Genomic DNA, 57,671 nt, shown 5'->3' on the forward strand with positions numbered 1-57,671 from the left:
CTGCGGCGGTTCCGCTGGGAAGAGGTCTCGATGGTGTTCCAGGGCGCGATGAGCTCGTTCAACCCGGTCATGACGATCCGGACGCACTTCGTCGAGACGCTCAGCGCCCACGATTACGACGTCGAGCGCGGGATCGACCGCGCCCGAGAGCTGCTGGCCGACCTCTACCTCGATCCCGACCGGATGCTCGATTCGTACCCCCACGAGCTCTCCGGCGGGATGAAACAGCGCGTCCTCATCGCGCTCTCGCTCGTCCTCGAACCCGAGGTGCTCGTGATGGACGAGCCGACGGCGGCGCTCGATCTGTTGATGCAGCGCTCTATCGTCTCGCTGCTCGAGGAGATCAAGGAGAAACACGACCTCACGATCGTGTTCATCACCCACGACCTGCCGCTGGTCGCGGACCTCGCGGACAGGCTTGCGGTCCTCTACGCCTTCGAGTTCGCGGAGGTCGGTCCCTCCGACGACATCCTGGAGAACCCCGCCCACCCCTACACGCGGGCGCTACTGAACGCGACGCCGAACCTCTCGGCGCCGCTGGAGGAGATGCGCCCGATCGAGGGCGAGAGCCCGGACCCGGTGAACATCCCCGACGGGTGCTCGTACCACCCCCGCTGTCCGCTGGCCGACGAGCAGTGCGTCGAGTCCGATCCCGGCCCCTACGACGCGGGACCGGACCACGACGTCCACTGTCACCACTGGGAGCAGTCGGTCGAGGACATCGACGTCTCCTTCGCCGAGTCGGAGGAGCGGGCGTTCACCAGCGCGGCCGAGAAGGCGGCCGACGAGCCGCTCGTGTCGCTCTCCGACGTCGAGGTCACGTTCGGCTCCGAGAACGACGGGTGGCTGGACTTCGGCGAGGACGAGACGGTCTCGGCCGTCGACGGCGTCTCGCTGGACATCTACGAGAACGACGTCCTCGTGCTGGTCGGCGAGTCCGGGTGCGGCAAGACGACGCTGGGCAAGACCGCCGTCGGGTTACAGCGCCCCACTGGGGGTTCGATCGAGTACCGGCAGCAGGACATCTGGGAGGGCAGCGGCGGGACGACTTCGCTCGCCGACGAGGAGATCCGCCGCGCGCTCCAGATCGTCCACCAGGACCCCGGGAGTTCGCTGAACTCCCACCAGCGCGTCCGGACGATCCTCGAACAGCCGCTCAAGCGCTGGCACCCCGAGCTCGACGGCAACGACCGCCACGAGCGGATCCTGGGCATGCTAGAGTACGTCGGCATCACTCCTCCCGAGGACTACGTCGAGCGGTACCCACACCAGCTCTCCGGCGGCGAGCAACAGCGCATCGCGCTCATCCGCACGATGCTGATCAACCCCGATCTCATCCTCGCCGACGAGGCCGTGAGCGCGCTGGACGTGAGCCTGCGCGTCGGCATGATGGACCTCATGATCGAGCTGCAGGACGCCTTCGACACCTCGTTCCTGTTCATCAGCCACGACCTCTCGAACGCGCGCTACCTCGCCGAGAAGACGGGCGGCCGGATCGGAGTCATGTACCTCGGGAGGCTCGTCGAGGTCGGGTCCGCCGAGCAGATCATCCAGAATCCCCAGCACCCGTACACGAAGGCGCTGCGCTGGGCGACGCCGGAGCTGGGGGAGGAGGCGCGGGAGGACCCCCCGATCCGGACGATCGACATCCCCGACGCGCAGGACCCGCCGTCGGGCTGTCGGTACCACACGCGCTGTCCCGAAGCGCGGGAGATCTGTGCGACCGAATCACCCGAGTTCGTCGACGTCGGCGACGAGACGCAGATCCAGCAGAGCGCCTGCTTCCGCGCGCTCGACGACCACCCCTACTGGGACAGCGACCCGATCACCGAGGACTCGTAGTCCGCGGCACCTCCGCTCACCGGGTTCGTTTTTCGAATTCGCCGTCGAACGTATCGGAATCAGCTGGCGCAGTCGTTCGGATCAGACCATCCGGTACACTTCGTCCATCCAGCTGTCGTCCGACTCTTCGAGGATGTCGCCCATGATCTCGTCCCAGTCGGCCTGCGCCTCGCTCTCGGCCTGCACTTCCTTGATCGCCTCGGGATCCTCCAGTTCCATGAACCCGAAGACGTGGCCGTCCTTCTCGAAGACCGAGTAGGTCTCCAGCCCCGCGTCGGAGTCGAGATACGCCCGTTCGAGTTCCTCCGGCACGCGGTCGTGCCACTCGCGGTAGTCGTCTCGCTTGCCGTCCTGAATCTCGAGGTGGAACGCGATTCGCGCCATACGTGCCCGCCGACGGCCGGCGCCGTGATAGCTATTTCCCCGCCTGCGGCCCGCGAGGGGGACGTGCTGGCGCGCTACGACGGGGGAACGTTCCCCGAGGTAGTGAATCCGGTCTCGTCGAGGTCACCGGCCGACGCCGCGTCCGCGAGGTCGTTGCCGGCGAACAGGCGGGCGTCGCGGACCCCGTCGGTCGCGAGGAACTGCCCGGTCCCCGGTCGCGCGCGGGAGTCGCGGACGGAGACGGTCTCGACGCGCTCCAGTGCGACCGCGGCGGCTTCGTCGTCGCGGTGGGCCTGCCGGCCGTCGAATCCGCGGACATCGACATCAGAGGCGCGCTCGCAGGCGAGTCCGTGGGCGTAGTACGCCGGGACGTCGTCGGCCCAGTCGACTCGCACGTCTCGCACGGCGAGGTCGGCGACGCCCTCGCAGTGGAGCCCCGAGATGTCGCGTTCGACGATCGGCGTCTCCGCGGCCGTCGGCTGGAGGTCGAAGTTCCCGCCCGTGCGGTCGCTGTTCTCGCTCCCGTCGATCTCGATGCGCACGTCGTCGAAGGTGACCCCCTCGATCGACGCCTCGTCGGACCCGTAGACGAGCGCGCCGTTCTCGCTCCGGGCGACGACGTTCGAGAAGCGGACGTTCCGGACGCTCCCCAGGTCCGTGTCGTCGGTCCGCGGGAGCGACGTGACGTAGATGGGTTCGGCCTTCCCCCACCACGGACCCGAGAGCAGGCGCGTCTGGACGACGACGTCGCTGAACAGCACGTTCTCGAGCGTGCCACTGTCTCGGTGCTGGATGCCCAGCCCGCGGTTGGTGTCCCGGATCGCGACGTTCTGGAAGCAGAAGTTCCGCATCGGTCCGTCCGTCGCCGACCCGAACTTGATCGCGCAGGCGTTGGACTCCAGCGTGCAGTTGGTGACGGTGACGTCCCCGCAGGGCTGGTCGATCTCGGAGGTCCCGTTCAGGACGATACTGTCGTCGCACGTGACGACCGTGCAGTCCGAGACGTGCACGTCGCGGGAGTCGGTGATCGCGATCCCGTCGTTGTTCGGGATGTACTTGTTCCCGAGCACGTCGACGCCGCGCACGTCGACCCCGGTCGTCCCCTCGAAGTGGAGCGTCCACGAGGGCATGTTCCGCAGCGTGAGGTCGCTGACGAGGACGTTCTCGCAGTCCGCGAAGAGGAACATCGGGCCGGGACGGAACTCGGGCTTGGCGACCGGCCAGTCGTCGGTGTCCCGGCTCCGGTCGAGGTAGTCCTCGCCCTGGCGGGCGTCGTGAGCGCCGCTGGTGATCAGCGGGTGGGCCGAGGACTCACCGGAGTGGCCCTGGATCGGCTCGTCCATCCGCATGATCTCGGTACCGCGACCGTGGAACGTGCCGCGGCCGGTGAGGGCGACGTTCCGACAGCCCTCGGCCACGAGGAACGGGCGCTCGCCGTCGGGGCCGATCCGCTCGTCGGCGTAGTCGGCCTCGTCCGGGCTCGCGAAGACGGTCGCTCCCGGTTCGAGGTGGAGCGTCACGTCGCTCCGCAGCCGGATCGTCCCGGTCTCGTACTCGCCCGGCGGCACGGCGACGCGTCCGCCGCCCCCGTCGCCCGCGGCGTCGATCGCTGCCTGCACGGCCGCCGTGTCCGTCGGCGCTTCGTCGTCGAGGTAGTCCGTCAGCGTCACTGTCGCTCCCGTCTCGGGCATAGGGAAACGGCGGCCGGCGGGACCGTAGGTGTACCGGTGCCCGCCGCGGGGCGGCTCAGACCGACGCCGGGTCGGCGTCGCCCGTCGCGCCGGCGTGCGACTCGACGAGCGTGCGGCCGACCAGCGCGGCCGCGACGAACGAGAGGACGCTGATCGCGGCGAACGCCGACCCGTAGTCCGCGACGGTCGCCAGGGCGCCGACGAGCAGCGGGCCGAGCACGCCGCCGATACCGCGAGCGGTCGATCGATAGCCCATCAGCTCCGACTCCCGGTCGGTCGGAGAGACGTCCCCGATGAAGGCGACGGCACCGACGGTGAGCGCCGAGAACGTCAGCGCGTGGACGACAAGCGCCCCGCCGCTGACGAGCGCCCGGGCCGCAGCTGTCGCGGGGACCAGCGCGGCGACCAGGACGAGCGCCTGCAGGCCGGCTCCGCAGAGCCCGGCGACGATGAGGCGCTTGCGACCCACGACGTCGGAGAGCCGTCCCAGCCCGTACATCGCGGCGACGCGAACCGCCGGACTCACTGCGAGCACCGCGCCCATGACGAATTCGGAGAGCGCCACGTCGCTCACGAGGTAGACCGCGAGGACCGACGAGACGCCCTTCTGTGTCATGTTCCGCAGCGTCAGCCCGGCGTAGAGCCAGCCGAGCCCGTTCGTGCGGAAGAGGTCGCGCCGGTCGCCGGTCGGGTAGAGACGGCGGCGCACGTCGCGCCAGAGGCGTTGGGCCGTGAGGTCGCCGTCGCGGGCGGTCGTCGGGTCCGTCACGAGTGCCGCGCAGACGGTCGTCACGAGTCCGACGGCGACGACGACCCCGTACAGTTGCGTCGGGAGGAGGAGGCCGAGCAGGTACCCGCCCAGGAGTCGCCCGACGATGTCGCCGCCGGACTGGAAACTCGTGTAGAAGCCGATCGACCGGCCGCGGTCGGCGTCGCCGCCCATCTCGCTGACGATCGTCAGCACGACAGACCCGAACCCGGTGACGAAGACTGCGTACAGCCCGCGGCTGGCGATCTCCAGCGGCACGGACCGCGTGACGGCCAGCGGAGCGACCGCCAGCGCCGCGCCCAGACCGGTCGCGACGAGGACGGCCTTGCGTCGCCCGGTGACGTCCGCGACGGCGCCCCAGACCGGCGCGAACAGCAACAGCCCCAGCGAGTAGATCGCGAACGAGAGCGTGACGACGAACGGGGAGGCGTTGCGGCCGAGGTAGACGGTGATCGCCGTACCGAACAGGGCGCCAGCGGTCACGCGACTTATCGCGACGAGCGCCAGGGCGACTTGCGACCGGCGCGCGGCCGAGAGTGTGCGGTCCACGCTATCCATCGGTCACCGTGACGCGGCAAGAATCTTCGCGTCCCGGTCTCGACTTCCGGTGCCGACCGCTCTCGAAATTGGTAAGTGAGTACCGCACACAGTGAGTGACGAACCACGATGAAATTCGGTATTTTCCCGATAGAGGGCGGTGACACCTGGGAGGGTGTCGTCGAGCAGTGTCAGGTCGCCGAGGACGTCGGCTTCGAAACCTGCTGGGTCAACGACCACCAGGCCACCGAGGGCGACAACTACTGGCCGTCGCCGCTGACGCGTCTCACCAGCATCGCACAGGGCACGGAAGAACTCGAACTCGTCACCTCCGTGCTGATCCTGCCGCTGTACCACCCGCTGCACGTCGCCCAGCGCGCGGCGATGCTCGACAACATCTCCGACGGCCGCCTCACCCTGGGGGTCGGCCTGGGCTACGTGGAGGAAGAGTTCGAGGCCTTCGGCGTGCCGATGGACGAGCGCGCGGGCCGGATGATCGAGGGCATCCAGTTCATCGACGAGTTCCTCTCCAGCGAGGAACCCATCTCCTACGAGTGTCCGTTCTTCGAGGTCGAAGACTGGCAGCCGCTGCCCAAGACCATCCAGGAGCCCCGACCGAGCCTCTGGATCGGCGGGTGGGGCCCCAAGCAGATCCGCCGCTCGGTGCAGTTCTCCGACGCGTGGGTCCCCGGTGTGGTCGCGGACCTCGGTATCGTCGAGGACCGCAAGAACCAGCAGCGCGAGCACGTCGAGGAGACCGACCAGGACTGGGAGTCCATGGACCACCCGCTCATGCGCGAGGCGGTCATCGCCGAGACCGAAGAAGAAGTCATGGAGCGCAAAGAGTATCTCCACACCACCTACGTCGACGAATACGGTGGGGAGTTCTCCCACCCGCTGATGAACGCCGATTCCGTCGAGGACTTCGAGGAACTGGCCGACGACCGCTTCATCTACGGTACCCCCGACCAGATCGTCGAGCAGATCGAAGCCATGCAGGACCGCTTCGAACTCAACCAGCTCGCCCTGCGATTCCACCACTCCGGCATGCCCAAAGACCTCGTCGAAGACCAGATCCGTCTGTTCGGCGAGGAAGTCATCCCCGAGTTCAACTAACCTCCGGAATCGCGGGCACCGACCCTCCACGGTGCACGACAGCTCCGTTCTCTTCGATGCGATCGGTAACCGCTGGACTCCCCGTCTTCGAGTCATTGCCGAGCGCTCTCACACCGCACCCGCCGGCTTTATTATTCGGTGCGGGAAACGGGAGAGCGAGATGGCCGACGCGAGCCCACCGATAGGTCTGCGTACAGCTTACGCCGTCGATCCGATCGGGATCGGCGAACGCGAACCGACGCTCCGCTGGCGAGCGCCGACCGACCGCCGCGGCGCGAGCCAGACCGCCTTCCGCGTGCTCGTCGCGACGAGTCCGGACCGACTCTCTCCCGAGCGAGCGGACGTCTGGGACACCGGAAAACGGCGCAGCGAGCGACCCGCGGTCAGGTACGACGGGCCGGAACTCGAGGCCGGCGAGGCCTACTACTGGACGGTCCGCGTCTGGGAGGACCACGGCGAGGCCAGCGCGTGGAGCGAGCCCGCTTCCTGGGAGACGGCGCTGTTCGACGCCGACGACTGGTCGGCCTCGTGGATCCGTCGGCCCACCGATGGGTTCGAGCGCGGGGAGTTCTCCTACGTCCGCCGCGAGTTCGCACTCGACGGCGAGGTCGAGCGGGCGCGGGCGTACGTCTCCGCGAGCCACCAGTACGCCCTCTCGGTCAACGGCGAGACGGTCGACCGCGGCCAGTCCTTTTCCTACCCGGACTTCCAGTACTACAAGACCGTCGCGCTGGACGACGCGCTCTCGGAGGGAGACAACGCCGTCGGCGCGCTCTACAACTGGAACGGCGAGGGGCAAGGCCGTCCCGAGGCGGAACCGGGGTTCGTCGCGCAGCTGGAGATCGAATTCGCCGACGGCCGGGAACGGGTGATCACGACCGACGGTGAGTGGCAGACCCGCCCGGCCGAGTGGGTGAGCGCGCCGCTGCGCAACGAGGAGATCGCCGAACCGGTCGAGACGATCGACGGTCGCGTCGTCCCGCACGGCTGGGCCGAAGCCGGATTCGACGACGCCGCGTGGGACCCCGTCGAAGTCGTCGGGGCCCACCCCACCGACCCCTGGGAGCGACTGATCGCCCAGGACCGCGAGCGCGTCCACCACCGCGTCGACCCCGAGTCGGTCGAACGCGTCGACGAGGACACCTACGTCGTCGACTTCGGGAAGGTCTACACGGGCGTCCCGCGCGTCGCGTTCGCCGACGGGAGCGACGGCCGCCGTGTGAAACTGCTCGCCGGCTACCGCCTGACCGCGGAGGGGTACGTCGACGACACCGAGGGGACCCAGTGGACGGACATGCGCTACGAGTACGTCCAGCGCGACGGCGAGCAGGCGTTCCGGCCGTTCAACTACCTCGGCGTCCGCTACCTGCAGATCGAGGACCCGGGGGAGGACCTCGACTCCGACCAGATCTCGCTCGTCGCCTCGCACAACGAGGTGCCGGACGCCCGCGCGGCGACGTTCGAGTGCGACGACGAGACAGTCGAAGACGTGTTCGGGTTGGCCCGCCACTCCGCGCTGTACGGGAGCCAGGAGCAGTTCGTCGATACGCCGACGCGGGAGAAGGGACAGTTCCTCGCCGACGCGTTCAACGTCTCGGCGGTGACCACCCGGGCCTTCCGCGAGCGGCGACTGAGCCGCCAGGCCATCCGGGAGTTCCTGCGCTCGCACTACCGCTACTGGGCGCCCGAGGGACGGTTCAACGCCGTCTACCCGAACGGCGACGGCAAGCGCGACATCCCCGATTTCACCGTCACCTTCCCCCAGTGGCTCCACGAGTACTACCGCGAGAGCGACGACCGCGCGACGCTCGAACGCGCCTACCCCGTCGTCCGCGCCGTCGCCGACTACGTCGTCGAGCACGTCGACGAGGAGACCGGGCTCGTGACGCGCCTCTCGGGCGGCGAGGGCGGCCCCTATCACGAGGGCATCGTCGACTGGCCGCCGGAGATGCGCTACGGGTACGACCGCGACTGGCCGGCACGGACGACGGTGAACGTCCTCTGCGCGAACGCCCTCGACCGGGCGGCCGACGTCGCGGCCGAACTCGACCGCCCCGACGCCGAGCGCGCCTACTACGACGAGAACCGCGACGCCATCGAGGCGGGTATCGACGAACACCTCCGCGAGGGTGACCGCTACGTCGACGGTGCGGATCCGATCGACGAAGACGGGATCAGCGACGCTCTCCCGGCCAGCGACCACAGTTCCCAGCACGCCAGCGCGTTGCCGCTCGCGACCGGACTGGTACCCGACGATCAGGTCGAAAACGTGGCCGACCGCGTCGCGGCGGGCGGCATGCGAATGGGGCCGATGATGGTCCGGTGGTTGCTCGACGCGCTCGACCGGACCGACCGTCCGGCGGCGATGGTCGACCTGCTGACGGACGCCGACGCGGACGGGTGGGCGAACATTCTCGACGTCGGCGGCACGTTCACCTGGGAGACGTGGCACTGCCGCACGCTCGAACCGGCCGACGAACGCCACAACCGCAGCGAGTCCCACGCGATGGGCGCGACCGTGCTGACCTCTATCCAGCGAACGCTCCTGGGGGTTCACGTCACCTCGCCCGGGGCCGCGACCCTCGAAGTCGCGCCGCCCGCCGAGGGACTGAGCGAGGCGAGCGGCCGCGTCCCGACAGAGCGCGGCCCGGTCTCAGTCGACTGGGAGCGCGACGGCGACGCGTTCGCGCTCGACGTAACCGTGCCCTGGAACGCCACCGCGACCGTCGTCCTGCCGGGCGACGGTGAGCCCGAGTCGGTGACCGAGGACGGGACGCCGCTGCTCGGCGTCGACGAGCCGGTCGCGGACCTCCCCGAGGGCGTCGAGTCGGTCGAACGCAGAAAGGACGGCGTCGCGGTCGAGGTCGGTGCGGGATCGTACAGTTTCGAGCGACGAGAATAACGTCGAACGGTACCGTCAACGGCCGCGCAGTAGCGAACTCGACCGAGACTCAGTTTTCGCCGTCGGCGGTCTCTTCCGGCGGCCCGTACGTCCCCGGATGGTACCGGCCCATCTCCAGCCGCTCGTAAGGGATCGATAGCAGCGAGTCGCCGTCGAGGTACTCGGTCGCCCCGTGCTCGCGGAGCCACTCGACGGCGGCGCGGCGACAGCGCTCGACTACCTCCGGTTCTTCGCCCGAGCGGTCGACCGTCTCCCGGGGGTCGGCGTCGAGGTCGAAGAGTTGCTCGCGCCCGCCGTTTACCGCGTAGACGTACTTCCAGTCGCCCTCGCGGACCATGCACGTGAAGTTGTGCGGGAGGGAGAACAGGCTCGTCTCCCGGGGCGTCTCGTGGGCGCCGAACAGTCGCTCGCGCGGTTCTGCCTCGCCCGTCAGCGCGCCGAGGACGTCGGATCCGTCGCGGAGGTCGGGATCGCCCGCGGCGGTCGTCGCGATACCGAACACGTCGGTCAGCGAGACGAGGCCGTCGTACGTCTCGCCGGAGGACAGGCGCTCGGGCCAGCTGACGAGGAACGGGACGCGGGTCGATTCCTCGAAGAAGGAACTCTTGCCCCAGCCGTGGTGGTCGCCGAGGAGTTCGCCGTGGTCCGAGACGAAGCAGATGAGGGTGTTCTCGGCGTCCTCACGCGCCTCGACGGCGTCGAGCACGCGGCCGATCTCCCGGTCGAGTTGCGTCACGAGGCCGTAGTAGTGAGCGCGGGCGATCCCGATGGTCGACTCCCCGGTGTCGTCCGCGCGAGCCTTCCAGAAGTGGTAGTTCTGGGCGGGGATCTTCTCGTCGACGTGGTCGTGTTCGCGGTCCTCGCGTATCGGGTCGGGCATGTCGTCGGGGTCGTAGTAGTCGTCGAACGGCGGCGAGGGGTTCCAGGCCGGGTGGGGCTTCGAGAAGGAGACGAACCCGAAGAACGGGTCGTCGGTGTCGCGCTCGATCTCCGTCACGGCCTCGTCGGCGATCCACGACATCTTGCGGTCGTCGGGCGGGAGCGAACAGGACTGGGGGAGGAAGTTCATCGCGGACAGGCGACCGGTATCCGCGGCCGAGTCGGCGCCAGGTTCGGTTGCGTAGTCGTCGCCGGTCAGCCGGCGGTCGTAACCGAGGTCGATGTCGCCGGGGTGGGCGTGGAACTTCCCGATGCCGAACGTTCGATAGCCCCTGTTCCGCATCGCTCGCGCGATGAACGGGCCGTGGTCGGCTTCGAGGTGTTCGGCGTGTCGCTTGTCGTTCCCCAGATAGCCCGTCGCGACCGGGTCCTTGCCGGTCCGGACGTTGTGTCGGGCGGGGACGCATATCGGCGCGCCGCTGTAGGCGTTCGTGCAGGCGACGCCGCGGTCGGCCAGTCGGTCGAGGTTGGGCGTGTCGACGTGGTCGTGACCCAGCGCGGAGATCGTGTCGAAACGCTGCTGGTCCGTCATCACGACGAGGACGTTCGGCTGGTCGGCTGGCATCGACTCCGGGTTCTCGGCCCCGCCCTTTCAAGATTGCCCGACCTCGGCCCGATCGTCCGCGAGGGGTGACGACTTGCGGTGGCCGCTGCCAACATGTTGTTCCAATATCGTTTCTAAATAGATCATAAATATTTATCAATCAAGGAGTGTGTGGTAACTACTCGCAGCCATGACACACGATGGCTCGCCCCACAGTGGCAACGACAGTGGTATCGACGGCGATCGGTCGAAATCACCCGACCAGAAGGGGTCGGGAACCGCGGGCGACACCCCGGCGGAGACAGCCGAGGGGGGCGATCGGGGCCTCACACGGCGGCGCGCGCTGAGCGTCGCGGGGTCGTCGCTGGTCGCGGGCGCGCTGGGGAGTTTCGTCGGCACGGCGTCGGCGAGTTCGCACAACGCGGTCGTGTACAACGGCGGCAGCGGGTTCGTGGCGGAGAACGTCGACAGCGGGAGCGTCGTCTACGACGGCGGCGACTTCATCGCGGCCATCCAGGCGGCGGTCGACAGCCTCACCTCGGGCCGAACGTACAAGGAGAAAGTCAGGGTCGACGCGACCGGCGACACCGGCAGCCACTCTAGCCGCCACGCCGTGGATCTTCCCAGCTACACGATCCTGGACGTCCCGGGCAACATCAACGTCAACGACAGCGGCGAGCCGTGGGTCATCCCGGCGCGCGCGAACAGCGTCAACGACGTCGAAATCCAGCGGTTCAACGTCTCGGGCAATCCCCGGTACGGCATCCGGGTCTCCCACTGCGACAACGTCATCATCGACGACGTCAACATGGACCTTTCGAACGGGTTGGGTATCCGCATCGACGGTCGGGACGGGCCCGACACGACGAACGTCACGCTCAACAACGCGAACGTCAGCGGGTCGGGTACCCACGCCGTCGAGACCTACGGCGTCGACGGCCTCGACGTGGGGACGGTCACCGCCACGGACAGCGGCGGCTGCGGTCTGCTGCTCAACGACACCGAGAACGCGACGGTCGACTTCGTCGACGCGACCCGGTGCGACCAGGGCGGCGGCTACGCCGGGTTCCGCGTCGCCAACGACGGGGGGCCGAACATCACGGTCAACCGGGTCGACGCGGTCGACTGCGGCCGGGGCATCTTCACCGTCTCCGGGTCCAGCGGCATCGAGATATACGACGTGTACCTCGACGGCAACGGAGGCAACCTCATCCAGGACACTCGGAACACGACCATCGACGGCGGGACGATCACGAACACCGGGAGCGCCGGCATCAGGATAGACTCCCGGAGCAGCGACACCCATCCGTACACGCGCGACGTCACCGTCCAGAACCTCACCATCGAGAACAACGCAGGGTGGGGGGTCTACGAGACGGGCCCGGACACGGAGAGCAACGCGATCCTGGACAACTACATCTGCGGGAACGACTCCGGCGCGGTCGAGACCTACGCCTCCAACACCACCGTCAGCGGGAACAGCTACTGCGGCGACGGCGGCGGTGGCGGCGGCGCCATCAGCGAGGGCACGTACAAGCTGGTGAACGTCAACAGTGGCAAGGTGATGGAAGTCGCCAGCGCGGGGACGGCCGACGGCGACAACGTCCAGCAGTGGGCCGACAACGGCGGGTCCCACCAGCACTGGGACGTGACGGACAACGGCGACGGCACCTACCACCTCACGAACGTCAACAGCGGGAAGCTGCTGGAGGTGGCCAACGCCGACACGAGCGACGGGGCGAACGTCCGCCAGTACGCCGACACCGGCCACGCCTGCCAGGACTGGAGCATCGTCGACAACGGCGACGGGTCCTATCGGCTGGAGAACGCCAACAGCGGTTCCGTAGCCGACGTGGACGGCGCCTCGACGAGCGACGGGGCCAACATCATCCAGTGGCCCTGGACCGAGGGGGACAACCAGCGGTGGACCTTCGAATCAGTGTAGTCGACTGACAGCCGACCGACGGGTCTGCGAGGACCATATCCTCGCCGTCCCGACTGCGATCCGAACCACGCCTCGCTCTCGCGACGCCACCGGACCCGCCGGGCGGTCAGCCGCCAGTCGCCGCCGAGATCCCGTCGTCCCGGGATTGATATTTCGGAGGGGCTTCACGATAACAGGATGTAGATAATCGAATAACATGAAATATAGTAATAAATAAGTAGCAACAATTTGTTCATTCGGAGTACACGCGTTGGGACAACCAAACGGCGATGTGGTACGCGACCATCGAGATCAGGTGCTGAGCGCTGTCGCGGTTGTGGTCGGCGTCGTGAGACGTCGTTCGTGGGGGAGCGGGTTGCGAGTCTTTGTCGCCTCTGGTCTGTGGAGGCGTCGCCTCCGAACGCGGTCGAACAGCGACTGAAACGATCTGCAGACAGTGCACGACAACAATGGACGACAACACGCGCGATGTGGCACGTGGAACAGAGCGGACGAACGAGCGATCGGACCCCGAACTCGATCTGCCGGGATCGATCCGGCGTCGGACGTTCCTCGGTGGGATGGCGACCGGCGCAGCGATGCTGGCCGGGCTGGGGAACGCGAGCGCACAGTCGGCGCCGGGACCGCGGGAAGCGGAGACCCTGGACAGAGGAGTGGTCGCGGTCCAGACCGACGACGGCGTGCTGGTTCGCTGGCGCCTGCTGGGGACCGACCCCGACGGGATCGGGTTCAACCTCTATCGCGACGGCCAGCAGGTGAACGACTCGCCGATCACCGGGAGCACGAACTACGTCGACCAGAACGGTTCGACGGGGTCGACCTACACAGTGGCGCCGGTGATCGACGGCACCGAGGAGGCGGAGTCCGACCCGGCGGACGTCTGGCAGGACAACTACACGGACATCCCGCTGAACAGTCCGGGAGACAACTACAGCCCGAACGACTGCAGCGTCGGCGACCTGACCGGCGACGGGAGCTACGACATCGTCGTCAAGTGGTCGGGCACGACTAAGGACAACGCCCAGGAGGGAGACACGGACCCCCACATCTTCGACGCGTACACGCTCGAAGGCGAGCACCTCTGGCGAATCGATCTGGGCATCAACGTGCGGGCCGGCGCGCACTACGCGCCCTTCCTCGTCTACGACTTCGACGGCGACGGGAACGCCGAGTTCGTCGTCCGGACGGCCGACGGGACGACGGACGACGCCGGGACCGTGATCGGCGATCCGGACGCCGACTGGCGCAACGACGCGGGCCGGATCCTCGAAGGGCCGGAGTACTTGACGGTGTTCGACGGCGCGACCGGCGAGGAGATCGTCACCACCGACTACCAGCCCGCCCGCGGCGATGTCTCCGACTGGGGCGACGACTACGGCAACCGCGTCGACCGCTTCCTCGCCGGGGTCGCCTACCTCGACGGCGAGCACCCGAGCATCGTGATGACCCGCGGGTACTACGAGAAGACGATGCTGGCGGCCTACGACTTCAGGGACGGTCAGCTCTCGACGCGGTGGATCTTCGACAGCGACGATTCCGGTAACGGGAGGTACGCAGGCCAGGGGGCACACAGCCTGAGCGTCGCGGACGTCGACGACGACGGGTTCGACGAGATCGTCTACGGCGCCTGCGTGATCGACCACGACGGCACCGGACTCCACACGACCGGCTGGAACCACGGCGACGCGCTCCACTGCAGTGACTTCGTCCCCTCGCGTGACGGGCAGGAGATCTTCATGCCCCACGAGTGGGGCGGGATGGGCGCGACGATGCGCGACGCCGAGACGGGCGAGCTGCTCTGGAACGCCGACGTAGCCCAGGACACGGACGTCGGCCGCGGCGTGGCCGGCAATATCGACTCGACGCATCCGGGCGCCGAGGCCTGGGCGTCGAACGGTATCGGCCTCCGCGAGGGCGGATCTGGGGACCGGATCTCCGGCGCGCCCGGGGGTTCGCTCAACTTCGTGACCTGGTGGACGGGCGACCTCCAGCGGGAACTCACGGACCACGACTGGCAGGGCGACGGCATCGGCTATCCCTGGCTCGGCGAGTGGGATCCGGACGCCCAGCAGGTCAACCGGCTCGAGGACTTCCCGGGGACGCTCTCGAACAACTGGACGAAGGGCACTCCCTGCCTCCAGGCCGACGTCCTCGGCGACTGGCGCGAGGAGGTCATCTGGCGACGCGACGACGACCAGGCGCTGCGCCTGTTCGTGACGCCCTTCGAGACGAACAACCGGCTGTACACGCTGATGCACGACACGCAGTACCGGACGGCCGTCGCCTGGCAGAACGCCGGCTACAACCAGCCGCCCCATCCCAGCTTCTTCGTCGGCGAGAACATGGAGGACCCGCCGACGCCGAACATCGTGACCGTGGGCGATGGAGACACTGGAGACGGAGACGATGACGACGACAGCGGGTCGACGAACCCCATCTCGACGGGTACCTACCAGATCACGAACGTCAACTCCGGCAAGGCGCTCGACGCCGCCGGCAGTTCGGACGGGTCCAACGTCCAGCAGTACGACTACTGGGGCGGCGAGAACCAGCAGTGGTACGTCGAGGAGACCAGCGCCGGCTCCTATCGCATCGAGAACGTCGACAGCGGCAAGGTGCTCGACGTCGCGTCGCAGTCGACCGACGACGGCGCCAACCTCCAGGTGTACGAGGACTGGGAGGGCGACAATCAGCGCTGGACCATCCGGGAGGACGCCAGCGGCGAGTACGCCCTTGAGGCCGTCCACAGCGGCAAGGTCGCCGACGTCGACGCCGCCTCGACCGACGACGGCGCCAACGTGATCCAGTGGTCCGACAACGGCGGCGACAACCAGCGGTGGACCTTCGAGTCCGTCTGATCCGCCGCGATAGCGCCAGGCCGTAACCGGCCCGGTCACCGTCTCCTTGCGACGTACTGGGGATTGTGCCACCACCTCGCATGGAAAGAATTAACATTGATTGTTTTTAATTAGGATTGCATGACGGACAGTCATGACAGCAGTAAAACCAATCGGCGTAAGGTGTTGAAAGCGATCGGCGCGGGGACGCTCGTGGCGGGCGGCGTCATCGGAACGAGCGGGTCCGCGCTCGGGGACGAGAGCGACGAGCACTACCACAACCCGGTCGGGCCGATCGGGTTCGGGGACGTGTCGATCATCGAAGACGGTGGGACCTACTACGCTTACGGGACAGAGACACCGAACGACATCATCCCGATCGCGGAGTCGACGGACATGTACAACTGGTCGTACATCGCGCCGGCGCTCACGGAGACGCCGGACTGGCACCCTACGGAGTCGGATCCGGGCTGCTGGGCGCCCGACATCCGGTATCACGACGGGCAGTACCACCTCTACTACTCCCTGTCGGTCTGGGGTAGCGACGACGCCGGCATCGGCCTCGCCACGTCGGACACGCCCGACGGCCCCTTCACCGATCAGGGGCCGGTCATCGAGAGCAGCGACCTCGACCTGACGAACTGCATCGACGCGGACACGGTGATCGTCGACGGCCAGCCGTGGCTGGTCTGGGGCAGTTACGAGGGCATCTACGCCGTCCAGATGAACGACGCGATGGACGACGTCGTCCCCGGCACGGAGTTCCACATGGCCGGTGATTCGATCGAAGGGCCGGTGATGCTCCAGGACAACGGGTACTGGTACCTGTTCTACTCGTCGGGGCAGTGCTGCGAGGGCTACGACAGCACGTACCGCCTCGAATGCGGCCGCGCGACGTCGTTCACGGGGCCGTACTACAACCAGAACGGCACGGACCTGCGGGACCTCTCGGGCTCACACGCGGGCGTCCCCATCCTGGAAGGCAACGACCAGTTCACGGGGCCGGGACACAACGACGTCTTCCAGGGACCCAACGGCGACTGGTGGTGTTTCTACCACGTCGAGGCCACCGCCGACGACGAGACGCGCTACATGATGCAGGACCGCATCGAGTGGGACAGCAACGACTGGCCGGTCATCGCCTGCGACGGCGAACCCAGCAGCCAGGCCCCCGTTCCCGGCGAGCCGTCCGGCTGCGGGGACGGTGGCGACGGCGGGAGCGGTGGAGACGGCGGCAGCGGCGCCATCAGCGACGGGACCTACCACATCGCGAACGCCAACAGCGGGAAACTGCTCGAAGTCGCCAGCGCCGGTACCTCCGACGGCGACAACGTCCAGCAGTACGCCGATACGGGCCACGCCTGCCAGCAGTGGAACGTCACGGACAACGGCGACGGCACGTACACCCTCACGAACGCCCACAGCGGCCTCCTGCTGGAGGTCGCCAGTGCGGGGACGGCCGACGGCGACAACATCCAGCAGTACAGCGACACCGGCCACGCCTGCCAGGACTGGACCATCGAGGACACCGGGAGCGGTCAGTACCGACTCGTCAACGCCAACAGCGGCAAGGTCGCCGAGGTCGCCTCGGCGGGGACCGCCGACGGCGACAACGTCCAGCAGTGGAGCGACAACGGCGGCAGCCACCAGCTGTGGACGTTCACCTCGGTGTAACGCCGCGAACGGGACGGCCGAACCGGCGTCCGAGCGGCCGGCCTCAGTAGACGGCGTAGCCGCCGTCGACGTAGAGCAGGTGACCCGTCACGTACGAGGCGTCGTCGCTCGCGAGGAAGAGGTACGAACCGGCGACCTCCTCGGGCGACGCCGACCGGCCCATCGGGGCCGACTTTCCGACGTCGATCACGTCGGTCTCGGACTCGCTGGTATCGCCCGACCCGATGTCCGTGTCCACGGGCCCCGGCGCGACGGCGTTCACGCGGACGCCGTGCTCGGCGAGTTCGAGCGCCGCGACGCGCGTCAACATCATGATCGCGCCCTTCGACGCGTCGTACATCGCGTGTCCCGGCTGGGCGAGTTCCGAGCTGATGGAGGCGGTGTTGACGATCGATCCCGGCTCGCCGCGGTCGAGCATATCGCGGGCTGCCGCCTGCATCCCGGCGAAGACGCCGCGGACGTTGACGCCGTACACCCGGTCGAACGTCTCGGCGTCGGCGTCGAGCAGCGGCGCGCCGCGGTAGATGCCGGCGTTGTTGACCATCACGTCGACGCCGCCGAACTCGCGAGCGGCCTCGACGACCGATCGGACTTCCCCCGGGTCCGAGACGTCCGTCTCGACGAACGTCGCGTGGCCCCCCGCTTCCCGGATTGCTTCGTGGGTCGGTGCGCCGTCGCGCTTCGGTTCATCGCGGACGTCCGCGACCACGACCGTCGCGCCGGCCGCACCGAACCGCCGAGCCACGGCACGGCCGATGCCGGAACTCCCGCCGGTTACGATCACCGTCTCGTCCGCGTAGTCGTAGCTGACTGCGGCCATGGGTCACACTCGGCGGCCCGCCGCTTCAAGATGACGGCCTTACCGGTCTGCAAGCGATCCGTCCGTAGCGCGACCGTACCCGGATAGTGACCATACACTAACAATAATTATAAATATGTGGTATTCGAGGCGATTGTGTGATGTGCGATAGCGATAGCCACGACACACGGAGTAGCGACGCGAGTGATGGACTGACGTTCACTCGTCGGGCGGCGATGGCGATGCTGGGCGCGGGGGCACTCACAGGCGGGGCCGGCGTCGCCGCGGCACAGGAAGGGGGCGACGGAAACGAGAATGGGTCGGACCCGACGCGCAAGTGGAACCAGCACGTCGACGCCCAGGACCACGACCTGCACGACGTCCGCGACCTCGACGCCGCGACGGCGACGCTGGGGAACGTCAGGACTGCGGCCCGCGACGCGGACGTCCTCGTCTGGCAAGATCCCGACGGGACGTACCACGCCGACGCCGTCGACGAGACGGTGTACAGCGGTGAAAACTTCACCGAGGCCGTCCAGGCGGCGATCGACAGCCTCACCGACGGCCGGACGACCAAGGAGAAGGTCGTCGTCGCCTGCTCGGGGACGATGGGGCCCCACGAGTGGGACGGCGACGTGCTGGCGATCGACGTCCCGAGTTACACCGTCGTCGACTTCCGGGGGACCATCCACGTCGAGGACGAGGGCGAGGCGCTGATCCGGCCGCTGCGCGCGCTCAACGCCGAGGAGATCGAGATCCCGCGGGCGACGATCGTCGGGAACTTCCGCTCGGCGGTCTGGTTCCGGAGCGTCTCGAACGTCCGGTTCGGCCACCTCGACATCCGGACGCCCGAGGACAGCGCCATCGAGGCCACGGGCGGCGGCGTCCGCATCGACGGCTTCGCCGAGGGCCGCGGCGAGGACACGATCCGGTCGACCGACATTCAGGTCGACAGCGCCTACTTCGAGAACGTCCGGGGCCACGCCTTCGAGACCTACGCCGTCGACCGGATCCAGATCGGCCAGGTCATCGCAAACGGCGGCGGACAGTGCGGCGTCCTCCTGAACGACACGAGCGACGCCACCGTAAACGCGGTCGTCGGGAAGGACCTGGACGTCGGCGGCGGTTACGCCGCGTTCCGCCTCGCGAACGGGTGTGACGACGTCACCTGCGGACAGGTGGTCGCCCGCAACTGCGCTCGCGGTGTGTTCACGGTGTCTTCGTCGTCGAACGCCACGATCGAGGGCGTCAACATCGTCGGCAACACGTCCCACGGCGTCCTGATCCAGGACGGAGCGAACGTCACCGTCAACGGCGGCGTCATCCGGAACACCGACGCCGAGGGCGTCCGCATCGACTCGCGCTCCTCGAACAAACACCCGCCCGCCGAGGGGATCTGCGTGTCGAACCTCCGCATCGAGGACACGCGCGACGACCCGCAGATGCCCTACGGGATCAGCGTGACCGAGGGGCCCCGCGACGGCCCCGACACCAGCAACGTCCGCATCGTCGACAACGACGTCCGCGGTGCCGGGACAGAGGGGGCCATCAACGTCGAACCGTCGAGCGTCGTCGTCCGCGACAACGTCGGCGCCGGGGTCGCATCGGGCACGGTCACGCTCTCGTCCGGGAGCGAGCCCGCAGCGCGCGTCGAGAACGTCACGACGCAGGGAGAGGCGACGCTCGACCTGCGCGCGAAGGTGTTCCAGCCTCCCTCCACTGCCTTCGCCTACGACCACCGCTTCGAGTACAACGGCGAGGGGTGGGACCTCGTCGTCGAGTGGGTCGAGGACCCCGGCGAGGACCTCACGCTCGACTACGTGGTCGACCAGCCCCAGGCGGTTATCGGCCGGTATCCCCGAAGCGGTGACGACAGCGGCGGTGGCGAGGACGGCGGCAGCGACGTGTCGTGGGACTACGACACCAGCCCCGGGATCGTCGACGACTTCGAGGACGGCGACATCGACGAGTACGAGGGCGCGACCGGCGACTACGAGGTCAACCAGACCAGTCCCGTCCCCTCGGGCGAGTACCGACTGGAAGGGTCCGGCGGCGAGGGCAGCCGGCTGTTGGCTTCCGACCTCGACCGGATGCCCGCCGAGGGAACGAAGTTCTCCGCGAAGATCGGCGCCACGAGCGACGCCGAGAACGCCGGCGTCGCGTTCGGGAGTGCGAAGTCGACCGACGCGGACACGGCGTTCCCCTTCCACTTCACCCGACTGTGGAAGAGCGGGGAGGACGACTGGCGCTTCCAGGTCTGGCAGCGCGACGGCACGCAAGTGATCGGGAACAGCGTCGGGGCGGTGACGCTGGGCGAGTTCTACGAGGTCGTCATCGACTGGAGCGAGGGCGAGCTGACCGCCACCCTCAACGACCCCGACGGCAACCAGGTCGCCGAGCAGACGACGGGCTTCGAGACCGACTACACCGAAGGCGGCGTCGGCACCCGCGGCACGGGCCTGCTCGACGAGATCCGCATCCTCGAAGACAACACCTGATCGCGGTCGAGAGCGGGACCGGGATCGGGGCCGGGACCGCGTTCGGGTGATCCCCGCTCCGAACCGGTCGCATCGGTCGTCGGCGTATTTTTCCACGGTACGGGCCGTTCGAATCGACCGAAAAGCGAATTTCAGAACGCACAGACCGGCTGCGAGCACACTACGAGTGCGAGAACGGGGCCGACGGCACGGCTGTCGCCGACTGCGAGGCGCGAGTGGCGGTGACGGGCGGTACCGTGACGGTCAGTCCGCGAGGACGGCCTCGCGGTCGAGTTCGTAGCCGTCGAGAACCGACGCGCCCTCGACGTCGTAGGCGTCGAAATAGTCGCGTTCGATGGCGACCAGGTCGGCGAACAGATCCTGCGCCTCGTCGCGCTGGATCGTGACGAGCGGCTCGTTGAGGAACGCCTGGAACGCCAGATCGAGATCGCCTGCGAAGCCGGCCTCGATCAGCGTCTCCTGGTTGTGGATCGCCCGCGTGACCATGCTGCGGACCTGTCGCGGGAGCGTGCCCGCGTTGACGGGCGAGATGTCGTCGCCGGTGATCAGGGCGTTCGTCTCGACGACGGCGCTGTCGGGCAGGTCGGGGCACTGCCCGCGGTTCGGGAAGTTGACGTGCGTCTTCATCGGCTCGATGCCCAGCAGCGCGCGCATGATGTCGACGACCTCCTCGCCGGACTCCGAGAGGTGGAACTCGCCCTCGTCGTCGCGGAACTTGTCCATCTTCGCCGGGGCCTCGCCGTCGCTCCGGCGGGCTGCGCTCGGCGTCAGCCGGGCCCCCCAGCGCTCGATCTCGGCGGGGGTGTCGATGTCGAGGTACCACGGGACGAACTCGGCGAGGTGGCGGTCGCCCGCGGCGCCCAGCACGCCGAAGCGGTCGTACAGGTCGAAGGCGATCTGGTGGTGGTTGGCCCAGTAGGACTCGTCCGCCAGTTCACCCGGCTCGAAGCCCGGGATCGGTTTGTGACGCTCAAGTTCCGCGTCGAGATACTGGAACACGTCGTGGCCGCGCCAGCGGGCCTCGTCGATCCAGGTGAAGTGGTTGATCCCCTTCACGTTCACCGCGATGTCCGACCCCGAGAGGTCCTCGGCGGCGTCGATGTACCGCTCGGCGACGTCGGCGAGCATGTGCTGGATATGGGTCACCTCGTGGCAGAGGCCGATGGCGTTGATGTCGGGGTACTCCGCGTAGAGCGTCCGCGTGCAGACGGTCATCGGGTTCGTGTAGTTGACGACCCAGGCGTCCGGGCACTGCTCGCGGACGGTCGCCGCGATCTCACGGTACTGCGGGATCGAGCGCAGCGACCGGAAGGCGCCGCCGGGGCCGACGGTGTCGGCGACGGTCTGGTAGATGCCGTACTCCTGGGGGACGTCGATGTCGTGGACGAACGTCTCCTCTGGGGGGTCCTGCGTCGAGCAGACGACGAAGTCAGCGCCGGCGAGCGCGTCGTCCATCTCGCGGTGGGCTTCGAACGTCCAGTCGCCCGGCACGTCCGAGCGGTCCATCACGTCGTTGGCCAGTTCGGCGTTCTCGACGGCGCCCTCGTAGTTCACGTCGTAGAGGGCGACGGTGCCCGAGACGTCGTCGCACTGCGCGAGGTCGTTGATCAGCGTCAGCGCCCAGCCCTGGCTGCCGCCCCCGACGTAGCCGATCCGAACGTCGGTCGCCGCGCCGTCGACTGGTGGCTCCGCTTGCAGCGAATGCATGTACCTCACCCAGCGCGCCGGCGACAAAAATACCTGCCGTTCACGGCGGATCGCGCCGTCTCCGGCTGACGCGGCGTCTCGACCGAGAACCCCGGTGGTCGACGGCGCGACTGTCGGATCGACGCCCGAACGGCTCGCGGCAGGCCGCCCCGGGATCCGTAAGACGCAAGCGACCGGCCCCTGAACCACCGAGTCGTGTTACGAACTGCCATTATCGGGACCGGTGGCATCGGGACCCACCTCGCGCGCGAGGTCAGCGCACAGCCGGAGGGACAGATCGCGGCGGCCGTCGACGTGAACGAGGAGGCGCTCGACGACCTCGCGGCCGAACACGACCTCGACGAGTCGATCCTGTACACGGACGAGGCGGAGATGTACGCGGAGACGGACCTCGACGCCGTGATCATCGCCACGCCGCCGGCGTTCCACGACGACCAGATCCACGACGCGCTCGACCGGGACCTGCACGTCCTCTGCGAGAAGCCGGTCGTGATCGAACAGGACGCCGCCGAGCGGCTCCGCGACCGGATCGCCGGCTCCGAGCAGGTGTTCATGGCCGGCTACCAGCGCCACCTCAACCCCGGGTTCGTCGCCGCCTACGAACGGTATCACGACGAGGGCCAGGAGCCGACGTTCATGACCGGCGAGCTGACCCAGGACTGGACAGGCCACTTCGAGCGCGGGACGAACTGGCGGGTCAAACCCGAGATCGGCGGCCGCGGGCACCTCTTCAGCGTCGGGACGCACGTCGTCGAGTCGGTGCTGTGGCTGTCGGGGCTGACCCCGGCGGCGGTCAGCGCCGAGATGGACTTCTACGACGACGAGCAGTCCATCGACACGAAGTCCTCGCTGACGGTCCGCTTCGAGAACGGTGCGGTGGCGAGCTTCGCCGACTCCGCCGTCGCCTCGGCGACGCGCGAGCACATCCACGTCTGGGACGACGAGGGCGCCATGTATCTGGAGGGGACCGGCTGGGGCCAGCGAGAACTCACCGTCGTCGAGCCCGGCGGCGACGAGCGGACACCGGACCTGGCCTACGACGAGGCGCCGAGCAAGTTCGCCGCGTTCGCCGAGGCCATCGGGACCGGGACCGATCCGCCGGCGACCGCCGAGGACGTCCTCGTGGTGACGGCGTTGCTCGACGCCGCCTACGAGAGCGCCCGCACCGGCGAACGGGTCGCGGTCGACCTGGAGTGAGGGCGACGGAGAGTCGACCATCGGGCGGGGAGCGAACGGCCCAGCCGGGAACGCGGTCGCCTCGGGCGACGGCCCGCCGGGAAAACGACCGACCGCACCGTCTCTCCCTCCAACATCTTTATATTCCGAAGGCCCGCACCTATCCGTGTCGAAGTCGAGAGGGATCTGTTAGCATATGAAGCAAATAGTCCAGACGGGCCCCGCGTCCGTCGAAGTTCAGGAAGGAGAGAGACCGTCCCCCGGTCCAGCGGAGGTTCTCGTCCGAGTACACTCGGCAGGTATCTGTGGGAGCGACGCCCACGCCTACGAGTACGAGGGCGGGTACGATTGGATCGCCATGCCGCGGATCATGGGCCACGAGTACTCCGGCGAAGTCGTCGAGGTCGGCGACGAGGTACGGAGTTTCGAACCAGGGGACCGCGTCGTCGAGGAACCGATCCACCACTGCGGGGAGTGTTTCCAGTGCCGTAACGGTGAGGAGAACATCTGCCAGAACTTCTCGATCACCGGCATGCACCGCGACGGTGCCTACGCGGAATACACGGTAGTCGATCCCGAGTTCCTCCACGCGGTCCCCGACGGCGTTTCGCTGGCCGACGCGGCGATCACCGAGCCGCTGAGCATCGCCACGCGGGCAGTACTCACCCGCTCGTCGATCAACCCCGGCGACGACGTATTGGTCGAAGGGCCCGGACCGATCGGCGTGTTCACCGCCGCCGTCGCCGACTCGCTCGGCGCGAACGTCCTCGTCTCCGGCCTCGGCCAGGACGCGACTTCCCGGTTGCCCCTGGTCGAATCGCTCGGCATCGACACGATCAACATCTCCGACGAGGACCTGGAAACCCAGGCGAGCGTCCGGACCGACGACGTCGGGTTCGACGCGGTGTTCGACGCCAGCGGCCACTACACGGGCGTCGAGACCGGCGTCGAAGTCGTCCGCAAGGGCGGCGAAGTCGTCGTCGTCGGTATCCCCCGCGAACCCAGCGAAATCCTGATGACACCGGTCGTCCGCGGCGAAATCGACGTCGTCAGCTCGTATGGATCGGACTGGACCAACTTCGAGCAGGCGCTGCGACTCATGGAAAACGGCGAGATCGACGCCGAGGCCGTCGTCGACGACTCCTTTTCGACGGCCGACCCCACCGCCGCCTTCGAAGCGTTCCTCAACTCCGAAGTCGTCAAGCCCGTCTTCCGCTTCGCCGACGCCTGAAAGCGGCCGCGTCGCAGATTGCTTCTGTCCGGTCGATTCGCTAGCTTCACTCGGTTATCCGACCGAGAAGGGGCGAGTCAGCGCTTGTCTGTGACGGTTTCGTAGACGAGCGCCCCCTCCCGTTTGGCCCTCGAGCCCGTTCGGTAATACCGGAAACGATCCCGTCCACGACCTCACGGATCGGATCAACAGCCCATATTATCCAATTGTAGGAGGCCAGACCCCGGCCCTTGTTAGTAAATGGCATAATCAGTTCGGTAATACCGGACAAAAACCACTCGAAAGTCGAAGGTTTGCTGTCGCACGATCGGCCTGACGGGAGCGACCCGTCCCGACATCGGTGGAAATCGACGCGGAGTAGTCCGGTTCTGAGCCAGTATATTACAACCCTACAGATGTAATCGATTGGCGGCGCCGGAAGCTCGGTCGCACGTCCGACGCGGTCGCCGACGCGCCCGGATGTCGTCCGGCAATGCCGGAACTATACCAACTGAACGTTCGTTATCGTGCAGGAACGATCGGACGCTATCGAGGGGCTGCCTGTCGGGGAACGAGTGATCTGTACTGGGAGGAGGTGGCTCCGAAGTGCGCGCACTGCGGACAAGGCGGTAGCCGTTGGAGATCGACTACCAGCCGATTCGGAGAGTGAATCGGCCGGAGACGGCGTTCTCGGTGATGTTCGGAGCGGCCGAACGGCCGCCGTCGAGGACGGGGCCGGATTCGCAGACCGACTGCCTCGAATCGACAGACCGGGGCGTAGACTCGGCGGAGATACCCAGCGAGAGGTTCTGCGAAGGGAAGCTATATCCGCCGCGGCGTCCAGTAATTCGGTACTCATCATGCCAGAGACTATCGAACAGGGGCCGCGAGCGGGCAGCCACTGGCCCGCCGAGGACGAGACGTACGCGGACCCAACGAGCGGCGCGCGCGTGCGCCGACTGACGAGCTATCCGGAGGTCGGTGACTACCACCTCTACTTCACCGAGGACAGCTGGTACGACGACGGTCGCCGCCTCCTCTTTCGTTCCGACCGGGACGGCTCGCGCCAGCTGTACTCGATCGACCTGCGGTCGGGGCTGATCACACAGGTCACGGACATCGAGGGCTTTCGCGGCGGGACGGCCATCGACCACGACGCCGAACGGGTGTATTTCTGGGTCCGCGACCGACTGGTGAGTCTGGATCTCGGGACGCTACGGGTCGAAGACGTCCACTACGAGGTCCCCGACGGCTGGAACGGCGGATCCCTCGACGTGAACGCCGACGGGACCCGCCTCTACGTCGCCATCGGCGAGGACGTAGAAGTGCCCGAGCGCGACGACAAACTCACCGGGACGTTCGAGGCCGCGCCGGACACGCGGATCCTGTCGGTCCCGACCGACGGCGGCGAGCCGGAACGCCTCAGAGAGGTCGACGTCTGGGCCAGCAGCCACGTCAACGCCTCGCCGACGCGACCAGAGCTGTTCACTTACTGCGAGGAGGGCCCGTGGGACGCCGTCGAGAACCGCATCTGGACGGTCGACGCGGAGACGGGCGAGACCTGGAAAGTCCGAGAGGTTCCCGAGGAAGGCGGCGTCGGCCACGAGTACTGGATGCAAGACGGCGAGCGCGTCGGCTACCACGGCTCGCTGAAGGACCCGCAGGGTCGCGAGCGCGTCAACGACCCCGACCCGTTCATCGGGAGTTCGCGCTACGACGACACGGACCGCCGCGAGACCGCCCTCCCCGACGAGGTGTACGCGCTGACGCACACGCACGCCAACTCGCCCGAGTTGCTCGTCTGTGACGGTACGTTCGAGGAGGTCCCGCACAGCCTGCTGTATCGCTGGGACGACGAGGCCGGCGAGTACGAGGGACCGCGGATCCTCGCGACTCACGACTGGAGCCACCGGGGACCACACCCCCACACGCGGTTCAGTCCCGACGGGTCGCACGTGCTGTTCGACTCCGCCCGCTACGACGGATCGAGCAACCTCTATCTCGCCGAAGTCCCAGACTTCGAGGAACTTCCCGAGTACGAGAGCGACTGAGGGTATAGATCCGCCGGAGATACCCCTCGCGCCGTCGCCAACGGTGAGTCGAGGCCCTATATCGTCAGCAGTTTTTCGAGCACCGCCTCGCTGACGCCCCGGTCGGGGTCGAACGACTCCGACGCCGCGTAGTCGACCAGCGACCGCGCGAACGCTCGTACCGAGGGATCGTCGTCCGCCGCGAACAGGTCCACGGCACAGACGAGCAGGTTCCCGTCGCCGACGGCCGTCTCGAAGACGAGCCCCAGGCGCTGGTTGCGCTCGACGTTGTCGATCATCCGGACCAGCGGCTCGTAGTCGTCGGGCGCGTCGTCGAGCACGACCGGGCGGGCGTTCGAGAGGAGGTGCCACCACTGCCAGTCGCCGTGGGCGTCCGTCGGGAACCCGTCGAGCAGCGGGTGCTCGGGGTCACAGCGAGGCCCCATCGTCCCCGCTGGCGCGTTGCGCTTGAACAGCGCGTACGACCAGAAACACGGAGCGAAGGCGGACGCGACGGAGTGGCGCAGGTCGTCGTGGCGGGGGACGAGGATCACGTCTTCGCCCGCGTCCAGCAGCTCGCGGGTCTGTTCGTCGAACGCTCGGCGGACGGTCAGTGCCGCGTCCGCGGATCCACCGAGCGATCCCTCGTCGGCGTCGACCGCGGGCAGGTCGGCGGGGTACACCCACACGTCGTAGCCGGTGGCGGCATCGGTGGCCGGAACAGTCACCGAGAGCGTGAGGCGAACGGGCGCGTCGACGCCGTCAGCGCTCGCGAGTGCGTCCCCGAGGTCCGCTTCGACGGTTCCGAGATCCACGAGTTCGCCCTGGGGCACGTCCGTCTCCGGGAGCGACCCCTCCGCGACCACAGCTTCCGAGTCGGACCCGTCGGCGGCCGTCAGCGTCCACTCGGCGGCGACCTCGTCGTGACCCTCCGGGCCGAAGTGCGCCAGTTGCACGTCCGCAGCGAGCGACTCGTCGGCGGCGAACGTCCGAGCGTCAAGCCGGACCAGCGGGACGCTCTCGGCGCAAAACTGCCGCCACTGGTCGGGGTCGATCAGCCCCTTGGACTCGCGGAAGGGGTCGAGGATCCCCACGAGCGCGGTCCCCTGCCCGGGGAAGTCCTCCAGTTGCAGGAGCTGGAACCCGCCGAACCCGGGCGTCCGCAGGGCGGCCTCGACCTCCTCGCGATAACACTGCACCGAGAGGCGACCCGAGGCGTCGGCGAAGTCGTCAGCGCGGTCCAGCAGGCCGTGGGCTTCGAGGTGGTCGCGCTTGAGTTCGAGGTTCCGGGGCGCAAGGACGCCGTCGTAGCGCTCCAGCCCGGCGAAGTCCGGGTATGTCTGGTACTGCCCGATCTCGTGGGCGACCACGGGGATCGAGATGTCCTCGACGGCCTCGCGGTAGTCGGTCGTCGTCGCGGGCGGCGCCTCGTCGATGGCGGCCCCGCGGACCATCTCGCGGCCCGAGTCGACGTCGGTCGGGTCCGGCGGGACCGACGCGGTCGTCCAGTAGTCGTCCGCCTCGGTCAGCGTCGAGTCGCTGAGGCCGTTGTACGAGCCGCAGGCGTAGAGCCGCCGCGAGTCCCGCTTCCGGAGAGCTTCGACGAGGTCGCTCATCGCCGCGAAGTCCCCCGAGAGCTCGTTGCCCAGCGCGAACATGACGAACGAGGGGTGGTTGCCGTACTCGGCGAGGATCCGCTCGGCCTCGGCGCGGTAGAAGGCGGCCGCGTCGGCGTCCTCGAACGTGCCACCGTTGTTCCACAGCGGGAGTTCGGGCTGGAGGTAGATCCCCAGCTCGTCGGCGACGCGGAACGCCGCCTCCGGGGGACACCAGCTGTGGAAACGGTAGTGATTGAGGCCGTACTCTCGGGCGGTCTCGAAGACCTCGCGCCAGGTCGCCTCGTCGGTCGGCGGGTAGCCCGTCTCCGGGAAGATACAGCAGTCGACGTTGCCCCGGAGGAAGGTGGTCTTCCCGTTGACGGCGAAGCGCGTCCCCTCGCGCTCGAACGAACGGACGCCGAAGACCGCCTCGGTGGCGTGACCGTACGCCGCGTCGTCGGCGACCGAACCACCGTTCTCGTCCGCGTCTGCGCCCTCGACAGTCGCGTCCAGCGTCGCGGTCAGCTCGTAGTAATCGGGGTCGAACTCGTCCCACCGGAGCGGGTCGCCGAGGTCGTACTCGACCGAGACGGTCGCCGACTCGCCGTCGACGCGAAACGACGCCGTCTCGGGATCGACGGTGTGAGTTCCGTCGGCGCTCTCGGCGGCCAGTTCGACGGACGCCTCGGCGGCCGCCCCCGTCCGATTGCCGACGGTCACCTCGACCCGCGCGGTCCCGGCCGCGGGGTCGGGGTAGACCTGGCAGTCGTCGATCCAGACGGGGTCGGTGGCGACCAGTTCCAGGTCACCGACGACGCCGTTCCAGTTGGTCTGGGTGTGCTCGGTCGCGGCGTGAGAGCGCTGGACGCCAGGAAACGTGACCGGTTCCGAGTCGGTGTCGATCCGGAGTGCGACGTCGTGTTCGCCGGGGTCAAGGGCGTCCGTGAGATCGTACACGTGGGGAGCCGAGAGGCTGTCCTCCCGACCCACGAGGTCGCCGTCGACCCACACCCCGGTTGGGCGGGTGCGTTCGAGGCGGAGGACGACCCGCTGGTCGGCCCACGCGTCGGGAATTTCGACGGTCGTGCGGTACCAGGCGGCGCCCTCGTAGCGATAGCGACGGGTGAGGTGGCCCGGCGTCCGCTCGGCCGTGCGCTCGCCTTTCTCGGCCTCGTCGGTCGTCCCTGGAAGCGGGATGTCGTCGTCGAAGTCAGCCGGTGGCGCGCGCTCGGCGCTATCTTCGTCGTCGGGGTCGAGCGTGAACTCCCAGCGACCGGCCAGGTCGATCCGGTCGGTAACGGCGTCGGTCATCGCTCCCACAGACGACCGAATCCGCCATAACGCTGGCGGCCGACTCGGGACCGCGCCTCACTCCGCGACCATCTCGAGCGATTGGGCATCCGTGATGACGACGGCCCGCCCGGACCGCTCGTAAGACGGATCGACGAACTGGAGCGGGTCGTCGCGCTCCCCGTCGCGGAGCCAGTTCGACTCGACGAACGACCGGGTCGCGTCGACGTCAGCCTCGCCCTCGGGGAACGCGGCGACGAACCGCCGGTCGACAACCGGATCCGCTGGCGCCGCTGTCGAGGCGTCGGCTGAGGTCGGCGTCGTGGTCTCGGTCGCGGTCGGCGACGGGGAACCGACCGTCGCGTCGGCGGCCGTGCCGTCGGTGCCTGTCGACGTCCCGACCGGCGTCGTGGTACCGATCCGGCTCCGGCCCGCCCAGCGGACCGTCAACGCGAACCCGCCCGCGCGGGCGCCGTCGGGCGCCCAGGAACTCCCGGAGAAAGTCCCGCCGTCCGTGCGGAAGCGCGCGAACACGAAGTCCGCCGCGGGGAGGCGCTCGACGAGCGCCCGGTCGGCGGCCGAGTAGCAGTATCCCGGATGAGCGTCCGCTCGCGCGGTGTCGAGGAGCCGCTCGATGCGCGTCGTCGCGTCGACGGCGACGGGGTCTGCGGCCTTCGGCGCGGCGACGACGTACTCGTCGTCGAACGCGACGGCGTTGACTTTGCTGCCGGAGACCCCGCGGCGCTGAAACCCGCGGTAGTCCGAGGCCTCCGTGAGTTCCGCGCTGCGGAAGCCGGTTCCCTGCAGTCGAGTGAGCCAGCGCCAGCGCTCCTCGGAGTAGTCGAAGACGACGTACAGCGCCGGCCGCTCGCTCGGCGGTCGGAGCGTCGTCACCCGGTCGAGGTCGGTGAAGGGCATCGCGGCGGCCTCCGCGAGTTCGCGGCTGTACCAGAGATACGGTCGCAGCCCGCGGTAGAGGTCCGGATGCGCCGTCAGGAATCGGGGGCGAGCGCTCGCGAACGCGACCGTCGGTGCCTCGTAGTCGCCGGGTCGCAGGCGCGAGAGCCAGTCGTCGTACAGCGGCCCGGCGTCGGTGGCTGCCGAGTCACAGGTCGACTCGCGCGGCGTCGGGGTCCCACCGCCGAGGACGCCCCGCTGACAGCCCGCGAGCGACCCCGCCGCGATCGCACCGCCGAGCGCCCGCAGGCACGCCCGCCGCGTGCGGCCGTCGGTCCCGCCGGACTCGTCCATGGGTGCCGGTCGGAGTGGTCCGGACAAAAGGGTGCCGTTCATCCACCGACCGCGGTCGGGTCTCCACTCGAACACCGCACGGCGAGGCGGCAGACGTGAGACGAGCCGTGAGCGAGAGCGAGGCGGACCGGTGCGTCCCGAAACGGCTATGTGACTTCTCGCGAACATATCACACGATATGGCGACCTTCGATCGGCGATCGGTCCTCGCAGCGCTGGGTGGCGTGGCCGCAACGGCGGTGCTGTCCGGGTGTTCGGACTCCTCGGGGAACGGTACCGACGGTAGCGACACTAACCACGTCGGCGACACGGCGACGGTCGACGGACTCGACGTGACGCTCCTCGCGGGGGATCTCACGGAGCGTGTCGCAGTTTCCCCCAGACAGACCGGCGGAGGGAGCGACGGGACGCCAGCGGGAACGCCGGAGACCCGGACCGTCGAGAGCGACGACGGCCGGCAGTTCGTGGCGGTCGTCCTCCGCCTCTCCAACGACACGGACGAGCCGCTCGGCGTGCCGATGCCCGGCGGGACGGTCATCTCCGAGGGGGAGATCTACCTCCACGTGCGCGGGACCGAAAGCGACGTCGGCGACGAGAACCGCACGCAGGTCCCCGCGGAGGGCGACGCGCCGCTGGTGGTCGGCGGTAGATACACACGCGACGGGACGACGTACGACCGCCTCACGTTCGCGCTGGGGGAGTATCAGGCCGAACTCCCGCCGGGCGAGTCTGCCGCCGGGTGGACCCTCTACGAGGTCGGCGACGAGGTGACGCCGGATCGGTTGAAGCTGGTCGCCGACCTCGACCCCCGAGCGGTGGGCAAACGCGCCGAGTGGGAACTGGCGTCGCCTTCGGAGTGACCCGCCCCCCGTGCGTGACGGTCACCCTGCCGTCTCGATGCGGTCGACCGTGAGGTTGGCGTACTCGCCGATCAGCGGAGCGGTCTGTCGGAAACCGATCTTGCCGCCGCGGAGGGCCGGTCCCGTTCGCTCGTCGTCGGTCCACGATAGTACCGGCAGGTCGTCGACCGAGAGGGCGACGTGCGAAGCGTCCTTGACCACGGTGATCTCGTAGGGCGGGTCCGCGACCGGGGCGTCGGGGATCGGGTCGGCTCCACGCGCGACGAGGTGCTCGCCGCGGCTCTTGCGGAGCGTGACGGTTCGGAGCCCGCCGTCGGCGCCGTCGTCCGCGTGGCGCCGGTAGTACGACGCGTGCAGAGCGTCGATATCGCCCGCGGTGTACGCCTCGTGGGCACCGGCTCTGTCGGCCAGTTCCGGGTCGAGCAGGTCCTCGCCGTCACGTCCCTCCGCGGCGAAGAAGAACGTGCTCAGACCGCGGGCGGCGACGGGCCAGAACTCCCAGGAGACGGCGATGCCGTCGGGGAACGACTGCGGACACCAGTAGACGAACTGGGGGCCGTCCCTGCGCTCGCTCTCCAGGCGGAGGCGCCCGTGCGGAAACGTGACGGCGGCATCCCCCTCTAACACGAAATCTGCGACGTCTGCGGGACCGGCGAGCGGGTTCTCGTACAGCCGGTCGTGCGTCTCGTACTCCAGCATGTGACGGCCTCGACTTCACCGCCAGCCCACAAATAACTGCAGGGTGCCAACACGAGTCACGGTCGACCGGAGTTGTCGGCGAGTTCGGAGCGCGAGCGCGGACCGGCGCTGGACGGTCGATAGACCTATGCGCGCGGGCGGCGCGTGACCGATCATGTCACCGAGTGAGCGGCGGTTCCGCGACCGCCTCCGACCGGCGCCACGCGACGGCGGATTCGCGATGGACGACTACTGGATCTGGGGGGCGTCGGTCGTCCCCGGCGACGACGCCTACCACATGTTCGCCTCCCGGTGGTCGAAGGAGATCCCGTTCTCGCCGGGGTGGACGTCGAATTCCCACGTCGTGCGCGCGGAGGCCGACAGCCCCGAGGGGCCCTACGAGTACGCCGAGGACGTGATCCCGCCGGGGGAGGAGGGCGACTGGGACCGAATGTCTCACAATCCGTCCGTCGTGCGCGCCGGCGACCGGTATCTCCTCTACTACTACGGCTGTCACTACGAGGGACCGCGCCCGACGCCGGAAGACCCGCACGGCGTCGACCGGGACGAGAACGCCGTCGGCGTGGCCAGCGCCCCCTCGCCGGCGGGGCCGTGGACGAGGCACGGGCCGGTGATCGACGGCGAGACCAACGCCGTGCCGGTCGTCGACGACGACGGGAGCGCCACCGTCTTCGTCCGCGACGGCGCCTTCGAACTGAGCGTCTACGCGGCCGACGACTGGGCGGACACCGACGGCTACGACCTCGTCGCCGAGCACGTCCTCGCACCGCTGGAGGACCACGCCGTCTGGCGCGCCGGCGACGGGTTCGAACTGGTCGCCAAGGACATGCAGGCCCACCACGACGACGGAGGCTACGTCGACAGCTACGCCGGCTTCCACGCGACGTCGCCCGACGGTGTGGACTGGACGGTCAGCGACCCGCCCCAGGCCTATCCCCACGCCACCGGCGGCGACCGGGACCTCCGGGTCGCGTGGAACGACGGGGGGGAGACCTCGTTCCCGAACGTCGAGCGCGCGCAGGTCCTCGTCGAGGACGGCGTCCCGACCCACCTGTTTCTCGCCGTGATGTCCTACACCGAAGCGAACCGGGCGGACGCGGATTCGCCCGCCGCCCTCCCCTCTCACGCCCGGTGGCCCGCGGACGCGCGGAACGTCTGCGTCCCGCTCGACCGGCCGGAATAGGTCGCCGCGGCGGGTGGCTACCGCTTCGAACGGCGTCTCGGTACCGCCGGACGCCGCGTCACAGGGTTTTAGACAGGTCGGCCGGTAGAGAGGGGCATGAACAGGCAGTTCTGGAAGGGGATCCTCGTCGTCCTCGTGATCATGCAGGGGATCCTCGTCGCGTCGATGCTGGCGGTCGGACGTGGAACGCCGACGTTCGTGGTGTCCGTCCTGGCGACGGTCCACGTCGTCGCCGGCATGGCGATCATCGGGTCGATGCTCTACTTCGAGTGGGACCCGTTCGAACCGCTCCGGTAGAAAAAACGACCGCTCGCTTCGCACGAAACCGCGACGGCGGTCTCAGCTCGCGCCCGGTCCGGCCATGTCCCGGACGATCGAGATGCCGCGGGACACGTAGAGCACGAGGTAGCCGAACAGCCCGAGCGAGCCGGCTCCGATACCGTAGATTGCGAACCACCCGGCCGCGATCACCGGGACGCCCGGGACGTCGACGACGCTCAGGACGCCGCCGAGGGCGAGCAGGAACGCCGAGACGAGCAACAGCAGCCCGAGGATCGGGTGGTCGAAGTAGTCCGACAGCAGTGAGGCGAAGTACCGTATCATGTGTGGATGGTTGTCGTGATTTCAGTTAGTCGTTGCGGTGGCTACAGCGGGATCTCGCGGTCGCCGCCGTGGATCGACTCGCTGTCCCAGTACTCGTGGGTCGAGTCCTCGCGGAAACAGGCCGCCCGGTGGTCCCGTTCCTCGCCGCCGATGAGGTCGGGATCGACCTCGGTACAGACCTCGTGAGCCTTCGGACAGGTGGGGTGGAACCGACAGCCGCTGGGCACGTTCCGCGGATCCGGCGCCTCCTCGGACATCATCGGCGACTCGTCAGTGATGGTCTTGCGAGCGTCGTCGGGGTCCAGCGGGAGCGACGCCCACTTGAGTATCTGCGTGTAGGGGTGGCTGGGGTCGTTGATGATATCGTCGGCCGACCCGACCTCGACGATCCGGCCGAGGTACATGACCGCGATGCGGCCGTCGGCCTTGTCGGCGATGTACCGGGCGTTCGTGAGGTTGTGCGAGACGAACAGGTACGAGGTGCCGAACATCTCCTGCAGGTCGAGCAGGAGGTCCATGATCTCGATGCGCAGCGAGACGTCGAGCGCCGAGACCACCTCGTCGGCGAGGATGAGGTCCGGTTCGAGCAACATCGCGCGGATGATGGCGACGCGCTGTTTCTCGCCCCCGCTGAGTTCGTGCGGGTAGCGCTCCATGTAGTCCTCGGCGGGCGTGACCCCCGTGGTGTGGAGCATGGTCGAGATGCGTTCCTGGCGGTCGTTGAGGTCCATCTCCGGGTACCACAGTTTCAGCGGCTCGGCCAGTTGCGACCGGATCGTCCGGTAGGGGTTCAGCGCCGCGTCGGAGTCCTGGTGGACGATCTGGAGCGCACGGCGGACGTCCTCGGCGTACACCTCGCCGGCGTGCTCGCCGCGCTCGACGTCCTCGACGTCGTAGCCGCGGTACTTGACCGACCCCGACGTGGGGTCCTGGAGCCCGATGGCGGTCCGGCCGAGCGTCGTCTTCCCCGACCCGGACTCGCCGATCAGGACGACGACGTCTTCCTCGCCGATCTCCAGCGAGACGTCGTCGACCGCGTGGACGGGGTCCTCGCCCATCCCGAGGCGGTCGGTCACGCTGTCGGGGAGCGCCGATTCGAGCAGCGACTCGTCCTGGTACTCCACGGAGACGTTCTCCATCGACAGCACCGGTTCGTCGTTGTCGATCACGTCCTCGTCCGAATCGATCGTGCTCATTCTGAATCACCCTCCGAGAGCGCGACTGGCAGCTCCTTCCGGGCGCGGTCCGGGTAGAAACACGCCACGTCGTGGTCGTCTTCCAGTTCGATCAGGTCCGGGTCCTCGATGGTACAGCGGTCGTCGGCGATCGGGCACCGCGGGCTGTACGAACACCCCGATGGGATGTTGATCGGGTCCGGGCTCGACCCCTCGATCGTGGTGATGTCGTCGACCTCCATCGCCAGATTCGGCGTCGAGCGCAGCAGCGCCCGCGTGTAGGGGTGGGCGCCGTTGTGCATCACGTCCCGCGTCTCGCCGAGTTCGACGAACTCGAAGGCGTACATGACGCCGAGGCGGTCGACGAACCCCGAGACGACCGGGAGGTCGTGGCTGATGACGATCAGCGTGATGTCGTACTCCTCCTTGATGTCGTAGAGCAGGCGCAGGATCGACCGCTGCATCAGGAGATCCAGCGCCGCCGTCGGCTCGTCGAGGATCAGCACCTCGGGTTCGAGGACGAGCCCGAGCGCGACGAGCGCCCGCTGGCGCTGACCGCCCGAGAGCTCGTGCTGGTACTCGTCGAGGATGGCGTCGGGGTCGAGGTTGAGGTCCCGCATGATGTCGCGGGCTCGCTCCATCCCCGCATCCTTGTCCGCGTTGTGCGCGGAGAGGGTCTCCTCGAAGTGGGTCCGGATCGGCTTGGTGGGGTTGAACGCGCTCATCGCGCCCTGTGAGACCAGGGCGATCTCCTCCCAGCGGAGCCGCTTGGTGTCCCCGCCCTCCAGTTCGGTGATGTCGACCGGTTCGCCGCCCTCGGGGTAGTAGGTGATGTCCCCCCGGAGGACGCCCGGCTCCTCGACGGCGTCCATCAGCGTCGAGGCGAACATCGACTTGCCCGACCCGGACTCGCCGACGATCCCGAGGGTCTCCCCGCGGTAGATGTCGAGGTCGATGCCGTTCAGGACACGCGCCTGGCCGCGCCCCATCTCGTAGGTGACGGTGGCGTCGCGGACCTCCAGGACGGTGTCGCGGTCTTCCTGCGGTCGTTCCGTCGCGAATTCTGATTCAGACATGTGTGATCACTGCTGGAATCCCATCTGCGAGACGCCGCTGTCGTCGACGTCGGTCTCGTCTATCTCCTCTTCCACCTCGGCCCGCCTGCGCGCCTCGTGCCGGGCCCGCACGCGCGGGTTGAAGACCTGGTCGAACGCCTGTGCGAGCAGCGTCAGCCCGAACGTCAACAGCGCGATGGTCAGGGCCGGCACGAGCAGCCAGTGCGCGTTCTCGAACGACGCGAGGATGTTCGAGTTCTCGTAGGCGCTGTTGAGGACGACGCCCCAGTTGGCGCTCGTGTAGGGCAGCAGGCCCAGGAAGTACAGCCCGACCGACGCGAAGATGACCGAGCGGGCGGTCGACATGAACCGCAGGGTCACCAGCGGCAGGAGGTCCGGCAAGACCTGTTTCATGAGCACGGTCGAAGTCGACTGTCCCATCGTCTGGGACGCCTCGACGTACTCGACGTTCCGGAGCGGGAGGACCTGCGCGCGGATCCCGCGAGCCAGTCCCGCCCACGCCTGGACGGTCAGGATGACCCCGATCAGGTAGGGGTTGCGCGGCTCGATGATCGCCGCGAGGATCAACAGCAGCGGGAGCCCCGGGATCGACGCCACCACGTCGGTGATCGTCATGAGGATCTTGTCGGTGTTGCCGCCGGTGTACCCGGAGACGAGACCGACCACGACCCCCAGCGTGTTCCCGAAGATGGCGCCCGCGAGCATCATCTTCAGCATCTTCGGCGTCGCGTGGGCCATCAGCGGCAGGAGGCCGCGACCGACGCCGTCACTGCCCAGCAGGTACTGCAGGTTCGGCTGCTCGAGCGGACTCAGGAGTCGGTTGATCGGGTCGACCGACGGCTCGGGGATGATCACGACCCCGAGCGTCCCCACGAGCACGTAGAACGTCAGGATGAGCAGCCCGAACCGGCCGCGGTAGTCGCTCCAGAGGACGCGCAGGGGAGCGACGACCCAGCGACCGAACACGACCTCGTAGACGTCCATCGCGGTCGCGTCGTAGTCGGACTGCGATCTAAACGGCGATTCGTCGTCTTTCTCGGCCGGAGGTTCTCCAGTTCCCATTCGTGATCACCCCATGCTCGACTGCTCGGCCCGCGGATCGATCAGCGAGTACGTGAAGTCGGCTATCAGCGTCCCCGCGACGAAGATGGCCGTCGTGAAGATGAGCGACGTCGTCATCAGCGGGAAGTCCCGCTGGACCGTCGCGTCGTACATCAGCTTCCCCATGCCCCGGTAGACGAAGATCTCCTCGAGGATGATGGACCCGCCGATCAGGCCGGCCAGCCCCAGAACGATCCCGGTGTACATCGGGAGGATGGCGTTGCGCGCGAGGTAGCGCGTCGAGATGGTGTACGTCGACAGGCCCCGGAGCTCGGCGTTGCGGATGTGTCCCTCGCCGAGCAGGCGGATCGAGTTCGCGCGCAGGCTGAGCGCGTTCCCACCGAATCCTATCGTTATCCCCGAGAGTATCGGTAACGCCGCGTGGTTGAACACCCCCGCGATGAACGGGTAGTTGAACCCGGGCACCGTGTCGGTGTTAAATCGGCCGCCCGTCGGGAACCACTCGAGGTTGTAGGAGAACAGGAACAGCAGGAGGATGGCGACGATGTAGTACGGCACCGAGCTGGCGGCCAGCATCGAAACCGTCAGCCCGACGTCCATCTTCGTCCCCTCGTAGTAGGCCATCAGCGACCCGAAGACGATACCCGCGACGAGCCCGTAAACCAGCCCCGCCGAGGAGATGAAGATCGTCCACGGCGCCGCCTCCAGGATGAGCTGGACGTTCGACGCGCCGGGGTCGACGATCACCGACGTGCCGAAGTTCCCCTGGACCGCGCCCTGCATGTAGGCGATGTACTTCTCCCAGATCGGTCCCGGCGTGTAGTTCATCTGGGTCTGCATGACCTCGTTTATCTCCGCCAGCGTCGGGTTCGGCGGCAGGCCGTAGGAACCCGGGTTCTGCTGGATCTCCGCGCGGAGATACGCCGTCGGGTCCCCGGGCATCATGCGTATGAATACGAACCCCAGAGTGATGATGCTGTACAGTGTGATTACTGCCTGCAGTAATCGATTCCGCAGGTATCCCATTGCTATCGAATGGCACAAGCTAGCAGGTTAAAAAGGTTTGGTAACCACCCGCAGGACCGGAAACACGACACCTCAGCGCTCAGACGAGAACAGCGCGCGGTCCGAAGCAGACACCGGCGGGGCGAATCCCACGTCGGTCGTGAGAACGTAGCTGGATCCGTCGCCCGACTGGGCGGCGGCTGTCAGAACGCGGCGGCCGACGGTATCAGATCGATTCGCCTTCCTCGACGATCCGGTCGCGCTTTCGATAAACCATGTATCCACAGCTGACGGCGATGACCGCGCCGAGGACGCCGTACGCGAGGAGTTCACCCATCGACAGGACCGCCGCGAGCACGAGGACGAGCCCGAGCGCCGCCCCGACGTAGTAGGGCGTGTTACTCCGGACCTCTTTCCCGCAGTTCGGACAGCTCTCGGCGTCTATCGGGAAGGTCTCGCGACACCGTCGACACTCGATCTTGTTACCGTCGGCGCTCATACGCTTTTGATTCGACGGCCCGGACTTAAAGTTGTACACTCATCGGGGGACGGGACGAGGATCGGCGGGTTGAATCTACTCGTGGGGCCGGGGCGCCACCGATGAATTCGAAAAGAACGCAGTTACCGGACGGTGCCCGTGATTTCGAGGAGAACGGGGTTATCTGACGGTCGGGACCGGGACCTCGTCGAGGACGTCCTGGACGACCTCGTCCTTCTCGACGTCGTTGACCTCGGCTTCGGGCGTGAGCACGAGACGGTGCGAGAGAACGGGCTTGGCGATCTTCTTCACGTCGTCGGGGGTCGCGTAGTCGCGGCCCTCGATGACCGCGCGGGCGCGGGTACACTCGAACAGGCGCTGGGTCCCGCGCGGGGAGACGCCCGTGCGGACGCGGTGGTCCTCGCGGGTCATCCGGCAGATCTCCTTGAGGTAGACGAGCAGGTCCTCGTCGGTCTGGACCGTCTCGACGACGTCCTGCAGCGCCTGGACCTCCTCGGGGCTGTCCATGACTCGGCCGGACTCGGGGGTCGACTGGGTACGGCCGGCGCGACGGCGCAGGATCTCGAGTTCGCCCTCGTCGTCGGGGTAGCCGAGCGAGGTCTTGACGAAGAAGCGGTCGACCTGCGCTTCCGGGAGCGGGAAGGTCCCCTCCTGCTCGACGGGGTTCTGCGTCGCGATCACGAAAAAGGGCTCGGGCAGCTGGCGGGTCTCGCCCTCGATGGTGACCTGCTTCTCCTGCATCGCTTCGAGCAGCGCCGCCTGCGTCTTCGGCGGCGCGCGGTTGATCTCGTCGGCGAGGACGACGTTACCGAAGATCGGGCCCGGCTGGAACTCGAACTGGTTGTCCCGCTCGTTGTAGATGTTCGTCCCGGAGACGTCGTTCGGCAGGAGGTCCGGCGTGAACTGGATGCGCGAGAAGTCTAGCCCGAAGGCGCTGGAGAAACTCATCGCCGTCAGCGTCTTCCCCGTCCCGGGCACGTCCTCCAGCAGGACGTGGCCCTCCGCGAGGATGGCCAGCAGGACTTCCTCGAGGAAGTCCCGGTCGGCGATGACCGCCGACTGGATCTCCTCGATGATCTGGTCGCAGCGCTCGCTGGCCTCCTGAATGGTGAACTCTCCGGTAGACGTACTCATACCAAGCCAATCCCAGCGATCGGACTTATGTTTGTCGGTTCTTGGCACCCCTGGGCGACCACGACACCGCCGCTGTCGGTCGGATGTCGGGTCGGAACCGCGAGAAAGGCGGGCGGATGAGTGGGTGTGCGGGTGGGTGGGCGGCCGACCAGTGCTCAGGTCCGGATCGCCCAGATCAGGAACACGAGCGCGAGCGAGAGCATCCCGATGGCGGCCATCGGGCGCCCGTCGCTCCCGACGAGGTAGACGCCGTAGCCGACGCCGGTCGCCACCATCGCGACGATCGTCGCGGCGGAGGCGTGGATGATCTCGTTGCGTCGGGTGCGGGAACTCGACCCGATCTGTTCGCCGAGGCTGATCGCGTTCTGGCCGAAGTTCCAGGCCAGGATCGTCGCGGCCGCGCTGACGAGCAGGATCTCCGGGCCGGTACCGAACAGGCCGGCGATCAGCACCGAGAGGAAGAGGCCGGCCGCGCCCATCGTCACGCGGAGGCGGCTCGACCCCATGAACAGGCCCGACGCGAGCACGGCGATGCCGCCGAAGCCCAGCGGGATCGCGTACAGCGCGAAGGGGGCGCTCGTCACGGCGGCGACCACCGCGGCGACGACGGCCGCGATCGAGCTGAGCCTCGTCGGTGAGTGGTCGACCGTGACGGTCGCGTGTTCCTCGGTTTCGACGCTCATACGGCCCACCTCTGTCGTGCCTCGTCAAGTGCAAGTCCGAGCATGCTGTCGTACTCCCAGTCGACGACGCGGATGTCCCGCTCGCGGAGCGTCGCGATCCGCATGGTCCGTTCGATACGGGCCAGCCGCTGGCCCACGGTCCGATTCGCGGTCGGGTTGGGGCTGATGACCGTCACCCGGTGGCCCGACGAGTCGAGGCGGCGGGCGACCTCGACCGTGTAGTCGTCGGTCAGCGGCGAGAACAGCACGAGCTGGGACTCCGGCGAGAGCTGGCTCCTGACGTGGGTCATCGGGTCCACGTAGTGGCCCTCGGTCTCGGACTCCTCGGGCGGCGTCGAGGACATCGCCGGGTGGCCGGCGAACATCCGGCGCGCGCGTTCGAGGTGCGCGTCGCCGGCGCTCGGGGCGAGCCAGCACGGCACCGTGTCGAACGCCGCCAGTCCGACCATGTTACCCTGGTCGGAGAGGGCGCCGAAGGCCTCGACGGCCGCCTCGACGCTACGGTCGACGGCGTGGTGTTCGCCCGGTTCCGGCGCGACGTAGGAGGCGTCGCGCGCGTCGAACAGGAAGACGAGCGACGCCGCTCGTTCGAGACGGAAGTCGATGGTCGCCAGTTCGCCCGTGCGGGCCTGACGCTTCCAGTCGATGCGGTTCATCGGGTCGCTCTCGCGGTACTCCCGGACGGCGAAGAACTCCAGGCCGGACCCGCCCGTGGAGGTGTTCTCCTGCCCGGAGTACAGCGAGGTCTGCTGGCGGACGGGCATCTCCGCGGTCGTCCGCAGCGAGGGGATACACCGGAGTTCGCCCTCGACGTCGACGACCGCCTCGCGCTCGAGGGCGCCGGAGAAGTCCCGGCCGATCGCCAGCAGCGGCCACTCGTGGGTGCCGCGCTCGGCGACGACCTCGTAGGTGAACGTGGCGGTGTCGCCCGATCCGAGGGCGGTCGCCAGCCGGGGCGTCCCGCTGACGACGCGCATGTTGCCGGGGACGCGGTCGACCAGCCGCAGGTCCGGAACGAACGAGCCGCCGGTGTTCTCGACGGTGACGGTCACCTCGACGACGTCGCCGGGGATCACGTCCGACTCGTCGAAGGTCCGCTCGACGTCCAGAGCCGCCAGTTTCGGGGGTACGGCCGCCCGGGCGTACGCCGAGAAGGCGACGCCGAGGACGGCCACGAGGACGATCGCGGGCGTCGCGGTGATGACGCCCCAGCCGACGGCCACGAGCGCGAAGGCGGTGACCCCGCGCCACTGGCCGGTCTCGATCAGTTCGTTGTAGACGATCGAGTCGGTGACCCGCTCGGCGTGCTCGTCGACGTACTGGTCGCGGTAGCCGGCCTGGGCGCGCGGGCCCTCGTCGCCGTCGCCGCCGCGAAGCCCCGAGAGCAGTCCGCCACCGCCGTCACTGTCGGCGGTCGGCTCCGGTTCCGTCGCCGCCTCGATGCCGGCGTACTCGGCGATGGCGTCGACCGTGGTGTCGACCCACTGCTCGTAGGGCGTCCGGTCGTCGTCGCCGAGCCACCGGTCGAGGCGGGACTGACTCGGCGGCGAGCCGCCGGCGAAGAAGGAGGCGGCCTGGTAGTTGTCGGTCCACTCGCCCTCCTCGAGCTGGTGGACCGCCTGCGCGCGCGTGCAGTTCTCGCGCTGGCGGATGGCCGCCACCGCGGCTTCGGCCAGGCGGCTCTGTATCTGGTCGCGGTACTCGGAGGTCCCCTGTCGGAGGTGGGTCAGCCGGTAGAGCGTCAGGTCCAGGTCCGACCCCGGCGCGGGGAACGACCGCGGGAGCTCCACGTCCGGGATCGCCGTCTGGTCGACGCCGCCCTTGTAGGCCGTCCGGACCGCCCACAGGCCCAGCAGGAAAGCGACGAGCCCGGCGAGCGCCACGACCGCGAACGTCGAGGGGAGCATGTCCGCGAACGGGTCGACGAGCACGTACGTGGCCGCGCCGAGAACGAACACGACAGCCCCGATGGCGGCCAGCGCCAACCGGATGACGTCGTCTACGTCCATCGGGACCACCCCGAGTTCGCCGCGTCGGTCCTCGCGCCGTGCGTCGCCATCGTATCACTGAGTCCCATCGTTGTTGCCCTCCGTCCGGTCGTCGCCGGTCTGGTCGTCGCCGGTCTGGTCGTCGCCGCTGTACGCCGATTCGATGTTCCGGAGGATGTCGAGCGCCTGGTCCTCGCGGTCCGCGGCGTCGCGGCCGCCGTAGCGGACCTCGTTGAACAGTCGCGTGAGTTCCGACACGTCGTCCTCCGCCATGCCCAGCGAGATGGCCGTGTCCGCGAACTCGCCGGGGGTGTACATCTCCGGTTCGTCGACGTCGAGCAGGTCGGTCATCTCGACCCACGCGCGGTAGACCGCGTTGTCGACGTCGGCGTTGTGTTCCTCGATGCGGTCGGCCGCGCGGCCCGCGGCCGCGGCGAACTCGTCGAGGTCGGGGCCGTCGTCGACCGTCTCCTCGTCGACGACGACGATCTCCTCCTCGCCCATCGAGCGGTAGAGCGCCCCGACCGCGCCGACGAGGACGAGACCGACCAGGAGCCCGATCGCCCAGGACGGAACGTTCGTCAGCGGCGAGACGGGCGCGGTGTCGCCGCCGGGGATGGGGTTGCTCCCACCGCCCGCCCCCGAGGTGGGCCCCGTGGTCGCGCAGTTGGTTCCGAGGAAGTACACCAGCGCCACCGGCGGGAGGAGCGCCCAGCTGGTCAGCAGCGCCGCGGAGAAGTTGAACCGGTAGTAGACCAGCCCGATCGCGCCCAAGAACCCGGCCGCGACGAGGAGCGTCCCGAGGATGGAGTCGAGGAACTGGATACACGCCGATATCTCGAGGACGTTACGCTCCGGGGTGTCCGCGGGATTGCCGCCTTCGAACTCCCCCGGCCCGCCGGGGTTATCCTGTCCGGACTGTTCCCCCTCGCCGGGCTGTTCGATGATCCCGCCGCCGTCGTCTCCGCCGATGGTCTGGGCGGTGTCGACCGTCGCCGCGATCATCCCGATCCCGACGATACACAGGATCGCGACGACCAGCGGCGTCGCGACGTCTCGACTGACACTCTGGCTCATGCGACGCCGCCAACCCCGTGACCGAGCGTATCGAGTCGAACGCCGGTGCCGTCCGATCCGATGATTGTGCTGTCGGTAACGCGTCTCATACTACACTGAAAGAGCGGTCTACTGTTTAAGTTTTTTCCGATAGCGGGGAACAATCGACCGAGAACCGGTGAAACGCCGCCATCCGAAGAGCGGGCCTCGGGCGGCGCTTCGCGCCCTGACTGGGCCCCTCCGGCGTGTCGACCGCGGCGACGCTCGAAGGGGTCGGTGACCGCCGTCGTCACGGACGATTTATACACGCCGACGCGCTCTGGTCCGGCAATGAGACGCGAGCGCGCGACGGAGGGGAGGGAGCGATGACGGACGCCGACCTCGGGGAGACGCCGCGCTTCCGACACGTCCCCCGCGAGGGGCTCGATCGCTATCGCCTCGTCGACCCGCCCCGGAGCGTCGGTCCCCGGCGGGTCGCTCCCGTCAGCACGGCCCGATCTGTCTGGCTGTACGCCGGCGAGGAGACGCCGACGCTGGGCGTCCTCGACGTGGAGACCGGCGCCTTCCGGTCCGACACGGAGGCGACGCCCGACGGACCGACGCCGCTGGTGGACGCCGAGTCGGGGACCGCCTACGTTCTCGACGGGCACGCCGTCGCCGCGCACGACGCGGAGCGGTCGGCTGACCCGCGGTCGGTCGGTCGGTTCGACGAGGAGACGGTCCCCGGAATCCCCGTCGCGGGACTGACTCGCTCGGCCGACGGCGAGCAGTTCGGCGCGGTGTTCGCGACCGACGACGAATCGCGGCTGGCGACCTGCGCCGTCGAGGAGGGGACGACGGCGGTCTGGCACACCCGCGACCGGCGCTACGATACACTCCGGTTCAGCCCGTCGGACGCGTCGCTGGCGCTCCTGGCGCGGGATGCGACCGATGGCGTCGGCGGAGAGGCGTGGCTGGCGCGTGAAGGGTTAGGCGCCCGGCCGCTCGGGCAGTTGCTCCCCGACCACCACGGCGACCTCCGGTGGAACGGGGGCGGGACGGGCCTCTGGTACGTCGAGCCGCGGCGGGGTGTGGGACTGCTGCACCTCGAAGCGGGGCGCCGTGAGCGCGTCTGGGCGACGGCCGCGCGCGAGGCGGACGCGACCCGCGACGGCGACCTGCTGGCGGGGACCGTGGTCGACGGCGAGTCCGTCCGGGTCGCAGTCTACGACAGGCGCGCCGACCGCGAGCGAGTCGTCTCGGCCTCGATCCCGGGGAGCAGCACGTGGACGCCGCGGCCGCAGTTCGTCTGTGCGGACCGGTGGCTCCTGTACACGGCGACGATCGACGGCGACCCACGGGTGACGTTGGTACCGGTCGACGCGCTCCGGTGAGCGGGTTGTCGCGGTGGAGATCAGACTGCCGGGAGTTCGTGACGATGCGACAGGAGAGCGAGTGCCGAGCGATATCGGTGGTTCAGTCAGCCGCCCGAACGGTGTCGGCAGTACAGTCAGCCGTACCGAACGAGAACCGGGCCGGCGCGAGACGCCGGCCGGGGACGGGAATCGACTGCCGGACGTAGTGGGAGGGGCGTGACCGGGGGTTCGGGCCGTCAGTTACCCGACGTGGCCTGGATCTTGCCCTGCTGGATGAGCTGGAAGATGGGCAGGTTCATCTGCCACTCCGACTCGTCTTCCGGCGCGGTCCAGTTGGCGGTGTCCTGGAAGGCCATCTCGAAGCTCTGCACGAACGGTGCGATCGGCAGCTTGTAGTTGAAGACCCAGCAGAGTTTCTGATGATACTCGGCGCGGGTCTCCTCGTCGAGGTTCTGCCCGAGCTGAGTGTCGTAGAACATGACCGGGTACTCCTGCAGCTCGCCGTCGGGTTCGCCCACCGGCGGCGCCTCGAGGGTGAAGTCCTTCTGCTGTTCGGGCGTCAGTCCCTCGAGGTTCATCGTCCAGTCGTACTCGACGTTGTCGACGTTGTCGTACTTGTTGGCGACCTCCTCGACGAATTCGTCACTCCAGAGGCTCCCGAAGCGGTGACGTCGGTCGCTCTGCATGACCATGCGGAACCACGCGCCCTGGTGGCTCGCGAACGGCCACTCGTACATCGTGAGCTCGAAGTCGCCGTCGCCCTGTCGCTGGTCGGCGACCGTCGAGTCGACCTTCTGGAGGCTGACGTTGACGCCGAACTCGTTGAGGAAGGCGATGACCGTCGACTCGACCTGAACCGACGAGCCCCCAGTCAGCAACGTCAGCTCGAAGGGGTCGCCATCGGGAGTCATCCAGGTTCCGTTCTCCTTGGTGAAGCCGGCCTCCTCCATGAGGGCCGTCCCTCGATCCATGTTCCGGTTGTAGCGGGTGAACGAGTCGGTCAGCCCGGCGTCCTCGACGTAGCCGCGCTGGACCGGGTCGAGCAGGCCCGCCGGGTACGGGACTTTCTCGTTGGCGTAGCGGTTGCGGATCTCGGCGATCTGCGACTTGTTGATCGCGAAGTTGAACGCCTGGCGGACGCGCGGGTCGCCGAGGTGCTCGTTGGCCTGGGCGTTCATCGAGAGCCCGTACTGGCCGCCACCGGTGTGGTTCACCCGGCGGAACTCCTCGGGCAGGTTGTCGACCGTGCTGGGGTTGGGTTTCAGCACGCGGCCGTTGACCCCGTCGAGGATGCTGTTCTGCAGCGCCTGCGTCTGGGACTGCGTGTTCGGAATGATGTTGACCTGCACCGTGTCCCAGTTGATCTGGTCCGAGAGGAAGTACTCGGGGTTCTTCTTGAGGATGACCTGGTCCTCACGGACCTCCTGGAGCACGAACGGCCCGGAACACGGGATGTTCTGGGGCTCCTGGATCTCGCCCTCACTGCGCTGCCGGAGTCTGTCCATCTCGCCCTGGATGAGCTCCGTCCGGTACGTCGGGTTCCCGGTGTTTGCCGTCCCCTCGGGCTGGCCCCACTCGAGCTCCTGCACCTCGTCGTGGATCGGCTTCATGTCCTGTGCCATGATGGACAGGGACTCGCCTTGCGACTGGTTGCTGGGGTGCGAGAGGTTGAGCGCGCCGATCTGGGCGTCCTCGCTGAAGATGTCGAACCAGCCGGGTTCGCTGCGGGCCGTCAGCGTGCCGGCTTCGTCGTCGAACTCGATGCTGGTGATAGCCTCGAACGCGCTGAGCGGTTCGCCGTCGGGGTTCTCCTCTTTGATCTCGTCGGGCGAGAGGCCGTTCCAGCGCGCCAGTCGGAGCGAGTATCCCCAGTCGGACGGCTTGACCGGCGTGCCGTTGATGTCGTTGGGGTCGTCCGGGTTCGCGACGGCCCACGACGAGTCGTCGCGGAACTGGACCGTGATCTCCGTGTCGTCGACGATCTCCCACTCCGAGACCATGTGCGGGATCCGCTCCGCGGTCTCCTGGTGCATGATCGTCTTCTTCGCGTACATGAACGGGTACACGAAGCGGGGCATCTGGGTCCGGTGGTAGTACTTGTTGAATCGCAGGCGGTCACTCTCGAGTTCGCCCTCGAAGGTGACGTACCTGCGGTCCGAGAAGTGTTCCACGTCGCTGTCCGTCTCGCTATCGGTGCTGCCGCCGTCTCCGCCGTCGCCGCCATCTCCGCCGTCGCTACCGTCGCTTCCGTCACTGCCGTCACTGCCGTCACTGCCGTCGCCGCCGTCGGCGGGGGTTCCGCCGTCGCCGTCGTTGCCGCCACACCCGGCGAGCCCGGCCGTGCCGGCCGCACCCAGTGCGGCCAACAGTTTCCGCCTGTACTGGTCAACGCCCGTGTCCGACCTTCGATTCTCGTTACCGCGTGTCATAAGACGGTCGCACAAACGGAATACCGGTATTTAATCCTTTTGGACATAGTCAATAAATAGGGAACAATTCGGAACCGATCGGGATCACTCCGGGGCGCTCTCGGCGCGTTCGGTGGCCGCGCGGAGGGCATCGACGCGCGGGTCCATCGTCACGTCAGCGAAGAACGTCAGCTCGTCACCGTCGCGGTCGCCTTCCACGACGAGGTACGTCCGGTCGTCCTCGTCGTCGACGTAGGCCGTCACGACGTCCGCGAAGGGGACCTCGAACAGCGAGTCCGAGAGGCGGCCGCCGACGACGAACAGGAACCGGGCGTCGGTGACGACGACCGCGAGTTCGCGCGTCGGCGTCTCGCGGGCCAGCGAATCGCCGTCGTCGACCAGGAGCGTCCCCCCGCGGAAGAGGTACTCCGGCTGTTCACCGTCCTCGACGTACGCGACCAGCGGGTACTGAGTGCGGCCGCCCGAGGCGGACAGCGCTGCCGCGGTAACCGCCGAGTCGGCGGCGGCGTCGGCCAGGCGGCGCGCGCGCTCCTCGTCGACGTCCGGACCGGTATCGGTAGCGATCCCGGCGGCAAATCGGTCGATCAGGTCGCGCAGTCCCATCGCCATCACCTATCCCAGCAACGGTATTCATACTGTCGGCTACGTCCGGACGGTCGGGCGGACGAGAGAGTCCCCGCCACTACGAGGCGATCCGGCCCGACTGCTTCACCGGACTCGACTTTCTGGGTCTCGCGGGCGCGTGACCCAAGAAGAAACTATGGTGCCGAGACGGTCCCGGCGGCGTCCGACCGTGACCGCAGAGCGGCGCCCGAAGTCTCCGCTGTACCACCAACATTGATTACCATCGGCAGTCACGCACACATATGATTCGTCGAATCGCGACTCTGCCAGACGGAATCATCCGGCAGCGGACGCCGAAACGCGGGCTCACGCTGGAGACGATCGTCGTCCTGCTGTGCGGCCTGGTCGGCAGCGCCGGGTTCGCGTACGTGATGATCGAGGCGCTCAACGCGGTCCAGACCGACAACTCGATGTTCCAGGTCCAGCTGGCCGGGCGGGTCCTCCGGCCGGTCGTGTTGACGGTCGTCGCGTGGATCGTCTACTCCGTGGGCGCGCACCTCATCGCGAGTTCCAGCGGCGGGCGCGGCCCGATCAGCCGCCTGATGCGGGGCGCCGCGTGGGCGATGATCCCCATCGGGATCTGGAACCTCCTGCGCTCGCTCGTCGTCGCGTACCTCTTCTTCGACGTCGACATCCCCGCCGAGCCGGAGGGACTGACCGCCGCCGAGCAGGCCGCTTCGGTGTTCGCCGGGACGGGCGCCGGGGGCGAGGACGTCTACGCCGGCCTGACCGACCCGCTGTACGCCGTCGTCCTGCTGGTCGGGATCCTCTTCGTCGTCTGGAGCGCCCACCTGCTGTCGATCGCCGTCGCCGAGTCCAAGAGCCTGGAGATAGACACCGCTCGCCGAGCGGCCGCGGTGCCGGCCGGTCTGTTCGCGCTGTACCTCCTGGTGACCGCCCTGGGACAGGCAGGTATTCTGTAACGCCTCCCGAGTTCGCCGTCCGGAGGCGGTGGGCGGGGAGTTCGATCTCGACGTGGCCCGCGCGCCCGTCGCTATCGCACCCGTGGAGGTAGCTCCCCGTCCCGAAGCGCCGCGCGAGCCGTCCATCCGATTGTCTCACGGTCGGGGAGCCCGCGGCCCGTCCGGCGCTTCTCGGAGCGGGTACCCGGTATTTTTATATCCGGGGAAAGTCCACTGACAGTAGCGCGGTTCGAGAAGGAGCCATTAGCGTATGAAACAGATAGTTCAAACGGGCGCTGCGTCCGTCGAAGTCCAGGAGGGAGAGCGGCCGTCACCCGGGCCCGAAGAGGTCCTCGTCCGGGTTCACACGGCAGGTATCTGTGGGAGCGACGCCCACGCCTACGAGTACGAGGGCGGGTACGACTGGATCGCCATGCCTCGGATCATGGGCCACGAGTACTCGGGCACGGTCGAAGCCGTCGGCGACGCGGTGACGAGCCTGGAACCGGGGGATCGCGTCGTCGAGGAACCGATCCACCACTGCGGGGAGTGTTTCCAGTGCCGCAACGGCGAGGAGAACATCTGCCAGAAATTCTCGATCACCGGCATGCACCGCGACGGTGCCTACGCGGAATACACAGTAGTCGATCCCGAGTTCCTCCACGCGGTCCCCGACGGCGTTTCGCTGGCCGACGCGGCGATCACCGAGCCGCTGAGCATCGCCACACGCGCCGTGCTGACCCGCTCGTCGATCAATCCTGGGGACGACGTACTGGTCGAAGGGCCGGGACCGATCGGCGTGTTCACCGCCGCCGTCGCCGACTCGCTCGGCGCGAACGTCCTCGTCTCCGGCCTCGGCCAGGACGCGACCGCACGACTCCCCCTGGTCGAATCGCTCGGCATCGACACGATCAATATCTCCGACGAGGACCTGGAAACCCAGGCGAGCGTCCGGACCGACGACGTGGGGTTCGACGCGGTGTTCGACGCCAGCGGCCACTACACCGGCGTCGAGACCGGCGTCGAGGTCGTCCGCAAGGGCGGCGAAGTCGTCGTCGTCGGCATCCCGCGTGAGCCCAGCGAAATCCTGATGACGCCGGTCGTCCGCGGCGAAATCGACGTCGTCAGCTCGTATGGATCGGACTGGACCAACTTCGAGCAGGCGCTGCGACTCATGGAAAACGGCGAGATCGACGCCGAAGCCGTCGTCGACGACTCCTTTTCCACTGCCGACCCCACCGCCGCCTTCGAAGCGTTCCTCAACTCCGAAGTCGTCAAGCCCGTCTTCCGCTTCGCCGACGCCTGAAAGCGGCAGTCGGTACACCGCCGACACCGGTGCCGCTCAACGCGTCGACGCTCCTCGTGGATTCGACGCCCGCCGTCGTGCGTGAATCCGGCGCTGCCGTCTTCCGTACCGTCCATCCTCGCTATCTGTCTCCGACGACCGCCACTGCTCCCTGTCTCCCGAAGCTGTTGGACCCGAACGGCGCGGCGACCGCGCCTCCTGCGGGAATCTCGGAGATCCATCATCGGGCGACACCCGGCCAGCGCCACCTGACGTACGGTAATGCCGGAACGACCGTATTCGGCCGATCGCGAGCGTCCCGTTCGACGGGATGTCAGCGGCCCATGAGCGGGAGAATCGACGGATCCTTTGCGAACAAGTGGCACGTATATTCCGGTAATACCGAAAATAACCGCTACCTGGCCTGCCGGATCGGTCACTGAGGAGTCGAACTCGGGGCGATCCGCCCGTTCGACCTCGAAGCGAGCTGCGGGAGTGCGGATCGATCCGCCACTGAAATTACAATATTACGTTTGTAATCATTCGGCAGTCTCGGCCGAGATATCGCAGCCAGGCCGGGCCTGAAGGGGGAATTACAGCCGTACTCCCGTTGCGCGTGGGATCGAAGAGTGCGCGCCGGCGGCCCGAATATTGTCCGGCATTACCGGAACAGGGCGCAACTGGCCGAACATCGACGGAACTGAGCGATCAGGCCGGACCGGCGGTCACTGGGAGGAAGGAGGGGAGGTCCTACAGGTCGAGGTGGCGGCGGAACGCCCGGTCGGTGATCCACCGACGGTCGCTCGCAGAGAGGTCGTCGACGGCGTCGAGCCACGAGAGCGTCTCACCGTAGGCCGCCTCGTCGGAGACGTTCGGGAAGTCCGAGCCCCAGACGACGCGCTCGCGGCCGAACTCGTCGAGGAGCCACCGCACGTGGTCGTGCATGTCGGCGTAGGGGTGGTTCTCGTCGGCCTGGTGGACGATTTCGGAGACTTTGACGCCGACGGAGTCGTACTCGGCGAGTTCGGAGAACGTCTCGTAGGCGCCCTCCCCGAGCGGTTCGTCGGGTTCCGCGTAGGCGAAGTGGTCGAAGAGGTACGTCAGGTCGGGGTAGCGCTCGACGAGTTCGAGCGCCTGGTCGAGCTGCTCGCCGCGGACGAGGATCTGGACGAGCGCGTCCGTCTCCGCCGCGGTCTCCCAGAACTCGGTCTCCTCGATCGCGTCCCGAAGCCACGTCACCGACCGGTCGAACGTCTCCCACATGCGGTCGTAGGGGCAGAGCCCGCCCAGCCTGAACCCCAGCACGTCGTCGACGGCCATCGCCTCGCGGAGGTCGTCGGCCGCGCCGTCGGCGAACTGGTCGAGCATGACGACGCCGTACAGGCGATCGTGTTCGCGCGCCGCTTCGATCGTGTACCAGTTGTCCGTCCACTCGCAGATGGGGTAGCCGACGACCACGGCCTCGTCGACGCCGACGGCGTCCATCTCGTCGAGCAGCGCCTCGTTCCGGAACACCGGGTCGACCGAGAACGAGGTGACCGAGCCCTCGACCAGCGGCCCGTTGATCCACGGATGCGCCTCGCTCGGCGGGCCCCACGTGTGCGTGTGCGAATCGAGCACCATACCCGCCGGTGGACCCGCACCGATAGTAAAGGTTCCCACCCGATCGACCCCGAACAACTACAAACGCTCGTACAGTGGTAGCCAGTATGGAGAAAGTAGCGATCGAGGACGTGCCGGTCGAGCGGAACCCGCTGCAGGTCCACGACGTGCGAAAGCCCGTCTCCCGGGAACTCGGGACCGACCACTTCGCCGCGAACTACTTCGAACTCGAACCGGGCGATTCGTTCTCGGGCGGTCTGCACCGACATCACGACCAGGAAGAGGTGTTCTACGTCGAGCGCGGGGAGACCACGTTCGAGGTGGGCCTCGACCGCGAGGAGGTCGCGGTCGGCGCGGGCGAGCTGATCCGGTTCGAACCCGGCGAGTTCCAGACCGGTTACAACGACGGCGACGGCCGCGCCGTCGGCTGGGCGTTCGGGGCGCCGGGCGCCGGCCACGACTGGGACGCGCTCGAATCGCGCGCCTACTGCCCGGACTGCGAGACTGAACGAACCCACGGCGTCGACATCACCGACGGTCGGTTCGAACTGACCTGCACCGAGTGCGGGAACGTGCAGGGCTGACGAGACGGTGTCCGCTCGGAGCGGAGAACGCGGACGCACGCGAGAACGAAACAGAGAGAGAAAGAAAGCGATCGGAGCCGCGACCGATCAGCCGTCACCGGGGAACGGGTCCCTCACTCGGCGACGACGTGGTTTTCGAGCGTGCCGATGCCCTCGATCTCGGCCTCGCAGACGTCGCCGGGTTCGAGCAGGTCGAGGGGCTCGCGGAAGATGCCGACCCCGCCCGGCGTCCCGGTGGAGATGACGTCGCCCGGACGCAGCGTCATCTGGTCGCTGATGTACGAGACCGCCTCCTGGATGTCGAAGATGAACTGCTCGGTGTTGGAGTCCTGCTTGGTGTCGCCGTTGACGCGAAGCGACACGTCGACCGCGTTGGGGTCGAACGCGTCGCCGGCGACCAGCGACGGCCCCATCGGCGAGAAGGTGTCGAGGCTCTTCCCGCGGAAGAACTGGCCGTCGTCGAACTGGGACCGGCGCCCGCTCACGTCGTTCAGCACGGTGTAGCCGGCGACGTGGTCGTCGACCTCGTCCTCGTCGATGTTCTTCGCCTGGCGGCCGATCACGACGGCGAGTTCGACCTCGTAGTCGACCTGTTCGTCGCCGCCCGGGTGGACGACCGGGTCGCCCGGATTCGTCACCGTCGTCGGGGCCTTCGAGAACAGCAGCGGCGTCTCGGGGATCTCCTCGTCCTGCTCCTCGGCGTGGTCGCGGTAGTTCAGGCCCACGCAGACGATCTTGCCGGGGACCGGGACCGGCGCGAGCAGCGAGACCTCCTCGACCGAGCGCTGGGAGAGCGCGCCGCCCTCGACGCGGCGGCGCACCTCGTCCAGATAGCTCTCGTTGGTCAGTTCCCCGTAGGTCGGTTCGCCCGTGGGCTGGCCGTCCAGCGAGTGGATCGTGTCGCCGTCCCGGACGCCCCAGGTGGCGCTACCGCCGTCTGTGTACCGAACGAATTGCATCACTGGAGAAGTGACCCGTCGACTCTTAAATCTTGACAACCCGGGTCGGACGAATCCGGTTCGGCGACCGCGCGGTCGGGACTGGAGGCACCCGGCGGATCGAGCGGTGGAGGGCAAGCGGATACCGCGGACGCGCCGCTACGCGTGGGTCATGTTGACTTCGATGACGTTGGCGATGCGCAGCACCTGCCGCGGGATCTCCTCCTCGAAGCGCTCGCCCTGCATCCGGTTTTTCGGGCCGGAGACGGAGATGGCACCCAGGACCTCGTCGTCGTCGAGTAGCGGCGCGGCGATGCAGATCATCCCGCGGACGCGCTCTTCCCTGTCGATGGCGTAGCCCCGCTCGCGGATCTCCTCGAACTGCTCGAAGAGCACGTCCTCGTCGGTGACCGTCCGGTCGGTGATCGCCGGCATGCCGTGGCGGTCGAGGAGGTCGCGAACCCGCTCTTCGTCCATGTGGGCCATCATCGCCTTTCCGAGCGCGGTGGTCTGGAGGTGAACGCGGTAGCCGTTGTACGTGTCGAGTTTGACCGCGTTCTCCCCCTCGGTCTTGTAGAGGAAGACGCCGCGGCCGTGCTCCTCGACCATGAGGTTCGAGTGCTCGCCCGTCTGCTCGGCGAGCTTCTGGAGCTCCGGCTTCGCCACCTCGAACACCTTCATGCGCTGGCGCGCGTACCCGCCGAACTCCAGGAACCGGGTCCCCGTCTTGTACGTCCCGTCCTCGTTGACGACCAGCTCCAGCTCCTCCAGCGTCCGGAGGTGATCGTGGACTGTACTCCGCGGGAGGTCGAGCTCGTCCGCGACTTCCGTCACGCCCGCCCCGTCGAGTGCCCGGAGCACCTCAACGACGTCGAAGCTCACCCGCGTCGCCTTCACCGGAACGTCGATCTCGGTTTGCATCCTTCGGTCGCCTCTATCCGATACTGGGAACTCGATCGTTATAAATCTGTACGGTATTACCGGAACACCCCGTCAACCGTTCGGGATCGACGCGTCGGCCGCTGACACGGCGATTTCGGCCGTAATGGCCTGTCCGCGTCCGCCGATTTGGCCGGACCGCGCCACTAGGCGAGTTCGAGCGTCGACCGGACGGCCTCGTCCATCGACGTGCCCTCGCTGGTGGCGAAAAACTCCATGCCGACGTAGCCGTCGTAGCCGGCGTCGTCGAGCGCGTCGAAGATCCGGCCGTAGGCGATCTCGCCCGTCCCGGGCTCGAAGCGGCCGGGGTTGTCGGCGACGTGGACGTGACCCACCTGGTCGACGTTCTCCGTGAGGTTGCGGATCACGTCGCCCTCGATGATCTGCTGGTGGTACACGTCGAACAGGACCTGCACGCGGTCGCTTCCGACCGCGCGCGTGATGTCGAACGCTTCCCGGGAGGACGCCAGGAAGTACCCGGGGTGGTCGACGACGGTGTTGAGCGGTTCGATGACGACCGTGACGCCGACTTCCTCGGCCGTGGGCGCGACGTCCGCGAGGACGCGTTCGAGCGCGCGACGCTGCGTGTCGCGGTCGAAGCCGCCTTGATCCGGACCGACGGTGACGATGAGAGCGTCTGCACCCAGGTCGGCGGCCGCCTCCAGCGACCGCTCGACGTCGGCCACGGCGGTCTCGCGGTCGTAGGGATTGACCGCCGCGGGCGCGTCGCGGTCGTCGATGTTCGACCCCGCGCCGGCCGCGAGGACGCCCGCGACGTCGACGTCGTGGGCCGCACACGCCGACTCGACGGCGTCCAGGTCGGCGCCCTCCCAGTCGAAGAACTCGACGGCCCCGACGCCGAGGTCGGCGGCGCGCTCGATCCCGTCGGGGACCGACTCGCCGACGATCCCGGCGTTGACGTCGAAGGTCACCACGGCGCCGTCACCGCCGGTCGTCCCCGATTCGCTGCGTACTGTCCACGTCGGCCGCTCTCACCTGACATGTGCCGGTCCAGTCGCCGCTGGGTCTTGAAACTACCTCTCCGTCCGGCGTGGACCCGCAAAGCACAAGACCGGCGAGTCCGACGTTCGTCCCATGACTTCCGGGAGTGCGGACGGCCTCAGTCAGGACCTCGAAGCGGCGGGCGTGCGGACCCGCCGCGTCCGGCCGGCGGCGTTCGCCGAGACCATCGCCGATCTGGCCGTCGGACCGGCCGTCGGCGTCGAGTTGACCGATCTCCCCGTCTCGTTAGCGGAGACGCCCGTGACCGTCGACCCCACGCCCGCGGAACTGGACGAAGCGAGCGTCGGCGTCACGCCCGCGTCGCTGTGCATCGCGGACTACGGGTCGCTCGTCCTCCCCGGTGCCGCCGACGGCGCCGAACTGGTCAGCCTCTTCGTCGAGGACCACATCGCCGTGCTCCGGGAGGACGACGTCGTCGCGAACATGGAGACCGCGTTCGACGGGTTCGACGTCGACCCCGACACGGCGCGGGAGAGCCGAATCCTCGCGACGGGGCCGAGCGCCACCGCCGACATGGGCGCGCTCGTCGAGGGGGCCCACGGGCCGAAAACGGTGACCGCGGTCGTCCTGGAGGGGGAGTGACCGTGGCGAAGAAAGACGACTACCGCCGGCTCATGGACACCGAGGGCGCGGCGGTGCGCGCAAACACGACGGCGTTCAACGACGGCCGCTACGAGTCGGTCGCGCGACTCGACGACTACGAGGAGCTCAAAGACCAGGCGCGGGCGATCAAGGAAGACGCCATCGAGCGGCTCCCCGAACTCGTCGAGCAACTGCGCGAGACCGTCGAGGACAACGGCGGAACCGTCTACGTCGCCGACGACGCCGCGGACGCGAACGAGTACATCAGGGAGGTCGTCGCCGACGAGGACGCCGAGCGGGTCGTCAAGAGCAAGTCGATGACGACGGAGGAACTGGAGGTCAACGAGGTGCTGGAGGCAGACGGCGTCGACGTAGTCGAGACCGACCTCGGCGAGTGGGTCCTGCAGGTGGCCGACGAGGCCCCGAGCCACATCGTCGCACCGGCCATCCACAAGTCCCGCGAGGGCATCGCCGACCTGCTCAACGAGCGATTCGATCCGGATCCGCCGCTGGAGACGGCCGAAGAACTCACGCAGTTCGCCCGCGACCACCTCGGTGAACTGATCGAAGACGCCGACGTGGGCATGACGGGGGCGAACTTCATCGCCGCCGAATCGGGGACGATGGCGCTCGTGACGAGCGAGGGCAACGCCCGCAAGTCCGTCGCGGCGACGGACACGCACGTGGCCGTCGCCGGCGTCGAGAAGATCGTCCCCTCGGTCAGCGAGTTCGCACCCTTCGTCGAACTCATCGGCCGCTCGGGCACCGGTCAGGACATCACCTCCTACATCTCGCTGTTCACGCCCCCGGTCGACACACCCACCGTCGACTTCGACGACGACGAGACGCCCCTGTCGGAACTCGACGCGGACCGCGACTTCCACCTCGTGCTGGTCGACAACGGCCGCCTCGACATGCGCGACGACGACCAGCTCCGCGAGACGCTCTACTGCATCCGCTGTTCGGCCTGTTCGAACAGCTGTGCTAACTTCCAGAGCGTCGGCGGCCATGCCTTCGGCGGCGAGACGTACTCCGGCGGCATCGCCACGGGCTGGGAAGCCGGAATCGAGGGCGAGGACGTCGCCGCCGAGTTCAACGACCTCTGCACCGGCTGTACGCGCTGCGTGAACGCCTGTCCGGTCGGCATCGACATCCCGTGGATCAACACGGTCGTCCGCGACCGGATCAACCGCGGCGACGACGAGGGGAACTTCGACCCGCTCGTCGACGGGCTGACGCCCGACGCGGAAGACGACGGGAGTCCGCCGCTCGGCAAGCGCTTCTTCGGGAACTTCGAGACGGCGGCGAAGCTCGGCAGCGCGACCGCGCCCGTGTCGAACTGGCTGGCCGACGCGGCGCCGAGTCGCTGGGCGATGGAGCGAGTCCTCGGCGTCGACCGCCGCCGCGACCTCCCGACCTTCCGCCGAGAGACGTTCCGCGACTGGGCCGAAACGCGGACGAGCGGCGTCAGCGCGCCCGCCGACGGCCGGAAAGTCGCCGTCTACCCCGACCTCTACACGAACCACGTCCTCACCGAACGTGGGAAGGCGACCGTTCGCGCACTGGAAGCGCTGGGCTGCGACGTGACCGTTCCCGACGTGCGCGCCAGCGGCCGCGCGCCCTTCTCGCAGGGGATGGTCCGCACCG

44 protein-coding genes (2 of these 44 running past the window's edge) are annotated in these 57,671 nt (G+C 68.1%); 19 read left to right on the plus strand and 25 right to left on the minus strand.

Annotated features, from left to right (window positions below; all coding sequences use genetic code 11):
• A protein-coding gene (locus ACMGFH_RS12865; protein ID WP_415378845.1) for an ABC transporter ATP-binding protein crosses the window boundary here: on the plus strand, positions 1 to 1,842 show its 3' portion. Its footprint begins 303 nt before the window's first position; 1,842 of the gene's 2,145 nt are visible here — the last part of the coding sequence; the start codon falls outside the window, past its left edge; the stop codon is at positions 1,840 to 1,842.
• Between the two features lie 81 nt (positions 1,843 to 1,923).
• Here ACMGFH_RS12865 and ACMGFH_RS12870 read toward each other — a convergent pair whose 3' ends face one another.
• The 3 genes from ACMGFH_RS12870 to ACMGFH_RS12880 form a co-directional block, all read right to left on the minus strand.
• On the minus strand, positions 1,924 to 2,226 hold the full coding sequence (locus ACMGFH_RS12870; protein ID WP_415378846.1) for an L-rhamnose mutarotase: 303 nt from the start codon (positions 2,224 to 2,226) through the stop codon (positions 1,924 to 1,926).
• Between the two features lie 74 nt (positions 2,227 to 2,300).
• Positions 2,301 to 3,917, minus strand: coding sequence for a glycoside hydrolase family 28 protein (locus tag ACMGFH_RS12875; protein ID WP_415378847.1), 1,617 nt, complete (start codon positions 3,915 to 3,917; stop codon positions 2,301 to 2,303).
• A 55-nt stretch (positions 3,918 to 3,972) separates the two neighbouring features.
• A complete protein-coding gene (locus tag ACMGFH_RS12880; RefSeq protein ID WP_415378848.1) occupies positions 3,973 to 5,235 on the minus strand; it encodes an MFS transporter in 1,263 nt (420 codons plus the stop codon).
• 117 nt (positions 5,236 to 5,352) lie between these two features.
• Here ACMGFH_RS12880 and ACMGFH_RS12885 point away from each other — a divergent pair, with 117 nt between their 5' ends.
• Both ACMGFH_RS12885 and ACMGFH_RS12890 read left to right on the plus strand, forming a co-directional pair.
• The gene (locus ACMGFH_RS12885) at positions 5,353 to 6,339 is read left to right on the plus strand and encodes an LLM class flavin-dependent oxidoreductase (protein WP_415378849.1); all 987 of its coding nucleotides are present in this window, start codon (positions 5,353 to 5,355) and stop codon (positions 6,337 to 6,339) included.
• Between the two features lie 160 nt (positions 6,340 to 6,499).
• A complete protein-coding gene (locus ACMGFH_RS12890; protein ID WP_415378850.1) occupies positions 6,500 to 9,241 on the plus strand; it encodes a family 78 glycoside hydrolase catalytic domain in 2,742 nt (913 codons plus the stop codon).
• Positions 9,242 to 9,290: 49 nt separating this feature from the next.
• Here ACMGFH_RS12890 and ACMGFH_RS12895 read toward each other — a convergent pair whose 3' ends face one another.
• Entirely contained in the window at positions 9,291 to 10,745 is a 1,455-nt protein-coding gene (locus ACMGFH_RS12895; protein ID WP_415378851.1) for a sulfatase, read from the minus strand.
• 169 nt (positions 10,746 to 10,914) lie between these two features.
• Here ACMGFH_RS12895 and ACMGFH_RS12900 point away from each other — a divergent pair, with 169 nt between their 5' ends.
• The 3 genes from ACMGFH_RS12900 (at position 10,915) to ACMGFH_RS12910 (ending at position 17,180) form a co-directional block, all read left to right on the plus strand.
• On the plus strand, positions 10,915 to 12,669 hold the full coding sequence (locus ACMGFH_RS12900; protein WP_415378852.1) for an RICIN domain-containing protein: 1,755 nt from the start codon (positions 10,915 to 10,917) through the stop codon (positions 12,667 to 12,669).
• 578 nt (positions 12,670 to 13,247) lie between these two features.
• The gene (locus tag ACMGFH_RS12905) at positions 13,248 to 15,527 is read left to right on the plus strand and encodes an RICIN domain-containing protein (RefSeq protein WP_415383246.1); all 2,280 of its coding nucleotides are present in this window, start codon (positions 13,248 to 13,250) and stop codon (positions 15,525 to 15,527) included.
• A 120-nt stretch (positions 15,528 to 15,647) separates the two neighbouring features.
• Positions 15,648 to 17,180, plus strand: coding sequence for a family 43 glycosylhydrolase (locus tag ACMGFH_RS12910; protein WP_415378853.1), 1,533 nt, complete (start codon positions 15,648 to 15,650; stop codon positions 17,178 to 17,180).
• A 43-nt stretch (positions 17,181 to 17,223) separates the two neighbouring features.
• Here ACMGFH_RS12910 and ACMGFH_RS12915 read toward each other — a convergent pair whose 3' ends face one another.
• On the minus strand, positions 17,224 to 18,000 hold the full coding sequence (locus ACMGFH_RS12915; RefSeq protein WP_415378854.1) for an SDR family NAD(P)-dependent oxidoreductase: 777 nt from the start codon (positions 17,998 to 18,000) through the stop codon (positions 17,224 to 17,226).
• 140 nt (positions 18,001 to 18,140) lie between these two features.
• Between ACMGFH_RS12915 and ACMGFH_RS12920 the strand changes: the two genes are divergently transcribed.
• A complete protein-coding gene (locus ACMGFH_RS12920) occupies positions 18,141 to 20,477 on the plus strand; it encodes a right-handed parallel beta-helix repeat-containing protein (RefSeq protein WP_415378855.1) in 2,337 nt (778 codons plus the stop codon).
• Between the two features lie 243 nt (positions 20,478 to 20,720).
• On the opposite strand, the gene ACMGFH_RS12925 is transcribed toward ACMGFH_RS12920, so the two are convergent.
• Positions 20,721 to 22,184, minus strand: a complete 1,464-nt coding sequence (locus ACMGFH_RS12925) for a glycoside hydrolase family 4 (RefSeq protein WP_415378856.1) — start codon at positions 22,182 to 22,184, stop codon at positions 20,721 to 20,723.
• A gap of 195 nt (positions 22,185 to 22,379) precedes the next feature.
• Between ACMGFH_RS12925 and ACMGFH_RS12930 the strand changes: the two genes are divergently transcribed.
• The 3 genes from ACMGFH_RS12930 (at position 22,380) to ACMGFH_RS12940 (ending at position 26,621) form a co-directional block, all read left to right on the plus strand.
• The gene (locus ACMGFH_RS12930) at positions 22,380 to 23,381 is read left to right on the plus strand and encodes a Gfo/Idh/MocA family protein (RefSeq protein WP_415378857.1); all 1,002 of its coding nucleotides are present in this window, start codon (positions 22,380 to 22,382) and stop codon (positions 23,379 to 23,381) included.
• A gap of 175 nt (positions 23,382 to 23,556) precedes the next feature.
• A complete protein-coding gene (locus ACMGFH_RS12935; protein WP_415378858.1) occupies positions 23,557 to 24,591 on the plus strand; it encodes a zinc-dependent alcohol dehydrogenase in 1,035 nt (344 codons plus the stop codon).
• Between the two features lie 839 nt (positions 24,592 to 25,430).
• Positions 25,431 to 26,621 (plus strand): oligogalacturonate lyase family protein, encoded by a 1,191-nt coding sequence (locus ACMGFH_RS12940; RefSeq protein ID WP_415378859.1) that lies wholly within the window; start codon positions 25,431 to 25,433, stop codon positions 26,619 to 26,621.
• Between the two features lie 56 nt (positions 26,622 to 26,677).
• Here the strand turns inward: ACMGFH_RS12940 and ACMGFH_RS12945 are convergent, their stop codons facing one another.
• Both ACMGFH_RS12945 and ACMGFH_RS12950 read right to left on the minus strand, forming a co-directional pair.
• Positions 26,678 to 29,509: a sugar-binding domain-containing protein gene (locus tag ACMGFH_RS12945; protein WP_415378860.1), complete on the minus strand. Its 2,832-nt coding sequence runs from the start codon at positions 29,507 to 29,509 to the stop codon at positions 26,678 to 26,680.
• A 57-nt stretch (positions 29,510 to 29,566) separates the two neighbouring features.
• The gene (locus ACMGFH_RS12950; protein WP_415378861.1) at positions 29,567 to 30,739 is read right to left on the minus strand and encodes a hypothetical protein; all 1,173 of its coding nucleotides are present in this window, start codon (positions 30,737 to 30,739) and stop codon (positions 29,567 to 29,569) included.
• A gap of 178 nt (positions 30,740 to 30,917) precedes the next feature.
• Here ACMGFH_RS12950 and ACMGFH_RS12955 point away from each other — a divergent pair, with 178 nt between their 5' ends.
• A complete protein-coding gene (locus tag ACMGFH_RS12955) occupies positions 30,918 to 31,598 on the plus strand; it encodes a hypothetical protein (RefSeq protein ID WP_415378862.1) in 681 nt (226 codons plus the stop codon).
• 21 nt (positions 31,599 to 31,619) lie between these two features.
• Here ACMGFH_RS12955 and ACMGFH_RS12960 read toward each other — a convergent pair whose 3' ends face one another.
• Positions 31,620 to 32,297 (minus strand): DUF1961 family protein, encoded by a 678-nt coding sequence (locus tag ACMGFH_RS12960; protein ID WP_415378863.1) that lies wholly within the window; start codon positions 32,295 to 32,297, stop codon positions 31,620 to 31,622.
• Positions 32,298 to 32,451: 154 nt separating this feature from the next.
• On the opposite strand from ACMGFH_RS12960, the gene ACMGFH_RS12965 reads away from it, so the two are divergent.
• Positions 32,452 to 33,480, plus strand: a complete 1,029-nt coding sequence (locus ACMGFH_RS12965; RefSeq protein WP_415378864.1) for a glycoside hydrolase family protein — start codon at positions 32,452 to 32,454, stop codon at positions 33,478 to 33,480.
• A gap of 96 nt (positions 33,481 to 33,576) precedes the next feature.
• Positions 33,577 to 33,777, plus strand: a complete 201-nt coding sequence (locus tag ACMGFH_RS12970) for a hypothetical protein (RefSeq protein ID WP_415378865.1) — start codon at positions 33,577 to 33,579, stop codon at positions 33,775 to 33,777.
• Between the two features lie 42 nt (positions 33,778 to 33,819).
• Here the strand turns inward: ACMGFH_RS12970 and ACMGFH_RS12975 are convergent, their stop codons facing one another.
• The 10 genes from ACMGFH_RS12975 to ACMGFH_RS13020 form a co-directional block, all read right to left on the minus strand.
• A complete protein-coding gene (locus ACMGFH_RS12975) occupies positions 33,820 to 34,083 on the minus strand; it encodes a hypothetical protein (protein ID WP_415378866.1) in 264 nt (87 codons plus the stop codon).
• 41 nt (positions 34,084 to 34,124) lie between these two features.
• Positions 34,125 to 35,279, minus strand: coding sequence for an ABC transporter ATP-binding protein (locus ACMGFH_RS12980; protein WP_415378867.1), 1,155 nt, complete (start codon positions 35,277 to 35,279; stop codon positions 34,125 to 34,127).
• Entirely contained in the window at positions 35,276 to 36,334 is a 1,059-nt protein-coding gene (locus tag ACMGFH_RS12985; RefSeq protein WP_415378868.1) for an ABC transporter ATP-binding protein, read from the minus strand. The genes ACMGFH_RS12980 and ACMGFH_RS12985 overlap by 4 nt, the downstream gene beginning before the upstream one ends.
• 6 nt (positions 36,335 to 36,340) lie before the next feature.
• Complete coding sequence (locus ACMGFH_RS12990) at positions 36,341 to 37,396, minus strand: ABC transporter permease (RefSeq protein ID WP_415378869.1); 1,056 nt, start codon at positions 37,394 to 37,396, stop codon at positions 36,341 to 36,343.
• A 6-nt stretch (positions 37,397 to 37,402) separates the two neighbouring features.
• The gene (locus ACMGFH_RS12995; RefSeq protein WP_415378870.1) at positions 37,403 to 38,341 is read right to left on the minus strand and encodes an ABC transporter permease; all 939 of its coding nucleotides are present in this window, start codon (positions 38,339 to 38,341) and stop codon (positions 37,403 to 37,405) included.
• A 286-nt stretch (positions 38,342 to 38,627) separates the two neighbouring features.
• On the minus strand, positions 38,628 to 38,900 hold the full coding sequence (locus ACMGFH_RS13000; RefSeq protein WP_415378871.1) for a hypothetical protein: 273 nt from the start codon (positions 38,898 to 38,900) through the stop codon (positions 38,628 to 38,630).
• Positions 38,901 to 39,059: 159 nt separating this feature from the next.
• Positions 39,060 to 40,034, minus strand: coding sequence for an AAA family ATPase (locus ACMGFH_RS13005; RefSeq protein WP_415378872.1), 975 nt, complete (start codon positions 40,032 to 40,034; stop codon positions 39,060 to 39,062).
• A 155-nt stretch (positions 40,035 to 40,189) separates the two neighbouring features.
• Positions 40,190 to 40,717: a hypothetical protein gene (locus ACMGFH_RS13010; RefSeq protein WP_415378873.1), complete on the minus strand. Its 528-nt coding sequence runs from the start codon at positions 40,715 to 40,717 to the stop codon at positions 40,190 to 40,192.
• Positions 40,714 to 42,726: a DUF58 domain-containing protein gene (locus tag ACMGFH_RS13015; protein ID WP_415378874.1), complete on the minus strand. Its 2,013-nt coding sequence runs from the start codon at positions 42,724 to 42,726 to the stop codon at positions 40,714 to 40,716. The genes ACMGFH_RS13010 and ACMGFH_RS13015 overlap by 4 nt, the downstream gene beginning before the upstream one ends.
• Positions 42,727 to 42,780: 54 nt before the next feature.
• Entirely contained in the window at positions 42,781 to 43,782 is a 1,002-nt protein-coding gene (locus ACMGFH_RS13020) for a DUF4129 domain-containing protein (RefSeq protein ID WP_415378875.1), read from the minus strand.
• Positions 43,783 to 44,126: 344 nt separating this feature from the next.
• Here ACMGFH_RS13020 and ACMGFH_RS13025 point away from each other — a divergent pair, with 344 nt between their 5' ends.
• Positions 44,127 to 45,134, plus strand: coding sequence for a hypothetical protein (locus ACMGFH_RS13025; RefSeq protein WP_415378876.1), 1,008 nt, complete (start codon positions 44,127 to 44,129; stop codon positions 45,132 to 45,134).
• 218 nt (positions 45,135 to 45,352) lie between these two features.
• Here ACMGFH_RS13025 and ACMGFH_RS13030 read toward each other — a convergent pair whose 3' ends face one another.
• Together ACMGFH_RS13030 and ACMGFH_RS13035 are read right to left on the minus strand one after the other, a co-directional pair.
• A complete protein-coding gene (locus ACMGFH_RS13030) occupies positions 45,353 to 47,545 on the minus strand; it encodes an ABC transporter substrate-binding protein (protein ID WP_415378877.1) in 2,193 nt (730 codons plus the stop codon).
• Between the two features lie 84 nt (positions 47,546 to 47,629).
• Complete coding sequence (locus ACMGFH_RS13035) at positions 47,630 to 48,148, minus strand: hypothetical protein (RefSeq protein ID WP_415378878.1); 519 nt, start codon at positions 48,146 to 48,148, stop codon at positions 47,630 to 47,632.
• A gap of 263 nt (positions 48,149 to 48,411) precedes the next feature.
• Here ACMGFH_RS13035 and ACMGFH_RS13040 point away from each other — a divergent pair, with 263 nt between their 5' ends.
• Together ACMGFH_RS13040 and ACMGFH_RS13045 are read left to right on the plus strand one after the other, a co-directional pair.
• Entirely contained in the window at positions 48,412 to 49,092 is a 681-nt protein-coding gene (locus ACMGFH_RS13040; RefSeq protein WP_415378879.1) for a YIP1 family protein, read from the plus strand.
• A 250-nt stretch (positions 49,093 to 49,342) separates the two neighbouring features.
• The gene (locus tag ACMGFH_RS13045) at positions 49,343 to 50,377 is read left to right on the plus strand and encodes a zinc-dependent alcohol dehydrogenase (protein WP_415378880.1); all 1,035 of its coding nucleotides are present in this window, start codon (positions 49,343 to 49,345) and stop codon (positions 50,375 to 50,377) included.
• A gap of 729 nt (positions 50,378 to 51,106) precedes the next feature.
• Here ACMGFH_RS13045 and ACMGFH_RS13050 read toward each other — a convergent pair.
• Positions 51,107 to 51,976 carry an amidohydrolase family protein gene (locus tag ACMGFH_RS13050; RefSeq protein ID WP_415383247.1) on the minus strand — a complete coding sequence of 290 codons (870 nt, stop codon included), beginning with the start codon at positions 51,974 to 51,976 and terminating at the stop codon, positions 51,107 to 51,109.
• 89 nt (positions 51,977 to 52,065) lie between these two features.
• Here ACMGFH_RS13050 and ACMGFH_RS13055 point away from each other — a divergent pair, with 89 nt between their 5' ends.
• Complete coding sequence (locus ACMGFH_RS13055; protein ID WP_415378881.1) at positions 52,066 to 52,542, plus strand: cupin domain-containing protein; 477 nt, start codon at positions 52,066 to 52,068, stop codon at positions 52,540 to 52,542.
• Positions 52,543 to 52,655: 113 nt separating this feature from the next.
• Here the strand turns inward: ACMGFH_RS13055 and ACMGFH_RS13060 are convergent, their stop codons facing one another.
• The 3 genes from ACMGFH_RS13060 to ACMGFH_RS13070 all read right to left on the minus strand — a co-directional run bounded on the left by ACMGFH_RS13060 (position 52,656) and on the right by ACMGFH_RS13070 (position 55,351).
• Positions 52,656 to 53,501, minus strand: coding sequence for a fumarylacetoacetate hydrolase family protein (locus ACMGFH_RS13060; protein ID WP_415378882.1), 846 nt, complete (start codon positions 53,499 to 53,501; stop codon positions 52,656 to 52,658).
• A 138-nt stretch (positions 53,502 to 53,639) separates the two neighbouring features.
• A complete protein-coding gene (locus tag ACMGFH_RS13065; RefSeq protein WP_415378883.1) occupies positions 53,640 to 54,401 on the minus strand; it encodes an IclR family transcriptional regulator in 762 nt (253 codons plus the stop codon).
• Between the two features lie 164 nt (positions 54,402 to 54,565).
• Positions 54,566 to 55,351 (minus strand): TIM barrel protein, encoded by a 786-nt coding sequence (locus tag ACMGFH_RS13070; RefSeq protein WP_415378884.1) that lies wholly within the window; start codon positions 55,349 to 55,351, stop codon positions 54,566 to 54,568.
• A gap of 163 nt (positions 55,352 to 55,514) precedes the next feature.
• On the opposite strand from ACMGFH_RS13070, the gene ACMGFH_RS13075 reads away from it, so the two are divergent.
• Together ACMGFH_RS13075 and ACMGFH_RS13080 are read left to right on the plus strand one after the other, a co-directional pair.
• A complete protein-coding gene (locus tag ACMGFH_RS13075; RefSeq protein ID WP_415378885.1) occupies positions 55,515 to 56,024 on the plus strand; it encodes an LUD domain-containing protein in 510 nt (169 codons plus the stop codon).
• A 32-nt stretch (positions 56,025 to 56,056) separates the two neighbouring features.
• On the plus strand, positions 56,057 to 57,671 hold the 5' portion of the coding sequence (locus ACMGFH_RS13080; protein WP_415383248.1) for an LUD domain-containing protein. Its footprint extends 575 nt past the window's final position; 1,615 of the gene's 2,190 nt are visible here — the first part of the coding sequence; the start codon lies at positions 56,057 to 56,059; the stop codon falls past the right edge of the window.

The sequence above is a fragment of the Halosimplex rarum genome, from assembly GCF_047715405.1.
In the GTDB taxonomy this organism is placed as follows: Archaea; Halobacteriota; Halobacteria; order Halobacteriales; family Haloarculaceae; genus Halosimplex; species Halosimplex rarum.

Excerpts from the sequence above, each read along its gene's own strand:
- ACMGFH_RS12935 (WP_415378858.1), top strand. The coding sequence starts at position 23,557 with ATGAAGCAAATAGTCCAGACGGGCCCCGCGTCCGTCGAAGTTCAGGAA.
- ACMGFH_RS12955 (WP_415378862.1), top strand. The coding sequence starts at position 30,918 with ATGGCGACCTTCGATCGGCGATCGGTCCTCGCAGCGCTGGGTGGCGTG.
- ACMGFH_RS13000 (WP_415378871.1), bottom strand. The coding sequence starts at position 38,900 with ATGAGCGCCGACGGTAACAAGATCGAGTGTCGACGGTGTCGCGAGACC.
- ACMGFH_RS13035 (WP_415378878.1), bottom strand. The coding sequence starts at position 48,148 with ATGGGACTGCGCGACCTGATCGACCGATTTGCCGCCGGGATCGCTACC.
- ACMGFH_RS12995 (WP_415378870.1), bottom strand. The coding sequence starts at position 38,341 with ATGATGCCCGGGGACCCGACGGCGTATCTCCGCGCGGAGATCCAGCAG.
- ACMGFH_RS12960 (WP_415378863.1), bottom strand. The coding sequence starts at position 32,297 with ATGCTGGAGTACGAGACGCACGACCGGCTGTACGAGAACCCGCTCGCC.
- ACMGFH_RS12940 (WP_415378859.1), top strand. The coding sequence starts at position 25,431 with ATGCCAGAGACTATCGAACAGGGGCCGCGAGCGGGCAGCCACTGGCCC.
- ACMGFH_RS12970 (WP_415378865.1), top strand. The coding sequence starts at position 33,577 with ATGAACAGGCAGTTCTGGAAGGGGATCCTCGTCGTCCTCGTGATCATG.
- ACMGFH_RS12945 (WP_415378860.1), bottom strand. The coding sequence starts at position 29,509 with ATGACCGACGCCGTTACCGACCGGATCGACCTGGCCGGTCGCTGGGAG.
- ACMGFH_RS13010 (WP_415378873.1), bottom strand. The coding sequence starts at position 40,717 with ATGAGCGTCGAAACCGAGGAACACGCGACCGTCACGGTCGACCACTCA.
- ACMGFH_RS12965 (WP_415378864.1), top strand. The coding sequence starts at position 32,452 with ATGTCACCGAGTGAGCGGCGGTTCCGCGACCGCCTCCGACCGGCGCCA.
- ACMGFH_RS12915 (WP_415378854.1), bottom strand. The coding sequence starts at position 18,000 with ATGGCCGCAGTCAGCTACGACTACGCGGACGAGACGGTGATCGTAACC.
- ACMGFH_RS13015 (WP_415378874.1), bottom strand. The coding sequence starts at position 42,726 with ATGGACGTAGACGACGTCATCCGGTTGGCGCTGGCCGCCATCGGGGCT.
- ACMGFH_RS13055 (WP_415378881.1), top strand. The coding sequence starts at position 52,066 with ATGGAGAAAGTAGCGATCGAGGACGTGCCGGTCGAGCGGAACCCGCTG.
- ACMGFH_RS12990 (WP_415378869.1), bottom strand. The coding sequence starts at position 37,396 with ATGGGAACTGGAGAACCTCCGGCCGAGAAAGACGACGAATCGCCGTTT.
- ACMGFH_RS12885 (WP_415378849.1), top strand. The coding sequence starts at position 5,353 with ATGAAATTCGGTATTTTCCCGATAGAGGGCGGTGACACCTGGGAGGGT.
- ACMGFH_RS12900 (WP_415378852.1), top strand. The coding sequence starts at position 10,915 with ATGACACACGATGGCTCGCCCCACAGTGGCAACGACAGTGGTATCGAC.
- ACMGFH_RS12950 (WP_415378861.1), bottom strand. The coding sequence starts at position 30,739 with ATGGACGAGTCCGGCGGGACCGACGGCCGCACGCGGCGGGCGTGCCTG.
- ACMGFH_RS13060 (WP_415378882.1), bottom strand. The coding sequence starts at position 53,501 with ATGCAATTCGTTCGGTACACAGACGGCGGTAGCGCCACCTGGGGCGTC.
- ACMGFH_RS12975 (WP_415378866.1), bottom strand. The coding sequence starts at position 34,083 with ATGATACGGTACTTCGCCTCACTGCTGTCGGACTACTTCGACCACCCG.
- ACMGFH_RS13045 (WP_415378880.1), top strand. The coding sequence starts at position 49,343 with ATGAAACAGATAGTTCAAACGGGCGCTGCGTCCGTCGAAGTCCAGGAG.
- ACMGFH_RS12905 (WP_415383246.1), top strand. The coding sequence starts at position 13,248 with ATGCTGGCCGGGCTGGGGAACGCGAGCGCACAGTCGGCGCCGGGACCG.
- ACMGFH_RS13030 (WP_415378877.1), bottom strand. The coding sequence starts at position 47,545 with ATGACACGCGGTAACGAGAATCGAAGGTCGGACACGGGCGTTGACCAG.
- ACMGFH_RS13065 (WP_415378883.1), bottom strand. The coding sequence starts at position 54,401 with ATGCAAACCGAGATCGACGTTCCGGTGAAGGCGACGCGGGTGAGCTTC.
- ACMGFH_RS12890 (WP_415378850.1), top strand. The coding sequence starts at position 6,500 with ATGGCCGACGCGAGCCCACCGATAGGTCTGCGTACAGCTTACGCCGTC.
- ACMGFH_RS12895 (WP_415378851.1), bottom strand. The coding sequence starts at position 10,745 with ATGCCAGCCGACCAGCCGAACGTCCTCGTCGTGATGACGGACCAGCAG.
- ACMGFH_RS12875 (WP_415378847.1), bottom strand. The coding sequence starts at position 3,917 with ATGCCCGAGACGGGAGCGACAGTGACGCTGACGGACTACCTCGACGAC.
- ACMGFH_RS12910 (WP_415378853.1), top strand. The coding sequence starts at position 15,648 with ATGACGGACAGTCATGACAGCAGTAAAACCAATCGGCGTAAGGTGTTG.
- ACMGFH_RS12870 (WP_415378846.1), bottom strand. The coding sequence starts at position 2,226 with ATGGCGCGAATCGCGTTCCACCTCGAGATTCAGGACGGCAAGCGAGAC.
- ACMGFH_RS13075 (WP_415378885.1), top strand. The coding sequence starts at position 55,515 with ATGACTTCCGGGAGTGCGGACGGCCTCAGTCAGGACCTCGAAGCGGCG.
- ACMGFH_RS13040 (WP_415378879.1), top strand. The coding sequence starts at position 48,412 with ATGATTCGTCGAATCGCGACTCTGCCAGACGGAATCATCCGGCAGCGG.
- ACMGFH_RS13020 (WP_415378875.1), bottom strand. The coding sequence starts at position 43,782 with ATGAGCCAGAGTGTCAGTCGAGACGTCGCGACGCCGCTGGTCGTCGCG.
- ACMGFH_RS12985 (WP_415378868.1), bottom strand. The coding sequence starts at position 36,334 with ATGTCTGAATCAGAATTCGCGACGGAACGACCGCAGGAAGACCGCGAC.
- ACMGFH_RS12920 (WP_415378855.1), top strand. The coding sequence starts at position 18,141 with ATGTGCGATAGCGATAGCCACGACACACGGAGTAGCGACGCGAGTGAT.
- ACMGFH_RS12980 (WP_415378867.1), bottom strand. The coding sequence starts at position 35,279 with ATGAGCACGATCGATTCGGACGAGGACGTGATCGACAACGACGAACCG.
- ACMGFH_RS13025 (WP_415378876.1), top strand. The coding sequence starts at position 44,127 with ATGACGGACGCCGACCTCGGGGAGACGCCGCGCTTCCGACACGTCCCC.
- ACMGFH_RS12925 (WP_415378856.1), bottom strand. The coding sequence starts at position 22,184 with ATGCATTCGCTGCAAGCGGAGCCACCAGTCGACGGCGCGGCGACCGAC.
- ACMGFH_RS13005 (WP_415378872.1), bottom strand. The coding sequence starts at position 40,034 with ATGAGTACGTCTACCGGAGAGTTCACCATTCAGGAGGCCAGCGAGCGC.